The following is a 57,671-nucleotide window of genomic DNA, read 5'->3' as shown; positions in this document are numbered from 1 at the left end:
TACCAATCCTTTTCATCTTCAATAGAAAAAATGCATACGCCAACTGAACGTGTATCAGAGCGTCGTACAGAAGAACTAAACTTTCAAAAACAAGAACCGTTTTCCGTATTATTACTTGGCGTCGATGAGCGTGAAGGAGATAGTGGTCGATCTGATACAATGATCGTCCTAACCGTCAATCCGGAGCAGCAATCTACAAAAATGCTCAGCATTCCCCGTGACACTTATACAGAAATTATCGGAAAAGGCTATAAAGATAAAATTAACCATGCTTACGCATTCGGCGGAGTCGAAATGTCCATGGACACAATTGAAAATATGCTAGATATTCCAATTGATTACTTTGTTCAGGTCAATATGGATGGATTTAAAGATATTGTAGATGCTGTTGGCGGAGTAACCGTGTATAATGATCTTTCCTTTAATTATGACGGCTATTCCTTCCCAGAAGGAGAGTTAGAATTAACTGGTGCTGAAGCACTTTCTTTTTCTCGTATGCGCTACGAAGATCCTAGAGGAGATTTCGGCCGTCAAATCCGTCAGCGTGAAGTTATTAATGCTGTACTTCAAGAAGGAGCAAGCGTTCAATCTCTTTGGAAATTCCAAGGAATCTTCGATGCTCTTGGTAATAACGTAAAAACGAACCTAACGTTTGAAGAGATGGTGGATATCCAAGGGAAATACCACGATGCTGCGAAGAAGCTAGAAAACTTTACGATTGAAAATGGTTACGGCGAAACCATTGATGGAAAATGGATGTATATTGTACCAGAAGAAGAAATGACAAAAGTACAAACAACCTTAAAAAGCCATTTGGGCATCACAGAATAATGAGTGAAGGGCACTTCCTTTGTTTTAGTCTAGTACTAGAGCTTGGAAGTGTTTTTTGTGGTTTAGTGGTTGCCCTCATTGCTTGGGGGTCGCTGCCTTTTGCGTGCGGCTCCTAGCCTTTTGCGTGCACTTTTTCCTCCTTTGCGTGCGGAGTTCCCCCACTTGCGTGCACTTCCGACTTTTGCGTGCGGCTCCCGGCCTTTTGCGTGCACTTTTTCCTCCTTTGCGTGCGGCTTCGAGCGCTTTGCGTGCGGATTTCTCCCACTTGCGTGCACCTCCAACTTTTGCGGACGGCTCCCGGCCTTTTGCGTGCACTTTTCCCTTCTTTGCGTGCGGATTCGAGCACTTTGCGTGCGGAGTTCTCCCACTTGCGTGCACTTCCGATTGTTGCGTGTGGCCCCCGGCCTTTTGCGTGCACTTTTTCCTCCTTTGCGTGCGGCCTAGAGCGCTTTGCGTGCACCTCCGACACGACTAGCGCGGGACTCAGACCTATCTTTTACCCGCACCCACTCCCTTCCCCCATATAAAACCCGGTACCACAAGGCACCGGGTTCAATTTATGATTTTTAGACAGTCTTTTTCGCCTCAATCACTGGCTTCAAGACTAAATCTTTTTTCATTACTTTACGTGTCATATAAATGGCGATACCTACTAACGCCCAAACACTTAATAATGGTAAAACAGACAAGATTAAGGAGTAGCTAAAGTACACTAATACACTAAGAGAGAAGATTCCACACACTATAATTAAAGGAATCTTTGGTTGAATTAATGCTGATTCAAATAGCTCTTTACGAACAAATGGTAGAGCGAGCATACTAGCTGAGTGACCGATGTACATAAGGAACATTCCTTGAAGTGCCATAGTAATAAGGTAATCAACTGTTCCAGTCCAAATTAATAAAAGAGATACAATCGTATTGATCGTAATGGCTAATACGGGTGTACCCGTTGTTTTATGGACTCTGCTAAACATTTTAGGGAAAATATCCTCTTCAGCAAAAACAAACATCATTCGAGAAACGACCATAACAAGTGAGTTCAACGTTGTAGCAAATGCCATAATAATTCCGATGGTTACAATCCATTTACCCCATGCTGGTAAGTAGACAGCGGCTACGTCTGTCATTGCGCTTTGCGATGCAGCTAGTTGATCGTACGGTATAACTCCGAATGCCACAAAAGATACTAGGAAATATATAATAACTGTCGCAATACTACCGATAATCATTGTTCTCGGCATAGATTTTTGCGGGTCTTCCATTTCTCCACCAGCTTGAGCAAGCTGTTCAAAACCAAAGTAAGCAAAGAATAAAGACGGTAAGATGGCTAAAAACCCTTTAATTCCATTTGGTAACATCGGAGTGAAGTTAGATGTTTCAATAGCAAATAATCCTGGTACGACTAGGAGGATGATGGCTACGAATAATACAATGGACATCCACATCTGAATTTTACCAAACCATTTTACACCTATTACATTGAGTACGTAGAATACGAGAATCATCACGGTAGCTAGGACGGTTACGTTGCCAAATCCAAACACTCCCACTATATACTCTCCGAATGATAGAGCCATAATGGCCATAACGCCTAGTAAGGCAATGAATTGGAACCACATGAAGAAGAATCCTGCGAATTTACTTTTGAAGGTTTGGCTAATATGAACATATGCCCCTCCTGGTCCTTGTCCAAGTGGTGTGCTTAAGAATATGAGGTAAGCGAGTGCCGATGATAATAAAATGGGTAATAAAACAACATATCCGAACGGGACAGATGGACCTGCTGTCGCACCAGCTTCTCCTGTGACAACGAAAATCCCAGCTCCAATCATTCCACCAATCATTAATGCAAAGCCGTGCCATTTATTTAAATCTCTTTTTAATCCTGATGACATGTTCTCATCCTTCTTTCTTTATAAAATAACGAGAATCTCGTTTATTGGTTTTTTATGAATATTTGGTACCACACAATCTTCTTTAGGATATCCAATAGGCAGTAACACAATAGGCATTTCTTGTTTTGGTCGTTCCAAGCAATCTCTTATAAACGTCATAGGGCTTGGTGTATGAGTGAGGGAACATAATCCCCCGTGATGTATAGCTGAAAGAAACACCCCTACTTCTATTCCTGTCAGAATAAATGAACTAATATCATCGTTTTCGCTCCCCCGCTTTTTAAAGGGAACGATAATATGAGGAGCATCTGTTATATGTTCTTTCTGCCAGTTTGTACCGAGGGGCTTCAATACATCTTTCCACTCTTCTGTAATGCGCTCTTCATAAAATTTCTTTTCTTCTGCTTCTGCTCTGTTTCGAATCTCTTGCTTTCTATGGTCATCTGATACCCATTCAAAATGATAGTGAGAGGATGTAGGAATAGCAGAAATCGCCTTTTCAATTAATTCAGCTGGAACTGGTTCAGATGAAAAGTCTCGGATATTTCTTCTTTTTTTCATTCTTTCGTAATACGAAGATGACAGGCGAGTTAACTCTTGGACTGGGATACGTTCCGTTTCTCTATCTTGGCCGATCCCAAATAACAGAAAATGCTCTTCTTTAGGGGGGCAACCGAGGATCTCTTCTAGTCCTTTTATACGCCCCATCATCTTGTATCGTAATCCAACTTGTTCAATCGCACTAAGGAAAAAACCAGCACTTATAGCGCATGACTCATTTGGATAATAATGCTTGATTTTTTTGTTCCTTTATCTTCTCCATGCTTTTGCTTCATTAAGGCTACAACGTAAGGTGCTGCTAAGATATCTTGAACACGTTCGTTCTCTCTCGCTAGTTCTCCAATGCATTCTCTCAGTCGTTCATCTTCTACCAATACATATGTCCAAGGCTGTTGATTCGCCCCAGACGGAGCAGTGCCTGCTGTGTGAATTAAGGTCTTGATTACATCTAAAGGAAATGGCTTCTCATGGAACATACCATAATAGTTCCCTTTCCTCTTTTCAACAAATTGATTGATCTCTTCAAGCTGATGCTCAAAAGTTCGTCGTTTAAAATGTAATGGAATCATATCAAGTGACATAGCCACAACCACCATCTCCTTTCTTTTTTTGAATACAAAAAAGCCTCTCCATCCCTATATATGAAGGGACGAAGAGGCTCCGCGGTACCACCCAACTTGATTAGACTACAACATCTAATCCACTTATCAAAAAGTAGCTTCTTGCGTACAGTGTACTTCATATCCCAAGCTGCCTGAATTTTCACCAACCATTCAGTCTCTACATACTGCTCACTTGTTCACTACTAGCTATACTGCTACTCTATTATTCTATTCCAGACATTCTTTCACTTTTCCGCTTTTATACCAACACGCTTTTAAGCGTTAAAGCGTTTTGTTTATTAAGTACACTTTATACGATTCTCTTTCTCTTGTCAATCACCTTTTCTGAAAGTTTCATTTAGGATACGTTTCCCTTTATTTATTCTTCTAAGAGAATCCCCATAAAAACAAAAAAACCGACACATTATCACATGTGCAGCAGCTCACCTTTTATGAAACAGGTTCTTTCACCTTGTTTAGACGTTCTGAGTTTTCTTCCATTACGTTCATTAGGTCTTGTGTAAGCCCGCTAATCATAATGCTTCTCTCTTTTTTGAAGTACTCGACAACCTCATCGTCAAACTGAATTTCAATTAAATCTCGGATATCCCAAATTCTAAGTGCTATCATAATGGTAACAATATGAGCAACAGTGAAGGATTTTTTTTTGAAGTGCACCAATTCATTAATCGTAGCAATTCGTAATCCCGTCAACCGATGAAGGTCACCTTGTGTCATTCCTCTTTCTTTTAGAATATCTCCAAGTTTTACGTTGACTTTGTGAGGAAATTTTTCCAGGGTTTCTTTTACTATGTCGTTGGTCTTAAGATGTATCATTCGTTTCCCCCTCTTCTTTACGTTTTCATTTTATCTCGAATAACGTACTTCCGTGAATAGTATCCTAATGGAAATAGAAGGTGATGATATGAAAATAAACCATTATTTGTTAAGGATATACCTTCATTCTTTCATCTAGCAAATTTAAATGTGCTACTTACTAGAAAATATTCCATCAAACGTTTGATTAATTGATGAACTAGAGTTCATAAAAAAGGAGACCTCCTTTACAGAGAGTCTCCCTAATGATTATCTTTTATTTAACTCTTCTAATAAAATCTTATTCAGTAACGGCGGATTTGCTTGTCCCTTTGTCGCTTTCATCGCTTGACCTACTAAGAAACCAACGGCACGATCCTTTCCGTTTTTGAAGTCCTCGATCGATTGCTCATTCTTGTCTAATATTTCTGTTACAATCCCACGAAGTGTACCTTCATCAGAAATTTGAACAAGACCTTTTGCTTTAACGATTTCCTCAGGGTCTCCCCCTTTTTCAGCAAGCTCCTTGAATACTTTTTTGGCAATCTTAGAAGAAATCGTTCCTTTTTCAATCAAGGTGATCATTTTGGCTAGGGATTCTGGAGTTAAAGGAGTCTCATGTAATTCCTTTTGTTCAGAATTTAGGAACGCAGATACTTCACCCATCAACCAGTTTGATGCGAGCTTAGCGTCTGAACCAGCTGCAACGGTCGCTTCGAAGAAATCAGACATTTCTTTCGTTAATGTTAGAACCATTGCGTCGTACGCTGGTAATCCAAGCTCTTCTACATAGCGCTTTTTACGCGCATCTGGAAGCTCTGGAATGTCGGCACGAATACGCTCTTTCCACTCTTCATCAATGTATAGATGAACAAGGTCCGGCTCCGGGAAGTAACGGTAATCATCAGAGCCTTCTTTAACACGCATAAGAATCGTTTTACCTGTTGATTCATCGAAACGACGTGTTTCTTGATCGATGACTCCTCCAGATAATAACACCTTTTCTTGACGAACCTGCTCATGCTCTAGTCCTTTTTTAACGAAGTTAAAAGAGTTAAGATTCTTTAATTCTGTTTTGGTTCCGAACTTCTCCTGTCCGTATGGACGTAAGGAAATGTTCGCATCACAGCGTAAGGAACCCTCTTCCATTTTACAATCAGAAACGCCTGTGTACTGGATAATACTCTTTAACTTTTCTAAGTACGCATATGCTTCTTCTGGTGTTCTGATGTCTGGCTCTGAAACAATCTCAATTAATGGTGTTCCTTGACGATTAAAATCAACTAGAGAGCCGTCGCTCGTATGTGTTAGTTTTCCTGCATCTTCTTCAAGGTGAAGACGAGTGATCCCAATTCGCTTCTTTTTGCCTTCTACTTCAATTTCAATCCATCCGTTCTCTCCAATTGGTTGGTCAAATTGAGAGATTTGATACGCCTTGGGGTTGTCAGGGTAAAAATAGTTTTTACGGTCAAATTTTGTATCCGTCGCAATATCCATATTTAAGGCCATTGCAGCCTTCATTCCGAAGTCTACTGCACGTTTATTCACGACTGGTAAAACACCTGGATATCCTAAGTCGATGACGTTAGTGTTTGTATTTGGTTCTGAACCGAAGTGGTTCGGAGACGGAGAAAACATCTTGCTATCCGTTTTTAATTCTACGTGGACCTCGAGTCCAATAATCGTTTCAAAATTCATTTGTCTTCACCCCTTACATTTGTGGTTTTTTTATTTTGAAATCCGTCGCTTGCTCAAATGCGTGAGCCACTCGGTAGATCGTTGATTCGTCAAAGTGCTTACCGATAATTTGTAATCCTAGTGGTAGACCTTCAGCAGAGAACCCACAAGGAATACTAATTCCTGGAACCCCAGCAAGGTTAACTGGAATGGTTAAAATATCGTTGGCATACATGGTTAATGGATCGTCTATTTTCTCACCAATTTTAAAAGCTGGTGTAGGAGTCGTCGGTCCAATAATCACATCATACTTTTCAAACACATCTTCAAAGTCTTTTTTAATTAATGTACGGGCTTGCTGTGCTTTTTTATAATACGCATCATAAAATCCAGAGCTAAGAGCGAATGTACCAAGCATGATACGACGCTTAACCTCATCACCGAAGCCTTCTGCTCTAGTATTTTTGTATAGATCTAGTAAGTTTTCTGCCTTCGCTGAACGATATCCATAACGCACACCGTCAAATCGAGCTAGGTTGGCCGACGCTTCTGAAGATGATAGTAAGTAATACGTTGCCACTCCATACTTTGAGTGTGGTAGCGAAACTTCTTCCCACGTAGCCCCCAAGCTTTCTAATACTTTCAGAGACGCCATGACAGATGCACGGGCTTCTTCGCCCACACCTTCTCCTAGGTATTCTTTTGGTACACCAATCTTTAGTCCTTTAATATTCCCTGTTAACGCTGCCGCATAATTTGGTACCTCAACGTTTGCAGATGTAGAATCGTTCAGGTCAACCCCTGCAATTGCTTGTAAAAGATAGGCATTATCTTCCACTGTGCGAGTGATGGGGCCGATTTGATCTAGTGAAGATCCAAAAGCCACTAATCCAAAACGAGATACGCGACCATAAGTTGGCTTCAATCCAACTGTACCTGTGAAGGCAGCTGGTTGGCGGATTGATCCACCTGTATCAGAACCTAAAGAAAATGGCACTTCTCCTGCTGCTACAGACGCTGCTGAACCACCAGAAGATCCACCTGGTACGGTTTCTAAATTCCAAGGATTTTTCGTCTTTTGAAAAGCAGAGTTTTCAGTAGAGGAACCCATTGCAAACTCGTCCATATTTAATTTACCAATCGTAATACTATCTGCTTGCTGTAATTTATGTATAACGGTTGCATCATAGATCGGATCAAAGTTTTCTAAGATTTTACTTGAACATGTCGTACGAAGTCCTTTTGTCACGATGTTATCCTTGATTCCAATTGGCATTCCAAATAGAAGGCCTTTTTCTTCATCCGTCGTTAATTTATCGTCTAACTTCTTTGCTTTTGCTCGAGCATTTTCTTCGTCTAATGTTAAGAACGCTTGAACCTTTCCGTCTACTTCCTCGATACGCTTATATGATTCGTTGACTAGGTCAGTAACGCTCACTTCTTTTTTATGTAAAAGGTCATGAAGCTCTGTTAATGAATGATCAAATAAAGACATAGTATCCCTCCTATTCCATTACTTTCGGTACAACGACTAATCCGTCACGGTGAGTCGGTGCATTTTTCAATACTTCTTCACGAGGCAATCCCTGACCAGGCTTATCTTCACGCATAATATTCTTCATATCTAACACATGAGATGTAGGTTCTACATTGGTTGTGTCTAATTCATTTAATTGCTCAGCAAATGAGATAATTTTAGCCAATTGCTCTGTAAATTTTTCTGCTTCTTCTTCTGTAATCGCTAGACGTGCTAAATGAGCAACGTGCTTTACTTCGTCCTTAGAAATTCTGGACATTCCATTCACCTCCAGGGTTGTTCGAACACTAACAATACTATTGATAATATCAAATGAAAGCCCCATATGGCAACTAATCGAGGACACAGCTTGGAATTTATCCATGGAAATATTCTTAATGGCTAACACACCGTAAACCACTCATACTACTTAAAGGGGAGTATGGGAGGAGTAGACTTGGAATATGACGTTTATGAAAAATTACTCGAAATCCTACAATCGAATAATCGATATGACTTTGAGAAGCTACACTATATGTTAAAATTATTCTCTAACATGGATTCTATATTTGACGAACACCCCAAACTTGAAGCGATCTATCATGAAATTCACACTTATTACAAAGATGATGAATATCCTCTACCGGTTATCATGGCAACAGTTGAACATATATTAAAGGGTGAGTTACACTGAACTCACCCTTTTGATATTCTTATAATAAATAATACAACCTCTTTAATTCTTGATATTGTTGATACTCTGGCTTTGATTGTAGCTTTGTTTCATACTCCTGTATTACCGACTGAATCCGGTCCTCTAATAATTCTTCCTCTTCATGTGAAAGTTTCGATAGAAACAAATGGACGTTCTCTTCCTTACCCACTGCTTTTCCAAGAAGGCTTTGTAAAATGGGCTGATCATAGTACTCTGGACAACTTTGTAACAATTCCTGTACAGTCTCCATATTCATTTCATACATCTCCCCTTACAACTCTTACTGGTAGTTTTTCATCAAGTGGAGGAGATATGTGAAATAGTAGCTATTACTTTTTACCAAATAGCTTTTTTAAAAATGGTGTATGTTCTTTCGGAGGAGTAGGCTCCATTTCTTTGTGCTCAATATAGATAGATTCTTTATTAATCGCATAGTCATACGCAAGAACAAGTCCGAGTTCAGAGTTATACTCCTTGTTCGTTACCATTGTATATGGAATAGACAACTGAGTCGCTTTTTTCACATAGTCAGACAAAAAGGTATAATTCATATTTCCGTTCAAGTACAAATGAGTCCTTGGGTGTTTTTTCATGCTCTCTTCTACTTCTTTATAAATTCCTTTTTCTCTAACTTGATGCTGCTTTAATGCAATCACTACACGTTCTCTAAGGGTACTTAAGAAATACCGGCGTTCGTCAGGTTTGGTTTCTTTCGCTCCATATATCCCTTCCTGCAAATAGTCATCCACCGTTTTTTTCATGGCGCTTCCCCCTTCAATAGGTTTCTTTTATACCATATGATAGCATCTCTAAACTGCCCCTGACCCAAGAAGGGATTGAACATATGATGAATTTTTTAAAAAATATCCTTTTTATGTTTAAAATATTTCGAAAACACCCATACTGTTTCTATACTTTCTAAAGTATTCCCCCTTTTATGTGGACGAAGAGATTCGTCCTCTTTTTTGTTGTTTACGAACATATCGGTGAAATAAAGTATAAAATAATATGTTTAGAACCATAACCCCAAAGTAAAACAGACTAGACAGACCTAAGTTCCATTGTTTATACGTGAAAAGATTAAAATAATGGACAGAAACCCATTCCAACATCGTTAATATTAAAGTACCTCCAATGATAAATCCTACTTTGTTTATGGTATAGCGAACATAATAATGAATGAGTATAAATAAAGTAGTTGGATATACGAGGTTTTGAAGGAGAATATCCGAAAATTCTCCACTATTTCTGTCCACCGTATCATAATAATCATATGGTGGCATCGCAAGAAAGTAGTCTCCCACCGTGGTATATAATAAGTTAAATAATAACACCCCTACAACTTCTACTCGATTTAAAGTGCGCCGAACCTTCATTAGTATGTAACCCCATCCGCAAATTAGTATAGTAATGAAAATAGTGAATCCTTCATTCCTATCAAATTTTTTCGGAAGAAGAGGTTCAATTAAGTGAACAAACCAGTCAAAAAATTCACTCATACTAGCCCATCCTTTCTCAACCACTTTGGTAAACTTTCCATGAAAAGAATGGTGCCTAAGATGACGGTCATTTACAAAAAAATAGTCTACTGATGGGTACCATGAAGGACCTTTAGAAGTGAGTATCCCAACTAACAAAAACCCTTTCTCGATAAGAATTCCACCTGTCATCCACAAAAAAATCGCAGAGATTTTTATAAAACGTGACGCACTTGATCGTTGAATCCCTACGACCCACATTAAGGCGACAGCAAAAACAATGCCAAACTGCATTCTTACCGTCCAAAATGGAAGATGCTCTGTGGTTACAGATAATCGATCATAGGAAGATGACGTTGTGTAGAACATATTTTGGCAAATATACGAAGTAAACAGAAATAATAGCAAGATTTCGACAGGGTGAAGCCATCGAGTTAGTTTAAAGATAGTACCGAACATAAGTAGCGAAAGAAGTAATATAGTAATAAATACGGTAGTATGCAAGAACTTACTCCCCTTTTAGTCTGATGTTGTCTATACTATTTGTTACTATTGACTCATTCATTCTGCAAGAGAAATAAAAAAAGAACGTCGGCTATATTCCGACGCTCTAGATTTGGTTTATTTAGTTGTCGTAAACTGCTCTTCTTCTGTAGAACCTGCGAGAGCAGTGGTAGAAGAAGTTCCACCAGATACGGTAATGGATACTTGATCAAAATATCCTGTACCTACTTCACGTTGATGGCGAGTTGCTGTATAACCATATTGCTCAGAACCGAATTCATCCTCTTGTAGCTCTGAGTATGCTGCCATACCGCGCTCTTTGTAACCGCGAGCTAATTCAAACATGCTGTAATTAAGAGCATGAAATCCTGCAAGTGTAACAAACTGGAATTTATACCCCATCTTACCTAACTCCACTTGGAACTTTGCAATCGTCTCTTCATCTAATTTCTTCTTCCAGTTGAATGATGGAGAACAATTGTAAGCAAGTAGCTTTCCAGGAAACTTCTCATGAATCGCCTCAGCAAAACGACGTGCTTCCTCTAAGTTTGGTTCACTTGTTTCACACCAAATTAGGTCTGCATAAGGTGCATATGCTAATCCACGAGCAATCGCTTGATCTAACCCTGCATTCGTGCGGAAGAATCCTTCTGGAGTACGGTCTCCTGTATTGAACGGTGAATCGTAAGGATCCACGTCACTTGTAATCAAGTCCGCTGCGTTTGCATCAGTACGTGCAATGATAACCGTTGGGACACCCATTACGTCAGCAGCAAGACGAGCTGAAATCAAATTTTTCACAGCGGTTTGTGTAGGAAGAAGTACTTTTCCACCTAAATGACCGCATTTTTTCTCAGAGGATAATTGATCTTCAAAGTGAACCCCAGCAGCACCTGACTCAATCATACCTTTCATTAATTCGAATACATTTAGTTGACCACCAAATCCAGCCTCAGCATCTGCTACGATAGGTAAGAAATAATCAATTTCATCTCCACCTTCAAGATGTTGAATTTGATCTGCACGTTGAAGTGCTTGATTAATACGCTTCACAACATGAGGAACTGAGTTTGCAGGGTATAAGCTTTGGTCCGGATACATATTACCTGACAGATTCGCATCTGCCGCTACTTGCCAACCACTTAAATACACTGCCTTCAGACCCGCTTTTGCCTGCTGAACCGCTTGATTTCCTGTAAGAGCTCCTAATGCATTTACATAGTCCTCAGAATTGACTAACTTCCACAGCTTTTCTGCACCGTGTCTTGCTAATGTGTGCTCAATATCAATGCTGCCTCTTAATTTAATTACCTCTTCTGCCGTATACGGACGCTCTACCCCATTCCAGCGACCTTGTAATGCCCATTCTTCCTGTAACTTTGCAATACGCTCTTGATTTGTCTTGACCATTTTAAATTCCTCCCATTTCGGTTTTATTGACCTATCCCTTTGTTTTTATGGTGTAAAAAGCGTTTTATCGCTTTAAATTAACTCATACCCTGGTATTGTTAAGAAATTTTCAAACTCATCATTAAGAATTAATGTGTCAAATAACTTCACTGCTTCATCCACACGAGTTTTTGTAAAGAGTTCTTGACCAAGCTCTACTTTAATTTTTCAACTTCTTCTTCTTTTAGTGCTTCATATAATTCGACCGTTACGTCTCTTCCATCATTTAGTACACCCTTTGGATGACGAATCCATTGCCAAAGCTGAGCACGTGAAATCTCTGCAGTTGCTGCATCCTCCATCAAATGATGGATAGGTGCAGCACCACGACCGCTTAACCAAGAAGAAATATACTGAATGCCTACATTAATATTTTGACGTACTCCTGCTTCCGTAATGTCTCCAGCCGGAACTTCTACAAGCTGTTCTGCTGTTGTGACAAAGTCTAATTGCTTACCTGAATCAATTTGATTTTCCCCTGGCATTTCTTGATTAAATACTTCCATTGCAACAGGAACCAGCGCCGGATGAGCTACCCACGTTCCGTCATGACCATTTTTCGCTTCCCGTTCTTTATCCGCTCGAACTTTAGCGAACGCTTCTTCATTTCGGGTGGTGTCTCCTTTTACAGGAATTTGTGCGGCCATTCCCCCCATAGCAGGAGCTTTGCGGCGATGACACGTTTTAATGGTCAGCTTTGTGTAAGCATCCATGAAGGGTACGGTCATAGATACGAGAGATCGGTCCGGCAGTACCACATCTTCTTTTTCTCTTAGCTTTTTTATATAGCTAAAGATGTAATCCCATCTTCCACAATTTAAGCCTGCGGAATGCTCTCGTAATTCAAAAAGAATTTCATCCATTTCAAACACAGCTGGCAAGGTTTCAATTAGAACAGTGGCTTTAATGGTTCCTCTTGGAATTCCTACATATTTCTGAGCGTACACAAACATATCATTCCACAGCCTTGCTTCCAAATAGCTTTCAAGCTTGGCGATATAAAAGTACGGTCCTGTTCCTTTCTGTACTAATTTTTGTGCGTTGTGGAAGAAATACAGACCAAAGTCTACAATGCTTGCGGAAAGTGGTTCACCGTCAAGTAAGATATGCTTTTCCTCTAAATGAAGTCCCCTTGGTCTAACAACTAGTACAGCTGTTTTGTCGTTCAATCTATACTGTTTCCCATTTTGATTTTCATAGCTGATAGTTCCATTTACTGCATCACGCATATTCATTTGCCCTTCTATTACATTGGCCCAAGTGGGAGAAGTCGCGTCCTCAAAACAAGCCATAAAGCTTTTTGCGCCTGAATTTAACGCATTAATGACCATTTTACGGTCAACTGGACCGGTAATTTCTACGCGTCGATCGGCTAAATCCTTTGGTAAAGGAGCAATCTCCCAATCACATCTTCTGATATGTTCCGTTTCAGAAAGAAAGGAAAACTCTCCTCCGTTGTTGATAAATTCCTGTTTCTCTTCTCTTTCTTGTAAAAGATCCTTCCGTCGTGTACCAAAACGTCGTTCAAGCTGTTCTAAAAAGTGGAGGGCTTCAGGAGTTAAAATTTGAGAAAACCCTTCGTTTATCCTACCCTTCACAAGGATACCAGCTGTTTGAGTGGTCACTGTTTCTTCACATCCTTTTCCAATTTCCAAACTATGTTGTTATAATACAGTTTGTTTTTCTTGTTTGTATTATATAACAACAATCACCTAAATGTGAACTGTTATGGTACAAATTCCCGCAAAAAAATTTCGACAATTTCTTCAATTCCCTTTCAACCCTTGATATATCAGAGTTCCCACGGATTAAATCCTCCACCTATTGAGATGGAAATGGGAAATGTACCCTCCATTCCCTATTTGCGCATCCTTCAATAGCTACAGATTAATTTTTCACATAAAAAAGATCCTGCTCACTTCGAGCAGGATCTCTATCATCATCTTATTTAGATTCTGAATCATTCTCAATGGCTTCGTCAAACTCTTCCACGATCCCTTTTTTAGGTTCATTGCCGATTAAACTAAACACGACAATCATAATCGAGGAAAGAATAAACCCAGGAACGATTTCGTAAAGATCAAAACCAATTATTCCATTTACGGTTAACTGCTTCCATACAACGACAGTTACAGCACCTGTTATGATACCAGCAAGAGCACCTAAGCCCGTCATTCGCTTCCAGTATAATGAAAACACGATAACGGATCCAAATGCCGCCCCGAAACCAGCCCAAGCATAAGAAACTAGCTCAAGAACAGATGCCCCGCCCTCTTGGTTCCCTTGATAGGCAAGACCAATGGCGATTAAGGCGATCACTATAACTCCGATTCTTCCAACCCAAACTAACTCTTTGTCAGAAGCATTTTTACGGATCAATGCTTTGTAAAAGTCTTCTGCAAGGGCAGAAGATGATACAAGTAATTGAGAGTCGATAGTACTCATAATAGCGGATAGAATTGCAGCTAATAAAACACCTGATACCCAAGGGTTAAATAGTAGATCAGCAAAATAGATAAACACTTTCTCAGAATTATCTACATCACCTACGATAAGTGGATCAGCAGCAAAATATGCAATACCCGCTAGACCAACCACTGTTGCACCGATCATAGAGATAACCATCCAAGACATTCCGTAAAAACGAGCTTTTGGAACCTCTTCAGTCGAACGAATCGCCATAAAACGAGTAATAATATGTGGCTGACCAAAGTAACCAAGTCCCCAAGCAAGTAAAGAAACCGCTCCTAGGAAGGTTACACTATCGGTTGCACTTAGATAACTTGGATCGATGGATCGAACAGCATCTAATGTTTCATTTATACCACCAATCTTTGAAATGGCAACGATAGGAATAACGACTAGCGCTAAGAACATTAACAGTCCTTGGAAAAAGTCTGTCCAACTTACCGCTAAAAATCCTCCTAAGAAAGTATAGGAGATAATAACGATTGCACCAACCCAAAGCGCTGTTGTATAAGAAAGATTAAACGTTTCTTCAAATAATAAAGCTCCTCCTACTAATCCAGAAGATACATAGAAAGTAAAGAAGATAAGAATAACAAGAGCAGAAACAATACGTAACACTCGAGAACGATCTTTAAATCGATTTTCAAAGAAATCAGGAACCGTAATCGAATCATTCGCTACCTCAGTATACGAACGAAGACGTGAAGCGACGAACTTCCAGTTTAAGTAAGCACCAACAATTAACCCAACACTCAACCAAATTGAGTCCATACCTGCAGCATACGCATATCCAGGTAATCCTAATAATAACCAAGAACTCATATCAGATGCTCCAGCACTTAAGGCAGCTACACCTGGCCCTAAGCTTCTTCCTCCAAGAACATAGTCTGATAGATTACTTGTTAAACGATACGAAATAACTCCAATGACTAACATCCCTACTAAATACACAATAAAAGTAATTAACGTTGCATTATCCATTATTAACGGGCATTCTCCTTTCAACATTTACATTTCAATTTACGTATTAGGTTAGTTGTTGGGTCGCTTCTCCACTCCCCTATTCACTCTATTCTTTCTATACATGAAGTATGCATAAGCATTTCTTCCGTATAGATGAGAACACTTCTATAATACTAACATAATATACATTTTTGAACAGTTAGAAAATTATTTTAGATAAACTATAATGCATAATTATTCATTCGCATCCTTAAAAAAAGTCAGAGTCCCCCCAAAGGCTCTACTCTCAATAAGTATTCAAGAAAATAAATAAAATTAAGTTGTCACATTTGTAATACCCTGTAATAAAAGAATGAAACTTCATTTATTTATTTTCCTACTTAATAGCGTAACATAGATTGTCACCCCCCTCAAATGAGGGAATTAAAATACCCTATAAGCTTAACGCTTACAGGGCGATATTTGTTACTCACCTACTAACTTCAAACCTACAATACCAATAACAATCATCGATATAAATAGAAGCTTTCGCCAATCTTTTTTCTCACCGAACACAAACATACCTAGAAGAACTCCTCCGGCTGCCCCTATACCTGTCCATATTCCGTATCCAAGTCCTAATGAAATAGATTCTAATGCTTTTGACAGAAAGAAAAAACTGCTAAAACCAGCCACGGCAGTTAGCAAGAGGTAATTCTTCTTTCGGAACCCATCAGATAGCTTCATAAACGAAACAAGACCAACCTCACATAATCCAGCCAAAATTAAGTAAATCCATTCCATTATGACGTCCCCTTCCCTTCTTCAGCGTCTACTAATTTTAGACCAAGAATACCGCTAATTAATACTAGTAGAAAGATGAGTTTTCCTATTGAAAAGGGTTCATGAAAGAAGATCATCCCAATAATAGCTGCTCCTGCTGCACCTATTCCTGTATAAACAGCATACGCTGTACCAATCGGTAGTAGCTTCATAGACATCCCAAAGAAATAAAAGCTAACGACAATTGTTAGTAAGGTTAGTAAGCTATATACCGGCTGAGTAAATCCTTCAGACAACTTAAGACCAGTTGCCCACACAATTTCTAATAGCCCTCCCACAATTAAATAAAACCATGCCATCTTTAATGTTCCTCCTTTACAAAATGAAGAAGTGTACGCAAAGCTGATTCTCTTCGAATCAACAATTCCTCTTCTTCATACAAACGCTGCTCTAAAAAAACGCCATCCATTAAAGAGAAGAACGTATGAATCCACTGCTCCTTTGGAATTAAAAGCTTTTTCTCTCTAATAGCTGAGAGTAGCGTTTCATTCGTGTATCTTTCATATTCCATCAGTATCTCAACGACTTCCTCTTTTAAATGAAGAGGTGGGAAATACAGACATCTTGCAAAGAATGCTCGATCCTCTTGCCTTGCTGTAGGGTCTGTGTAAAATAAAAACAAGGCACTCACCTGATCCATCCCCTTCTTCTTCCCAATTGCCTCCTCGGCAAAATATTTCTCACGAGCCATAACATCTTTCACTACTTGAATAAACAAATCATCTTTAGATTCAACATGCGCATACAGAGAAGGAGTTTTCATCCCTGCTTCTTTCGCAATCATAGAGAGCGATGCTCCGTTATACCCTGCATTTGAGAATACCTTTAATGCTGCATCAATCACTTTTTGTTTAGACATATACTTCACTCCAACCTACCTAACGAACGTTAGTTAGTATTCAATAAGTATATTAGGGAAGGATGATTTCGTCAAGTAGAAGGGATTTGGGCTTCTGGTTCTTGCGTGCGGCTTCAGCTTGTTTGCGTTCACTTTTCCTCCTCTTGCGTGCACCTTTCGGCCCTTTGAGTGCATTTTTTACCCTTCTGCGTGCACTTCCCCAGCTTGCGTGCGGCTTCAGTCCATTTGCGTTCACTTTTTCTCCTCTTGCGTGCACCTTTCGGCCCTTTGCGTGCACCTCCCCAGCTTGTTTGCGTGCACTTCCCCAGCTTACGTGCAACTTCAGCCAACTGGCGACCACTCCCCCTAATCCATGCCACTAATCCACCTACTCTCCTTTCAACCCATAAAAAAAATAGCCCCCAAAGGGACATCTTTCTACTCATAAATATGAACAAACGGTTCTTTATCTCCAGGTTCACGGATAAATAATATCTCTTGCCCGTTAACAGAGGTAACATTTACTTCAATATTAAAGAAATCTGGGAACTGATCCATAATGGTCCCCGTCACATATTGGGCAAACCCTACTAATTCTGCTTTGCCGTAAAACTGAATGGGAATATCAATCTTTAATTTGGATAACTGACCGTCTCGGTAGAATCCTGTTCCTACTACACCATTATAGTTAGGAAAATAGTTTTCGATCTCATCCTTAAAGTTATTAAAATACTGAACATCTTCTCGGTACAATTCATTAGCTTCAGAGCTAATATTGAATGCGTAATGCTTTTCCTCTACGTCATTCCATTTTGAAATGCCTTTACCGCTATCCGCAAAAGAGGAAGCAAAGTAATTTCCTGGCACCGTTGAGCTTTTTTCTCCTTGAACATATAGGGCTACAAAGATAGGGACATCTGCAGCATCTGCATATTGAGTGCGAAGAGTAGACACCACTTTTTCCGCCATTTTTTTGTCCTTGTTCGATAATTTCACTTTCTGGAATAGCATATTCAAAATACGTATACGTGCTATCCCTGTAGTAGTACACAGAATTTAATGCTAATCCAATGGAGATACCACCTAGCTTCACCGTATCGTCTCTAGATTTAATTAAGTAATTCTGTTCGATTATGTGTGAAAGATATAGAGGAGAGTCTTCATGGCGTTTAATAAAATCTGGACGCTCTTCTTGATCAGGTCCTGGAGCAATTTCAGGATTCAATTTCAATGTACCTTCTTCATCCTCACTAGACTGTCTACCTAACCAACTAGAAATCGTATCCGAATCCAAAAGCTGACCTTCACGGAAATAGTAATCTTCTGTTGAGTAAAACTCTTGAGATAATCTCATAAGCCCTGTCTCAAATTCTTCAATATTTAACGTATTATTTATATTTTGGACTACTGCTCCGCGACTTGCACTAGGTTCATACGGTAACAGCACCCGGTAATACTCTTCTGAAACTTGAAAGGAAGGAATAATCCCAGTTTGTGTTTGTTCTTCAGCACCTTCATCGACAACTTGGTCTTGCTTTTGAATCGTTGGAGCACACCCACCTAGGAAAATCCCTACACCCAATAAGGTTACAAACCACTTTTCAATTTTACACCTCTTATCGATTCAGTTCTTCCACAAGCTTCTCTTCATCCCATATGTCAATCCCAAGCTCTTCTGCTTTTGAAAGTTTAGAGCCAGCATCTTCTCCTGCGATTAAAAGGTCGGTTTTTTACTAACACTGCCCGTTACCTTCCCACCTAGAAGTTCTATTTTCTCTTTTGCTTCATTTCTAGTTAAGATGGACAATTTACCTGTTAACACAACGACTTTACCTGCAAATGAAGTTTCTCCTGCTTCAACCGCGATCTTTTTTGGACCTTTATATTGCATATTCACTTCGGCTTTTTGAAGCTCTGCTATTAGCTCATGAACTTCAGGCATGGAAAAGTATTGGACAATACTGTCTGCCATCTTGTCACCAATCTCATCAATGCGAATGAGCTCTTCTTTAGAGGCATTTTGCAAATTAGTTAATGTATCAAATTCTTGGGCTAACGTCTTAGCTGCTTTTGCTCCAACATGACGAATGCCTAATCCAAATAAGAGCTTTTCTAATGAATTCTCTCTAGAAGCATCAATCGCTTGAATTAAATTCAGAGCAGATTTTTCCCCAATTCTCTCAAGTGCTATCAACTGCTCTTGTGTTAAGAAGTAAATATCCGCTACGTCTTGAATCAGTTCTTCTTTAAATAGCTGGCTAATCACCTTTTCACCTAGACCGTCGATGTTCATCGCCGTTCTTGATACAAAATGAATTAAGCTTTCACGAATGAGAGCAGGACACTTTGGATTCATACAACGCAGTGCAACCTCATCTTCAATTCTGATAAGCTCACTATCACACTCCGGGCAATGGGAAGGCATAAAGAATTCTTTTTCTTCACCTGTACGTCTTTCTTTCAAAGAACTGACGACTTCTGGAATGATATCTCCAGCTTTTTTAACAATCACATGGTCACCAATTCGAATATCCTTTTCACGAATAAGGTCTTCATTGTGAAGGGAAGCTCGTTGAACGGTGGTACCTGCTACACGTACAGGTTCTAAGATGGCTGTTGGAGTAACTGCGCCGGTTCTTCCAACACTAAGCTCAATATCTTTTAGAACGGTTATCACTTCTTCTGCAGGAAATTTATACGCAATGGCCCATCGTGGACTTTTGGCTGTAAACCCAAGCTCGTCCTGCTGACTAAAGCTGTTTACTTTTATTACGATCCCATCAATTTCGTAAGCAAGGTCTTGACGTTTCTCAGTCCATTCTTCCACATACATCATTACTTCTTCAATCGTCTCACATTGCCTACGCAGAGGGTTGGTTTTAAAGCCTAGAGAATCTAAATAAGCTAATGCTTTAGCATGCTCTGTCATTCCTACCTCTTCCCCATTCGCAATACTATATAAGAAGATATCTAAATTTCTAGACGCTGCAATTTTCGGATCAAGCTGCCGCAGAGAGCCTGCGGCTGCATTACGTGGATTAGCAAACGGTTCTTCACCCGCTTCGTCCTTCGCTTCATTCAGGCTTACGAATGAACGTTTCGGCATAAATGCTTCTCCGCGTACTTCAATCGTAACAGCATCTTTTAGACGAAGGGGGATGGAACGAATGGTGCGAAGATTTGCTGTAATATCTTCACCAATCGTGCCGTCTCCTCTTGTAGCTCCTTGTACAAATAACCCATCCTCGTATTTCAACGAAATCGCAAGCCCATCAATCTTCAGTTCACACACATAGGCGAAATTGTCACCAACACGCTCACGAATTTTTCGGTCAAAATCTTTTAAATCTTCCTCATTAAAAGCATTTCCAAGGCTAAGCATCGGAATATCGTGCTGAACCTTCGTAAATCCTTCTAACACTTGAGCACCAATGCGTTCAGACGGTGAATCTGGTGTTTTTAATTCAGGAAATTCTTGCTCAATCGCGATGAGTTCTTGAAGCTTCGAGTCGTACTCTTGGTCAGAGACTTGTGGCTTGTCGAGAACATAGTAAGCATAGTTCCACTCGTTTAACGTTTGATGAAGTTCTTTTACACGCTCTTCGGCAAATTGTCGTTCCATCACTACATTCCTTTCTTATCCTTTTTCTATTGGCGCGAATTTTGCTAATAATCGCTTGACCCCGGTTGGACTTGGGAAGGCTATATCAAGCTCTGTACTATCTCCAGTTCCTTTTACGCTGACAACAGTACCTGTTCCCCACTTCTTATGAACGGCTTTATCTCCAACCTTCCATCCAACTTTTTCACCACCGGTGGTCGTTTGAGAAATTGGACGTGACACGGGACGTCTAGTTGGCTGCTGTTGCCGTTGAAAAGGTGACCCAGGTCTACTAACTGCGGGGGATTCTATCGCCATATTATCCAGAAGTTCATCAGGGATTTCACCAATAAACCTTGAAACAGGATTCATATTCGTACGTCCATATAAGGTACGCATCTGGGCATTGGTTAAGAAAAGCTCCTCTTCTGCACGTGTAATCCCTACATAAGCTAAGCGACGCTCTTCCTCCATTTCATCTTCTTCCATAAGAGAACGACTATGAGGAAATACCCCTTCTTCCATACCCATTAGGAACACGACAGGGAATTCTAGCCCTTTGGCGGAGTGTAACGTCATTAGGGTGACAGCATCCTGCGGCAAGTCATCCTCATCTAGAGAATCAATATCGGCAACGAGTGCTAAATCTGTTAAGAAGGATACTAACGATTTGTCTTCACTTGTATCTTCAAACGATTTGGTTACAGATAAAAACTCGTCAATATTTTCTAATCGACTTTGTGACTCAATACTTTTTTCTGCTTTTAACATGTCACGGTATCCAGACTTTTCAAGGATTTCTTCTACTAGCTCAGTGACGGATAAATATTCTTGCTGTTGTTCATACCCTAACACGAGATGTCTAAATTCAAGAAGAGCCTTTGCTACTTTAGGTGACACTCCAATAAAGTCCGCTTCTCCCAGTGCTCTAAACATGGAAATATTATGATCATCAGCATAGCGAGCGATTTTATCAAGAGATGTCGAACCGACTCCACGTTTTGGGACATTTATAATACGCTGTAAGCTAATATCGTCATCTGGATTTGCCACCAGTCGTAAGTACGCCAGGATATCTTTAATTTCTTTACGATCGTAGAACTTCGTCCCGCCTACGATGCTATATTGAATATTGGATTTTAGTAAAACTTCCTCTATTACACGGGACATAGCATTTGTTCGATATAATATAGCGATTTCTGATAGCTTCCGTTTACCAGAATCGACCATGCTTTTGATTTGCCCAGCAACATACTGCGCTTCCCCTTGTTGATTGTCTCCCCGATAATAGGTGATCTTCTCACCTTCCATATTGTCCGTCCATAGCTTTTTCGGCTTCCGGTTGGCATTGTTTTCAATCACATGGTTCGCCGCTTGTAGGATTCGTTTCGTTGAACGATAGTTTTGCTCTAAGAAAATAACAGATGCACGTGGGTAATCCTTTTCAAACGAAAGGATATTGGCAATATCCGCTCCTCTCCAGCCGTAAATAGACTGGTCCGAGTCCCCCACTACACATAAGTTTTGGAATCTAGATGCCATCAATTTTACAAGCATATACTGCGCTCGATTTGTATCTTGATACTCATCCACATGTATGTACTGGAACTTACGCTGGTAGTATTCAAGTACTTCTGGGACCTTTTGAAACAACTGAATCGTTGTCATGATTAAATCGTCAAAATCGAGGGCTTGGTTTTTGCGAAGGCGCTTTTGATACTCAATATACACATCACTTGCAACTTGATCAAAATAGCTGCCAGATGTTTTACTGAAATCTTCAGGAGTTTTCAGTTCATTTTTGGCATTCGAGATGATACCAAGGATTGCCCGTGGATCAAATTTCTTAGGATCAATATTTTTATCCTTTAAAATAGACTTTACAACCGACTGCTGATCACCAGAATCCAGAATCGTGAAATTTCGATTGTATCCCATGCGGTCAATGTCCCGACGAAGAATTCTCACGCACATAGAATGGAAGGTCGATACCCAAATATCTTCGGCAGCTCCGCCTAGAATCTTACTGATACGCTCCTTCATTTCTCTTGCTGCTTTATTTGTAAATGTAATCGCCAATATGTTGTAAGGAGCAATTTGCTTTTCTACCATTAAATAAGCAATTCGATGAGTGAGGACTCTAGTTTTCCCTGAACCTGCTCCCGCCATTAGTAGTAGTGGACCATCTGTTGTTTGTACCGCTTTTTTCTGTTCAGGATTCATTCCATTTAAAAGCCGGTCTTTTAAAAATTGCATATTTTACACCACCATTATTAGAACATCTGTTCTTATTATATCGTATTATTCCTTCTCTCGCATCATAGTCCTTTAACCGCTGAAACAGTTTGCAAAGCGGTTTTAATATCGGTATAGATGACATTTCCAATGACTACTACACCTGCGTGAGCCGCCATTTCTTTGGCCTGCTCGACCGAAGAGATGCCTCCCCCGTAAAACAACACTGTGTCAGTTAATACGTCCGAAACTTTTTTCACAAGCTGCGGATCACCGTAGGTTCCACTGTATTCTAAATAAAAGATGGGCAGATGATATAAGTGCTCCGCCATTCTCGCATAGGCTAACACATCATCATGGGATAAGTCAGTATAGGCCTCTGTTAGAGTCGCTGCTTTGCATTCTTTATTTAAAATGCAATACCCCTCCACTAAGATTTCATCCCAGTTCATAATCTCCCCATATTCTTTCACTGCTTCGTGATGAAGATTCTTTGTCCATTTAGGATTATCACTATTTAACACCATCGGAATATAGTAAAAATCAAAGCCGGGTGTAATCGATTCAATCGTGGAAACCTCTAATACACAAGGAACCGTGTATCGTCTAATTCTTGCCATTAAACTTAGGACGTTTTCTAACGTCACACCATCAGAGCCTCCAACTAAGACGGCATCTGTACCAGACTCACAAACTTGTTCTAATTCTTCATCAGAAATCTCTTTATTTGGGTCTAGTTTGAATACATGTCTCCATTCTTTTACATCGTACATCTTCCGTCCTCCTAGTCCATCATCCATTTCCCCATTATAGCATGATGTGGTTAGGAGGAGAAAGAATAGTAGAAGGAGATTAGAGGAAGAAAGAGTGCATGAAAGAGAGAGAGGGGATAGAGAATTATGACTAGCTCAGAAGTGTTACTTTTTAATTAAATTTGCCCGTATTACTAATTATTTGCCCGTAACCTTCTGTAATTTGCCCATATTTTAAAAAATTTGCCCATAACACAACCAATATTGCCCGTAATCTACTAAAAATTGCCCGTAAACACGAATACATTGTTTTATATCAAAATTTCACTCCAAAAATGCTAAAAAAAAGCCTGCAGATTACTCTGCAGACTTTTCTTCTTCCTTGATCCGATCCAATACTAACTTATAGGCATCATTTCCATAGTTCAAACAACGTTTCACGCGAGAAATGGTAGCGGTGCTTGCTCCTGTTTGCGTTTCAATCTTATGGTATGTATTTCCTTCTCCAAGCATTTTCGCTACTTCTAAACGCTGTGCTAGAGATTGAATTTCATTTACCGTACAAAGATCGTCAAAAAATCGATAGCATTCTTCTAAATCCTGAAGGGAAAGAATCGATGTAAACAGCTGGTCTAGCTCCTTACCTCTTAATTTATCTATTTGCATGTGATTACTCCTTTTATATACAGTCTAGTCCATTTGTACACTACTTAGGGACGGAACGATGTGAACCCAAGTTTGACCTGGAATGAATGGAAGGGGTCCTTTTTCTCCGTATGGGATCAGAATGCCATTCTCATTTTTCCACTTAACATCTAGCTTAAATCCGTTTTGGAACAGATAACCGGAACCGCCTGATGTGAGGTCAATATCTCTTCTGCCTACACTGTCTACTACTTCATGATCTGTTTCTATCACAAAGATGTTACTCAATGTAATAGGTTCTTGAGATTCCTTGTCTATCAATTGGGTTCCTTTATTATACCGTGAATAGGAAGACGTTGTCGAATCGAATTGATACTGTGAAGTAAAGTCAGAATTGTTATAATATGATACGCTAAACGATTGCTGGTTTTGGCCTTCTGTACCTTCTTCGCTGAATGTGAGAGGAGTCGGAACCGCTACGGTCTCAAAACCTAATTTGTCAGCCCCTTTTAGAATATTCTCAAAGGTAATATAAGAATTGTGAGGTGCTTGACGATCGGAAGCCCGGTGGAATAGTGTGCCATCATATTGCATCCCGTTTAAATGATCAATTTCACCGGAAGAAAGAATTGCTTTTGCATCGGGTGAATACCCATGGGCAATATAAATACTATCGAATCCTTTGGCAATATCTATAAAATACGTACGTGAGCTCCTTACTGGTCCTACCAGTTGTGGGTAAGTGCTTTGATAGACGGCTACTAATCTTGTTACGTCCCCTTCTGCTAGCATTTCATACACAATGTCCGCTTTATGTAGTCCTGACTGGGGTCTCGCCTTTGGATGATTATTTACTGTCACAGCGATTGGTCGATTTGTAGCTGCTTCGTCTACTTTGAGACCGGTTAACGGATAGGTAAACGCTGACTCTTCTTTTATTTCTTCCACTTCTTCAACAGTTGGTTCTTTTGTTTCGCTAATAGGTTCTACTACTTCTTCTTTCGATCCGTTACAACCTGCTAATAATAAAAGGGTTGCAACCGAGAATACCGTTTGTTTCAACATAAGCTACACCTCGTCAATACCTTGATTCTCTTTTATATTTTAACGCATTATAGCAGGAAAGAGTACGTTTTTTTCATCACATCATAAATTCCTTTTGGCGTTATCCTAATATATGGAAGATGAGTTGACGTTAGGAACAATAATGTATAAACTGGATCACTATGATCATATCCTCTTTCCCTCAAGATGAATTGAAGCTCCTCTTGCTTCTCTATTAATTCTTCCATTGGGAGGTCAGACATGACTCCCATAAACGGTAGAGGTAGTTCAAAGATGATTTCCTCATCCTCCACCACCACAATCCCTCCATTTAGCCTCTTCATTTCATTAAATGCTCTAATCATATCCTTTCGATTCTTTCCAATGATTACAATATCCCCCGTACCGGTAAAAGAAGAAGCTAATCCTTTCACACCACTGCTGAATCCCTGAATCATTGTACTAATTCTCCATTTCCCATGACGATCAAGGAGCAATAAATAACTATGGTCGTGCTCTAAAGAAAGCTCCTCTAAACTGGCATCAATTTGTACAGAATAAGGCTTCGTAATCACATCATTTACAAGCTTCATTCCAAAAGGCATAGAAAACTGCATATCATCCGCTTTCAATTCCCAATCAATCTTCATATCTGGAAGAGACTGTTGAATTTCATCATCCCATACACTCACGCTTTTTTGTGGATGAACTACCCACTGACCTTTGCTTAAAACCCCAATCGGCGTTGGATTAGTTGGGTTTTCTAGTATGTTAATATTCGCAATTTGCCCAGTAGCGATGGAGCCATGGGTAGCAGAAAGTCCATAATATGAGGCAACATTGTACGACGCCATTTCGTATGCATCGATGGCCGGAATCCCTTTTTCTAAGCAAATACGAAGCAGAAAATCAATGACCCCATTTTTATAAAAAGACGGAGTAGAGCCATCCGTTGTTAACATCAGAGAGCGATAATGATCTACTTCAAGTTCCTTTAGTTCATCTAATAGCTTTTCTAGATCTTTGCGAATGGAGGAATGTCTTAGTGCCACCGTAAATCCATGTAATATACGCTGATACGCTTCTTTTCCAGTCATGCTTTCATGATCACTATCTACACCAAATAAGCTCATCATAGCGAGCGTCCTCTCAGATGCACCTGGAAAATGCCCTTCTACTTTTTTCCCTTAATTTTTTCGTTTCTTGTATCCATTGAAGTATCATATCGTCACCTTGAACAAGACGTGGCCAGCTCGTAAGCTCTCCTCCTTGGATGACATCATCTCTCTTTAGCCATGTCTTCACTGCTTCAAGTGAAAAGATTTTCTCTTCATTCTCCATCTCTGATTGCGAATCAAACCGGCACCACCAAAACATGGACACAGGAAGATGTTTGTAAGAATCTAACAAAGAAAACGCTTTCTTTTTATTATTTAATAAAAAGAACATAAGATTGTCATTAATGAGTGTAGTCGTCCCCGTTTTCGATGCATACTGTGCAAAGCTGTGGGGATTATATAATTGAAAAGGGTGAACATGAGGCTCGATATAGCCAGGTACAATGGTCAGCTTTTCACAATCGATCATTTCACATTCCTCTGTATTCTCAGGAAGTGTTGGACCAGCATAAATGATACGGTCTTCGTATATCCAAATATGACCCTTTATCCACTTCTTGAATCCAGAATGCAAATATGTAGCATCCTTTAAAAGCACTGTTGGTGAAATTTTGCCTTCAATTACATCTATATGTTCACGAATTTGCTTGTTTTTCCATTGAGAAGGGTGACCCATGTTCCTTTCACTCCTTAGGTTTCCAATTTTTATTATCGTAACATATTTTAATGTAAAGAACGTTAGAAGATGATTAAATGTTATAAAAATTCTGTAAAGAGGTGGACAAAATTGAAAGTATCACAAAATATTGGGATCGTGAATGCGCTTATTCGTATTACAGCTGGTTTTACCATATTAACTTTCGCTACGTCGAAGCTAACGCGTAAGCACTGGAAAGAATCCTATCTCCTTTTAGCGGCACTTGGAGCGATGAAGGTAGGGGAAGGAATTTTACGATACTGCCCAATCGTTGATTTGTTTGAATCTAGAAATGATCATGATCACAATCATGACTACAATAAAGGAGCGAGTCCAAACAAATCCATCCAAAACTTAATGAATAAATTTATGAGTCAGGAAGGCACAGACTCTATTTTAGAAGAAGTAAAGGAACAAACGACTACCGATCATTCCACTCAAGATAAGATGGAATTTTAGGTAAAAATTTTAATGGGGTAGGATAATCACTTCAAGATTTGTTGTGAGTGAGACCATACCCCGGGTCCCAAGGGCTGGCCAATGCACTAACTATTCAAAAAGGTGTCCAGGTCTATCATCTGGACACCTAAATAAAGGAGGACTCTCTATGTTCTGGGAATACGTAACCGATATGAGCTATGTGCTTATTTCCTTAATTGGCGGAATTGTTGCTATTTTGTTTGTGTATATTCGAAAAGGGAAGAATCGTCGAACATAATAGCTCGATAACCGATATCCTTTCGGTAATGGAAGTTAGTTAAATTTTGAATGGTTGAAAGTGAACGAAGGGCTTTTTCTCTCGCCTCTTTTACACCTTCACCTTTTGCACCAATGACTACGACTCGACCGCCGCTTGAAACATACTCCTCGTTCTGCTTCTTTGTTCCACTATGGAAAACGTAAGAATCACCCTTCACTTCTGAAAGCCCCTCAATCGCCGTGCCTGTCTCATATTGCTCTGGATATCCAAGACTTGCTAAGACAATCCCAACTACCGTCTTTTTTGTCCAGCTAAGCTCGACATGCCCACCTCCCAATATGTTTTTCAGCACGACACCTAGATCTGACTCAAGACGTGGCAATACTACCTGCGTTTCAGGATCACCAAATCTCGCATTAAATTCGATGACTTTCGGTCCTTCTTTTGTCAGCATTAATCCACCGTACAGTATCCCTGTGAAGCTTCTGCCTTCTTTCACCATTGCTTCAGCCACTGGCTTCATAATCGTCTCTACTGCTTGAGTGACGACTGATTTCGGAATCTGTGGAACAGGGGAATACGCTCCCATGCCTCCTGTATTTAATCCCGTATCACCTTCACCCACACGCTTATGATCTTGAGCAATTTCTAGTGGAATTACGGTTGTGCCATTAACAAATGCCATAAGAGAAAACTCTTCTCCTTCTAGGAACGCTTCAATGACAATCTCCCTACCTGCCTCGCCAAACTTTGAGCCTGAGAGCATACTTTCTACTGCTTGGCATGCCTCTTGTTCACCATCTGCGATGACAACTCCTTTTCCTGCAGCCAAACCATTTGCTTTAATCACATAGGGACCTTTTGTTGAAGCAATATATTCTTTTGCGTCTTGAATCGAAGTGAAGGTCTCATAAGCCGCTGTTGGAATATTGTATTGCTTCATTAGATCCTTCGCAAAGCGTTTACTTCCTTCAATTTGGGCCGCCTTTTGTGTTGGTCCAAAAATCAACAAATCGTTTTCTTGGAAAAAATCTACAATCCCAGCCACAAGAGGAGCCTCAGGTCCCACAATCGTAAGCTCAATGCCCTCTCTTTTAACCAAGGATACGAGAGAAACAAAATCTAACGGGTCTATTCCCTCACACGTCGCCACTTCAGAAATCGCATCGCTTCCTGGTTCACAATAGACCGCAGATACACTTTCACTCTCCATCAATTTATGACAAATGGCATGCTCTCTTCCGCCACTTCCGATCACTAAAACCTTCATCAAATCCCCCCAGACAGACTCTCGTATTAATTAATGTTTAAAATGACGGATTCCCGTTACCACCATTGTTATTCCATATTCGTCAGCTTTTTTAATGCTATCCTCATCACGAATACTGCCTCCAGGCTGAATGATCGCTGTGATGCCTGCTTTTGCTGCAGCTTCAACAGTATCTTCCATAGGGAAAAATGCATCCGAAGCTAACGCTGCTCCTTGAGCTTTTTCACCCGCTTGCTCTAAAGCGATTTTCGCCGCACCCACACGATTCATTTGACCGGCTCCTACACCAAGAGTCATTTCAGCATTGCTCACAACAATCGCATTAGATTTCACATGTTTGACAATGCTCCATCCTAGCTTTAATGCTTTCCATTCTTCTTCTGAAGGCTCACGCTTTGTGACTACGCGAAGCTCTGCATCTTCAAGACCAAGAGTGTCTTGATCTTGTAGTAACAATCCACCTCCAACAGAAGTGAGCATACGTTCCGGAGAACCTGTTTGGTCAAAGGATACCGTTAATAAGCGCAGGTTCTTTTTACCTTTTAAAAGCTCTAACGCTTCCTCTGTGAAAGCTGGAGCCATAACAATCTCTAAAAAGATTTCATGCAGCTTTTCTGCCGTTTCAAGATCTACCGGTCGATTTATTGCCACAATTCCTCCAAAAATCGAAATTGGATCTGCTTGATACGCTCGTTCAAATGCTTCTAGAACCGTATCCCCTACACCCACACCACATGGATTCATATGCTTTACTGCCACAGCAGCGGGCTCTGAGAATTCTTTAACCATTTGAAGCGCAGCGTCTGCATCTCGAATGTTATTGAACGATAATTCCTTTCCGTTCCACTGTCTTGCTGCTGCGATAGAGGAGTCAGACCCCATTGGTGTACGGTAAAATGACGCCTGTTGATGTGGGTTTTCACCGTAACGTAATGAATTCATTTTTTCATAGGTTAAGGTTAACTGTTCTGGATTTTCTTCCTGGGCACATTTTGTTAAATACTCAGCTATGTACGCATCATAGGCAGCCGTATGTCTAAAGACCTTTGCCGCTAGCTTACAGCGTGTCTCGCGGTCAACCTCTCCCTTTTCACGAAGCTGTGAAAGGATCATTTGATAGTCAACATAATCCACCACGACTGTCACATCTTCAAAATTTTTAGCGGCAGAGCGTAGCATAGAAGGCCCACCAATATCAATATTTTCAATGGCTTCTTCTTCCGTCACATTCGGCATGGCGATGGTTTGTTGGAACGGATACAAATTCACACATACTAAATCAATAAAGTCTATCCCTTGCTCCTCTACTGCTTTCACATGTTCTTCATTATTTCGCCTAGCTAACAATCCTCCGTGAATACGAGGGTGAAGAGTTTTTACTCGTCCATCTAAGATTTCTGGGAATCCTGTAACTTCATCTACACCCGTTACTTCAATACCACTCTCTAAAAGAATTTTTTTCGTCCCACCAGTAGATAGAATCATGTACCCTAATTCTTTTAACTCTCTGGCAAATTCAACCACTCCGCTTTTTTCCGAAACTGAAATCAATGCTCTTTTCAACTTACCTGCTCCTCTCATCTGTTTGTTCAAGAAGTGCCTTCACTACGGAAGGGTATAATTCATGTTCTACTTGCTGAATTTTTTTCTGTAAGCTCGTCACGGTTTCTCCTGGAAGGATATCGACACTTCTTTGAGAAATAATTGGGCCTGTATCCATTCCTTCATCAACATAATGAACTGTAACTCCCGTTTCGTTCGCACTAGCTTCAAGCGCTTGTGCTATTGCGTCCTTACCTGGAAAATGTGGCAGTAAAGAAGGGTGAATGTTCACGATTCGTTTAGGATAGGAACAGAGTAACGTCTCTCCAATTAACCTCATATAACCAGCTAACAGAATCCACTTGATGTCTCTATTTCCTAATTCCCTTAAAATCTCTTCTTCAAAAGCCTTTTTACTGGAATAGTTTTTTGCACGAAAAACAAAAGTTGGAATTCCGTACTCCCTTGCTCTCTCTACTGCAAAAGCCTCTGGTTGATCACACACAAGTAGCTCAACACTCCCCGGGATGCTATGATTGCGGCATCCATCTATAATGGCTTGAAAATTACTACCATTTCCAGAGGCAAACACGGCCATCTTCGTCATCCTGACACTTCCTTTATTATAATAGCGCTTTACCTCGCTAATTGTGTAGAGTAACACCTTCACCTGCTACAACTTTTCCAATAACCGATGCGGTTTCCCCTAAGCTCTCTAGTAGCTCAACGACTTCTGCCGCCTGCCATTCAGGCACGCACATGATAAAGCCAACTCCCATATTAAATACAGAGTACATTTCATCTGTCGGTACACTTCCCCACTCTTGTAAAAGAGCAAAAACCGCTGGTCGTTTAAATGAATCTAGATGAATGCTTGCGCCCAAGCCGTTAGGCAGCATACGTGGGATGTTTTCGTAAAAGCCCCCACCTGTAATATGGGCCATACCGTTTACATCAAAATGAGAGAGCACCTCAAGAACAGGCTTCACATAGATCTTTGTTGGAGTTAATAGGGCTTCTCCTAGCGTTTTGCCTCCAAGCTCGCTATACTCTTCTTGTAAATCAAGACTGTTTTGATCAATAATTTTACGGACAAGAGAAAAACCATTACTATGCACTCCAGATGAGCTAATACCAATTAGCCTATCTCCTTCACAGATATTCTCCCCGGTAATCAGCTGTGGCTTCTCACATGCACCTACAACAAACCCGGCAAGATCATATTCTTGCTCATCATACAAGCCAGGCATCTCAGCGGTCTCTCCCCCGATTAAGGCCGCTCCACTCTCTACGCACCCATCAGCAATTCCTTTCACTATGCCTTCAAGCTTCTCAGGAAACGCTTTACCGCAAGCTATATAATCTAAAAAGAAAAGAGGCGTTGCCCCTTGAACCACTATGTCATTGACGCACATGGCAACACAATCGATTCCAATGGTATCGTGGCGGTCAAGTTGAAAGGCAAGCTTCAGCTTCGTTCCAACTCCATCTGTCCCAGAAACAAGAACTGGTTCTTTCATTTTGAGTGAAGACAAGTCGAATAGACCTCCAAAGCCTCCAATCGTTCCCATGACACCAAATCGTTCCGTACGTTTTACGTGAGACTTCATTCTTTCTACCGCTTCATATCCTGCTTCAATATTGACTCCCGCATCTTTATATTGATTCATCGTGATCCCCCTACACCATTTCTTTTTCGTATGGTAAAACGGTATCTGGATAGATTTCCGTCGGATATTTCCCTGTAAAACACGCTAAGCATTGTCCGCAGTTCGGAGAAGGATCCTTTCGTCCAATTGCCTGCATGGTTCCCTCTACACTTAAGAATGTGAGAGAGTCTGCACCAATGATTTGACGTATGTCTTCCACTGAATGCTTCGATGCAATTAATTCTTCATGAGTGCTTGTGTCAATGCCGTAGAAGCACGGATGCTTTATAGGCGGTGAACTAATGGCCACATGTACCTCTTTCGCACCTGCCTCTCGAAGCATCGTCACAATCCTTCTACTCGTCGTTCCTCTAACAATAGAATCATCGACCATTACTACACGCTTTCCTTCTACGACGCCCCGCACAGGGGAAAGCTTCATTTTAACCCCTTGCTCACGAAGAGACTGAGACGGCTGGATGAACGTTCTACCAACATAACGGTTTTTAATTAATCCCAGTTCATAGGGAATACCGCTTTCCTCCGCATACCCAATAGCGGCTGAGATACTGCTATCCGGCACACCTGTTACGACATCCGCATCAATCGGCACTTCAAGAGCTAATTGTTTTCCTAGACGTTTTCTAGCGCTATGCACATTGATGCCTGAAATATTGCTATCTGGTCTTGAAAAATAGATATATTCCATTGAACACATCGCCCGATTCCCTGAGTAAGTAAAATAATCTGAAGAAATACCTGAATCGTTAATGGTGATAAGCTCTCCTGGCTCTACATCTCGTATATACGTTGCTCCAACAATATCAAACGCGCAGGTTTCAGATGCAACGCAGTATGCGTCTCCAATCTTTCCGAGTGATAATGGACGAAGACCATTAGGATCTAACGCAACCATCAGCTCAGTTTCTGTCATTAATAAGAAGGCGTAGGCACCTTTTAACATCGTTAGAGCATTTTTTACTCTGTCCTTAAACTCTCTATAACCACTACGTTTGATTAAGTGTGCTAATACTTCTGTATCAGAGCTTGTTTGGAATATGCTCCCTTGCCCTTCCATTTGGTGCTTAAGAGCCGTTGCATTCACTAAATTACCGTTATGAGCAAGACCTAAGCTGCCTGTTTGAGAATGGAATAGTAACGGCTGTACATTCTCATAGCCTCCTCCACCAGCTGTTGCATAACGAACGTGCCCAATGCTTCCTTTGCCTTTAAGCTCTTTTAGTTTATCTGCATTAAATACTTCATTCACTAACCCTTCACCCTTTACACCTTTAAGGGTTTCGCCGTCCGTTACCACGATTCCAGCACCTTCTTGCCCTCTGTGCTGCAAGCTATGAAGTCCGTAATACGTGATTTGGGAGGCATTTTCATGCCCCCACCACCCCAAAAATTCCACATTCTTCGTTTAAGCCTCTTACTTCAGCAAGCATGGGATAGCTCCTCTCCAAGCGGCTTCTAATTCCTGAACATCTCCAAGTAGATGGATGGTTCCTTCACATGATAGAACCTTAAGCTGTCTATGTGAGACCACTTCACCAATTGGAACGGCATCTTCTACAAGCTGTTCAAACTGTGCTTGATGTTCTTCTTTTACACTGACAAGAAAACGAGATTGCGTTTCACTGAACAGCTCTGAAACGGGTTCCCCTTGTAGTGTTACAGTAGCTCCTAGCTCTGTACCGAAACAAGACTCACTTAGCGCAACGCCTAATCCACCTTCTGCTAGGTCATGTGCAGACTGTACGAGACCTGATTGAATTGCCTTCAAGATTTGCTGCTGACGTTTTTTCTCTACCTGTAAATCAATGGACGGGGCAGGCCCAAAAATACGCCCTTCTATCAATTTTTGAAGCTCACTTCCTCCAAATTCTTCGCCTGTCTCACCAACTACATAAATTTTATCTCCCGCTTGCTTAAACTCTTGTGTTGTCACATATTGAATGTCTTCTATTAAACCAACCATTCCGACGACAGGTGTAGGATATACGGCTGTTCCATTTGTTTCATTGTATAGAGATACATTCCCGCCAATCACGGGTGCTTCAAGCATTTTACAAGCTTCACTCATTCCGTCCACAGCCTTCTCTAACTGCCAGAAGATTTCTGGTTTTTCTGGATTTCCAAAATTCAAACAGTCTGTAATGGCAAGAGGTACTCCACCTGAGCAGACAATATTTCGGGCTGCTTCAGCTACCGCAATTTGTCCACCAACCTCTGGATCTAGGTAAATGTAACGAGAATTACAATCTGTTGTCATCGCCAGTGCTTTTTTCGTTCCACGAATTCTTACAACCGCAGCATCAGATCCAGGGGATACGACTGTACTCGTACGTACTTGATGATCGTATTGTTTATATACCCACTCTTTACTAGCAATCGTAGGTTGAGAAAGTAGTTGTTTAAGAGTCTCGTTAAGATCTTTTACTACAGGTGCGCCTACATTCATTTGTTGATACTCAACGTAATAAGCAGGCTCAGCGGATGGTTTATGGTACACAGGTGCTTCTTCCGCAAGGGCATCAACTGGAACTTCCGCTATACATTCTCCCCCGTGGAAGAGTCGTAGCTTTTTCGAATCCGTAACTTCTCCAATCGCAACCGCTTCTAGCTCGAAACGAGTAAATAGGTCAATAATTTCTTGCTCACGACCCTTTTTCACGACAATTAACATTCTTTCCTGTGACTCAGATAGCATCATTTCATACGCCGTCATGCCTATTTCACGTTGAGGAACAAGATCCAAATTCATATTAATACCAGAACCTGCCTTACTCGCCATCTCAGCAGAAGACGATGTTAAACCAGCAGCTCCCATATCTTGAATTCCTACTAACGCATCTGATTGAATTAACTCAAGGCAAGCTTCTAATAATAGCTTCTCCATAAATGGGTCTCCGACTTGAACAGCTGGACGCTTAGACTCTGACTCTTCACTCAATTCTTCAGAGGCAAAAGTTGCTCCGTGAATACCATCGCGTCCTGTTTTGCCCCTACGTACATGACTGTATTGCCAACACCGTGTGCTTGACCTTTCTTGATGTCTTCATGATTGATTAGCCCTACGCACATTGCATTGACAAGAGGGTTTCCTTCGTAGCATGGATCAAATTGAACTTCTCCGCCAACGGTTGGAATCCCCATGCAGTTACCATAGCCTGCTATACCCGCTACGACTTCTTCAAAAAGATACTGAACACGAGGAGAATCCAACTCTCCAAAGCGTAAAGAATTGAGGAGCGCGATGGGTCTTGCTCCCATTGAAAATACATCACGGATAATTCCGCCCACACCTGTTGCAGCTCCTTGGTAAGGCTCGATGGCAGATGGGTGATTATGACTCTCGATTTTGAATACCACTGCTTGATTGTCTCCGATATCAACGATCCCCGCTCCTTCACCAGGTCCTTGCAACACCTTCTCACCTGTTGTTGGAAATTTTCTTAAAACAGGCTTTGAGTTTTTATACGAGCAGTGTTCGGACCACATTACAGAGAATAATCCTGTTTCTGTATAATTGGGCGTTCTACCTAAAATATTTTCAATACTAGCAAACTCTTCATCTGTTAAACCCATATCCCGATAAAGCTTTTCTTCTTTTACCTGCTGTTCTGTTGGTTCAAGCATTAACGACATGTTGTTCCCTCCAGTGCTTTACAATCGATTTAAATAGACGGATTCCATCTACTCCACCTAAAAGTGCATCAACCGCACGTTCAGGGTGAGGCATCATCCCGAGTACATTCCCTTGTTCATTTAGGATCCCTGCGATATTTCCTTTTGACCCATTAGGATTCACACCGCTATACGTAAAGGCAATACGATTCGAACGTTTTAACTCCTCATATGTCTCGTCATCGCAATCGTAATTTCCTTCACCGTGCGCAATAGGTATTCTAATCTCTTCAAACGTTTCATATGAGTTGGTGAACATGGAGGAAGATTGCTCTACCCGAAGCGTCACGTTGTCACAAATAAACGTTAATTGTTCATTTCGCTTCATCGCACCTGGAAGCAGCCCTGCCTCTAGCAATATTTGAAACCCATTGCATACCCCAAGGACTGGCTTCCCTTCTTCCGCTACCTTCACGATTTCCTTCATAATAGTAGAAAATCTAGCGATGGCACCGGAACGTAAGTAATCTCCATAAGAAAATCCACCAGGCAGTAACACCCCGTCAAATCCCTCTAAGCTTGCTTCATGATGATGAACGTACTCTACTTCCTCACCAAGCTCATCCTTAATGGCATGATACATATCTACATCACAATTGGATCCTGGAAAGACGATACATGCAAATCTCACTTGCTCACACTCTCCTCTAACACTTCATAGTGAAAATCCTCAATCACTGGATTGGCTAGAATACGTTCGCACATTTCTTTTACGCGCTCATCTAAGTTGCTGGTTTCTTCTAGAGTTAACTCCATGTATTTACCGATTCTTGTTTCTTGAACCTCTTTATACCCCATGCTGTGTAATGCCTTCTGAACCGCTGTACCTTGTGGATCGACAACACTCTCACGTAACGTAACAAACACCTTTACTTTGACCATGCTTCTTTTCCCCCTAATCGGCTTAAAATAATGCTATACACTTCTGTCAAGCTTCCCAAATCTCTTCGAAATACATCTTTATCTAGCTTTTCATTTGTTTCTTTGTCCCAAAGTCTACATGTATCAGGTGAAATCTCATCTGCAAGAAGAATGTTTCCTTTCTCGTCCTTTCCAAACTCTAGCTTAAAATCAACTAGCGTAATGCCAATTTCCAGAAATAGCTCCTGCAAAACATCATTCACTTGTAAGCCCATATCGCGTAGTCTTCCCAGCTCCTCAGGTGTGGCTACACCGACCAGTGAAATATGCTCATCGGTTAAAAGTGGGTCCCCTAGCTCATCATCCTTGTAATAAAATTCAACAATGGTGCATGGAAGCTCTGTCCCTTCCTCCCAGCCAATTCGCTTCGCCAAGCTTCCCGCAGCTATGTTTCTGACAACCACTTCTAATGGAATGATAGAAACACGTTTGACTACTTGTTCTGTTGATGAGATTCTCTTGATAAAATGAGATTGAATGCCTTTTTCTTTGAGTTTTTCGAATAGCAAACTTGTAATCTCGTTGTTAAGCCTAGCTTTCCCTTGGATTTCCGCTTTCTTTTCCCCATTAAAAGCTGTCGCGGAATTTTTATATTCTATCCAAACGGTTTCTTGATTATCTGTAGCAAAGATCCTCTTCGCTTTTCCCTCATACAGCAACTGCCCTTTTTCCAACTCCGCTCCCCCGTTCACCGAACATTCGGAATGTTCTTTATACTATTTTAGATAAAAAAAGGGAAAGGACCCTATATCCTCACCCTATGAAGTTTTTTGATAGCTACTCGATTAATCCTACGCGTTTGAAGATGGTATCCACATGCTGAAGGTGGTAACGGTAATCAAAACAATCATCTATATCGCTTGCAGATAAAAGAGATTGAATCTTCTCATCTTGTTCTACAAGTGTACGGAAATGAACTTGATCTTCCCATGCTTGCATCGCAAGGGGTTGAACAGTGTCATATGCTTCCTCACGTACAAGGCCTTTATCAATAAGAGCTAAGAGAACACGCTGAGAGTAAATTAACCCTAATGTTCTATCCATGTTGCGCTTCATATTTTCTGGGAAAACAGTTAAGTTCTTCACGATATTCCCAAAACGATTCAGCATATAATTCAGAGCAATGGTCGCATCTGGAAGAATGACACGCTCAGCTGATGAATGAGAAATATCACGCTCATGCCATAAAGGAACATTCTCATACGATGTTTGCATATATCCTCTAATTAAACGAGCCATACCGGTCATATTCTCTGATCCAATAGGATTCCGTTTATGCGGCATGGCACTTGAGCCTTTTTGCCCTTTCGCAAAAAACTCTTCCACTTCACGCGTTTCAGACTTTTGCAACCCACGAACTTCTACGGCAAACTTTTCAATACTTGTTGCAATTAAGGCTAGCGTGCTCATATAGTGTGCATGACGATCGCGCTGTAAGGTTTGAGTGGATACAGGAGCTGCTTGTAATCCAAGCTTTTCACACACATACTGCTCAACGAAAGGATCAATATTGGCGTACGTTCCAACTGCTCCTGAAATTTTCCCAAACTCAATACCAGTGGCTGCATCTTTAAAGCGGTCCAGATTACGCTTCATCTCTTCATACCATAGTGCAAGCTTTAACCCAAATGTAGTAGGCTCTGCATGGACCCCGTGTGTACGTCCCATCATCACCGTGTCTTTATGCTCAACCGCCTTTTGTTTAATAATGTCAATAAAGCGCTCAAGATCCCCTAGTAAAATTTCATTGGCTTGTTTTAATACATACGATAACGCTGTATCTACTACATCTGTAGACGTTAATCCGTAGTGAACCCACTTCCGCTCTTCACCTAAGGTCTCTGACACCGCACGTGTAAAAGCAACGACATCATGACGCGTTTCTTCTTCGATTTCCTTAATTCGATCGATGTTGAAGCTTGCGTTCTCTCTTAGTCTAGCTACATCTTCTTTTGGAATATCTCCAAGTTCTGCCCATGCTTCACATGCTAGAATTTCTACTTCTAACCATGCCTGAAATCGATTCTCATCAGTCCAAATCTTGCCCATTTCAGGACGTGTATAACGTTCAATCATTATTATCCCTCCATAACCTTCTGCATTGTCCAAATCCCTGTATCATCTATCCTTTTAAGTTCTGCAGCTAGATCTTCTGTCAATAGCGTCATATGCCCCATCTTTCTTCCCTTTCTCACTTGGTCTTTCCCGTAAAAATGAATAGACCAACTTGGAGAAGTCGGAATATGGTGTAAAACTCCTTCCATATGTTCGCCTAAAATATTCGTCATGATGGCAGGACTTAAAAGCTCTGTCGAACCTAATGGCCACCCACAAATGGCGCGAATATGTTGGTGAAATTGTGAAACCACGCAAGCCTCTATAGTGTAATGACCTGAATTATGTGGCCTTGGAGCTAGTTCATTCACAAACACTTCACCTGATGACGTGACAAACATTTCGACCGCTAACGTCCCAACAAGCTCAAGTTCAGTCGCAATCCTTTTTGCATAGGAAATGGCTTTATCCTTCACTTGTTCACTCGTTCTAGCCGGCACAATTGTTTGATGTAGAATATGATCCTTGTGGATATTTTCTCCAATTGGAAATAGGGTAGTCTCTCCATCTGTCCCTCTTGTAATAATGACGGAAATCTCCTTTTCAAAATCAATCCAATTCTCTAGCACACATGGTCCAAAGTGTAACAAATCTTCACTATTCTTTATATCATCCCATTGTCTAATGACTAGTTGACCTTTCCCATCATAACCACCTGTTGCCGTTTTTAACACGACTGGATAGGACACGCCATTTATATTACCATAAATTTCTTCTACAGAATGAATAACAGAATAGGGTACTAATGGGACCCCTGCTTCCGCTATGCGGCGTTTTTCTTCAATACGATTTTGCGTAACCCGAATCATGTTAGCTCCTTGAGGTAAGTATGCATGTTCTTCTAACCAATCAAGAGCATCCGCATCGATGTTTTCAAATTCGTACGTGATGACGTCGCATAATTCTTTTAGTTGGGATAACCCTTCTTGATGATGGTATCCCCTTTTAATATGATGATCAGCTACTTGAGCCGCGGGACAATCATGAGATGGGTCTAGAACGCAAATTCTGTATCCTGCCTCTTTGGCTGCAAGCGCCATCATTCTCCCTAATTGTCCCCCTCCAATAATCCCAATGGTGCTGCCTGGTGGAATGAATTTAGTAGACAAGCTCATCACTACTTTCCGCGACGGCTGTTCTCATGGTTTCTCTATATGTATCTAATAAGCTAGCAATCTCTTCATGGAAGCTACCTAGCATTTGGACAGCTAATAATCCTGCATTTTTTGCTCCAGCTTTCCCTATGGCTACTGTAGCTACAGGTATTCCCCCTGGCATTTGAACAATGGATAGGAGAGAATCCAGTCCATTTAACGCTTTGGATTGAACCGGTACACCTATGACGGGAAGTGTCGTTTGACTCGCTACCATACCAGGTAAATGAGCAGCCCCACCCGCACCAGCAATAATCACTTTGATTCCTCGCTCACGAGCTGTTTTACTATAGGTGAACATTTCATCTGGTGTGCGGTGAGCAGACACCACTTTTTTCTCGTATGGAATATGAAATTCATCTAGCACCTTACAGGCTTCTTGCATCGTATCCCAATCGGATGTACTTCCCATAATTACTCCCACTAGCGAACTCATGCATTTCCCCCCTTGTTGGTCAATAATAAAAAACCCTTAGATGTCTTCTTTCTAATACGAGAGAAAGTAAGATACCTAAGGGGTATAATACAGCAAAAAATGCCGTGCGCCCTGCGCTACTTTCCCTCATAGTCCAGTCATTTACGGTAACTGGGTAGAAACTTATGGGCCCTATTCCCATGGATATATGAGGGTATTTAATTACGTACTTCATTTGCACCTACATCATAACAGGCAGCAATTTAACTTGTCAACAAAAATCGAACATTAATATGGTTGTATAAACGAATGTTCGTGTTTAATCCGAAATTTTCCGACCTTCAAAGATAATTTTCGAAGAAATAGGCTCATAACCCTTTAAACCGTTATGCAAAACTTCTTTAAAGATGGGTTTCTCCATTCGTCTTACAGGAATGTAGCCTTCCTTTTTCATTCGGTCTAAGCATTGATCAATCGTTTCATTCGGTAGCACTTCAAAGTTCTTTTTACTCATACTTTCAACTTTCCTCTTCGTACATTTTTACCCAGAACCCGCCATGTATCGCTTTTGGCTCATACGTCATGATGAACGCTTTAGGGTCTAGCTCTTTTATTGTATCATAGAGCTTTAGTTCATATTTCCGTGGTGTTAAAATTTGTAGCGCCATTCGGTCTCCTTCAAGTCCATTTGCAGCCCAGTTCGTCACACCGTATCCAAGCTCCCTTAATTCTTTTGGTAAATTACGATCATATTCCTTCGTAATCACATTGACTGTAATATAGCCGAGAGCTAACTTCTCTTCTATCTTCATTCCAACAATGACACCAATACCATATCCAACCGCATAGGCGACAAGATTTTGGATTTCATTCAAATTATCCAACACAAGCCCAAGTCCTACTACATAGATGACAACCTCGATCATACTAACGAACGCCGCTACATATCGATATCCTTTTAACGTTAAAATCATCCTAATGGTAAAAAAGGAGACATAGACAATGTTAATCAAAAGAATAATAACTACCATTAATAAGCCGTTATCTAGCAAACTCATCGCTCCTTTCTAAAACAAAATATAAGTCTTTATTGTACTAGAATTCCCTTTTATTTTTAAGTCAAAAGGGAAATTTAGAATTTTTTATTACTTTTTCTTCCTAAATTTTACTATAATCGATTATGAAAGGAGGAGAATCCTTGAAAGCTAGTTCCATTATTCTATCCAGCATTGTATTTATATTTCTTGCCTTTATCGTATCAGATTCTCCTTTTCTGTGGGATGAGTCTATTGCCTCTTTTCTTTTGTCCCATCAATGGGTAACATTTTTTGTATTTTATGGGTTCTAGTCTATTTATAGGCGGTACAGGCATTGCTCTTATTCTTTATGTATGGTGGAAACAAAAAAACTACAGAAGAGTGACCTATATGGTTTCTTCCCTTGCCGTAGGCTATTATGCATATAAGGGATTAAAAGTGGTAATAGGAAGAGATCGCCCCATCGGAGCACTAGATGATGGGTACAGTTTTCCTAGTGGACATAGTACAATGAGTTTTATTCTATTCTTTTTAATTTGTTATATCGTATCGACAGAGCTTAAAAGAAAAGACATTAGAATTTTATTATATAGTGCCTGTTCGTTACTCGTCCTCTTTGTGGGAATGAGTCGACTTGTACACGGGGATCATTACGCTAGTGATGTGTTAGGAGGCTATCTTGTTGGTTATATTGTAACAGGTACTCTATTCCTCTTTTATCAGAAATGGGAAAGCGTTAGGAGTGAAGAAAGTGGATAACGAAGAAAAAGAAGTGATTGTGTATTATAAAGATGAGCCAGATGAACATAGTGGCCGATGTGAATGCGGTAATAATAAGTTTAAGTCGCGGATGGAAGACGGGAAATTTTATCGCAAATGCCAGAATTGCGGAAAAGTAAAAATTGTCTAAACACCCTCTGGCAGAGAACACAAGGAAGAGCATAACGATCCTGTTAACCAGCGACTTACATGGTCAAATTGCTTATGAAACAGAAGAAACCACCCAAGGTTTCGTTCGTACTGCCAGCTACATCGCTTCAAAACAACAAGAAGGCTCTCTACTCCTTATCGACAATGGTGATTTTCTACAAGGAAATCACCTATCTACCTTTTACTATCAAAATAAAATGCAGCATACCCACCCCATAATTGAAGTGATGAACCTCCTCAAATACGACGGGGCGGTCTTAGGTAACCACGAATTTGATTTTAGCCTAGACTACTTAAAGCAAAACGAACAAGCATCTGACTTCCCTTGGCTTGCGGCTAATGTGGTCCATAGAGACTCAGGTACCCCCTTCTTCGGTGAGCCCTATTTTATTAAAACATTTCACAATGGTGTAAGTGTTGCTGTACTGGGACTTACCCATCATCATACTCCATTTTGGACGAACATAGATGCGCGTATTCAATTTCTTGATCCTGTTACATGTGCCAAAGAGTGGGTAAAGAAACTACAGGATACTGAAGCTCCAGACATCATCGTCCTTGCCTATCACGGGGGACTTAGTGAAGAAGGACTAACTGGCAATGCAGGTATTCGACTCTGCCAAGAGGTCCCAGGATTTCACGTACTCTTAACAGGGCATGAGCACTACACATTAGTCGAGAAACATCACGGAGTAACAATTGTTCAACCTGGAAGTCACGGTGGGTTTGTTGGGGAAATATGTGTAGAACTAAGTGGAACAACGGTACACTCCTCTGCCACGGTAATAGATGGCCAACAAGAAAGCATCCATTCCGAAACCTTCCATTTATATAAAAGTCGGAATCAAAAAGTGTCCTACTGGTTGGACAGTACAGTGGGTACTTTGCATGCACCCCTTCTTATTACGAACCATTTAGAAGCGTGTACTCGCCCACATCCATATGTTCAATTTCTTCACGATGTGCAAAAATCAGCCATGAAAACAAAGCTATCTGTTGCGGCCATTTTTCACGAAGATACGTATGGACTTCCAAAACAAATTAAAGTCAAACATATCCTTCATAATTACAGCTACAGGAACCGATTAGTGGTAAAAGAGATAACGGGACATGCGATTAAACAGGCACTAGAACGATCGGCGACATATTTTATATGGAAGGATTCCAAGCTGACTCTATCCAGGCATTTCCCTCATTATCTATATGATATGTGGGATGGCCTTACCTACGAAATTGATCCAAGAAAAGAAACAGGTCATCGCATCAAGATTCACTCCATTCTCGGCGAACCATTTGCTCCCGATAAACAATACGAGGTGACCATGAGTGAATACCGAGCGCTGGGGAGTAATGGCTATGAAATGCTTGCCAGTGGTCGAACGGTTCGAGAAAGCACCAAGGATATGGCCTCTCTTATAATGGACTTTATTAAAAATCATCCTAATTACAAACCAATGATTCATTATTCCTTTAATATACGAGGTGAAGAGACAAATGAAACGTGTCATTTTAATGGGAGATAGTATTACGGCAGAAAACACGTTTGTTGAAAAACTAGACGAGAAAATACCAAGGGGTGCGGTGAAGTGGATTAACGAAGGGATTCCTGGAGAGAATACAAACGGTGGAGCTGAAAGGATTACCGATGTACTCAAGATAGGCTTTGATGCCATCGTAATCTTGTTTGGTGCCAATGATGCAGCCATTCATAAAACAGTCGAACTGGCAGTTTACGAGAGGAATATCAGAAGAATGATTGAAGAGATGACTAATTCCTCTAACTGCCTAGTCGTTCTACTCCCCCCTCTTCCTGTAGACGAAGAGCAACAGCATGCAAGAAGAAACGCCACATTGGCAAGATACGGTGGTGTGGTTCGCCGACTTTCCGCCGAATATGGTGCTACGTTTGTTCCTTTGTTCGATTTGTGGATGACCGACCCCGTATCGCTGCGAAGACGATTGTATGTAGATGATGGGCTACACTTGTCAGAGCTTGGCTATGAACGATTGGCCAGTGATGTTGGTTCCACTTTAAGGAGATTGTTGAGGCTGTGAGGTTTCTTGCTGAGGTAGCAAGAGGCGTCTCGGCCTTTTTAGTTTTTTGGGTAGAGCTTGTGGTATTTCGTTTGGAGTTTTGGCGCGGACGGATTTTTTTCTTATGGCGCTTAGTTGGGGATACCTTGCGTCTGGGTGAGGGTGGTTTGCGTTTGGAAGCACTGAACTCGCGTCTAGAAGCACTCGACACGCGCCAAAATCTAACTTACCTGTGCTTTCCTTTTCCAACTTGGTGGCGCGGACGGCACGACAGTCAATTTCCAGCAATACATCTCTCCTCCGCGCTCAGTTCCCCGCCAGCACCCCAAAAGGTCTCTCTAACTTCTTTCTCCCTGAATCTAACCCCAACAAATCGAAAAAAACAGAAGCAGATCCTTCTACTTCTGTTCCCTCCTTCACTATTCTTTTACATTAAAATAAAATATCCCACAAATACAATCGCAAGAGTGTACATGATTGGATGAACCGTGCGAAAATCTTTTTTTGCTATCATACAGATTGGGTACAAGATAAATCCTACAGCGATCCCAGTTGCAATGCTGAACGTTAATGGCATCATCAGGATTGTCATGAATGCTGGGATAAAGCTTTCAAGCTTGTCCCATGAGATATGACGAACCTCAGTTGCCATTAGGGCACCGACAATAATAAGAGCAGGTGCGGTTACCTCGCTTGTGACAACGCTTAGTAACGGGGAGAAGAACATCGCAATAAAGAAACAGATAGAAATAACGATGGACGTAAATCCTGTCCGTCCTCCTGCTGCAATACCTGCAGAAGACTCCACCATGGAAGCCGTTGTGGATGTTCCTAAGACTGAACCTACTACCGCAGAAGTGGAATCAGCAAGTAGAGCTTTCCCTGCATTTGGAATTTCATTATCTTTCATTAAACCTGCTTGGCTCGCTACTGCAATAAGAGCCCCTGCTGTGTCAAAGAAGGCTACAAATAAAAAGGTAAAGATCACCGTCATAACATCTAGGGTAAATATGTTCGGCAAGTAGTCAAACACCACTCCAAAGGTTGGTGCTAAGCTTGGTACTTCCCCAACAACAGCCTTCGGCGGGTTAATCATACCTGTTAACATACCAATAATAGTCGTAATGACGATACCGTAGAAGATTCCTCCACGAACACCTTTTACCATAAGAAATACGGTAATGAGCAGTCCTACGACAGCAAGGATTGTGGGTTGCGCTGTAATATTTCCTATGCTAACAAAAGTGGCTTCGTTTCCGACGATGATGCCGGCATTTTTTAGTCCGATAAACGAGATAAAAAATCCAATTCCTGCAGCAATGGCAAATTTTAAATCCTTCGGTATCACATTTATAATTTTTTCTCGTATTTTTAACACGCTTAAAATCATAAATAAAACACCAGCGATAAAGACAGCTGTTAGGGCTGTTTGCCACGGGATCCCCATTCCGATACAAACTCCGTACGTGAAAAGGAGTTAAGACCCATACTGGGCGCTATCCCAATTGGATAATTTGCTAGGAATCCTATTAATAAAGAACCAACAATCGCTGATAATGCAGTCGCTGTAAAGACCGCTCCCTGATCCATACCGGATTCACTTAATATAATGGGGTTAACAATTAGAATATACGCAAGTGATAAAAACGTCGTAATTCCTGCTAGTGTTTCTTGTTTGTAAGACGTCTGACGTTCTTGAAATTGAAAAAAGTTCCTCATCTTTTATTTCCCTCCTGATGTCGTACTTGAAGAACTACCATCATTTGAATAAAAGGAAAATAAAAAAGGAAGAACCTTATTTTATAATCCTTGTAGACAAACTATTTAAGGTAGTTTGGTAGAGACGCTCGAGCCATATTCTCGTGCATATACAAGGTGTAGATTATGAAGTTAATAGAGAGTATCTTACCACCCACAACTAAGAGGGTCAATAGTACAGAAAAAATAATAGTATTCCGAGAAGTCAGACTTATTTTATCAGAAATTGATTACATTCTTTTATCATATACTCCATAAAACGAAGTGTATCATGTCTTCTTTTTAAAGCAGAAGAATACAACGAATGAGGGATTCCATTTCTAATTCTCAATGCCTCTAAAAATTTAATCAAACGTTTGTTTAAATGGTTTTATGGATTTCCTGCTCAATGTAAGTTGAAAGAGAACGGACATTTGCATAGTTTCTACCATAATCTACAATAGTGGTGGGAAGGAACGGAGTACTTTGAATAGTTATGCTTAACTCTTCTTCCTTGGCTTCAAGTATATGAATGGTAACATTTTCTCCCCATGTCATAAGGCTCATTCGTGTTTTTGCTACTAGCAGTCCATTCTCTTTTTCTTGCTGAACTATATTTACCCTATGTAATTGATTGAAAGAGGACAGGCAAATTTGATACACATCTTCGTAATTCAATTGTACTTGAATTTCACATTTTTGTTTTACAGAATGTGTAAATGATCCCCCCTCTTTCCTAGTAGTGACTAAATGCATTATCCCTAGTAGTAACGTCATTAAAGACCCGAAGAAAATTCCTGTATAAACACCCAGTTTAAAATACAAAAAAGATAATCCACATAGCCAAACCAAATGGGATTGATGTCAATAAAAATACTAGAACAATCTTCTTCAACACAACAACCCCTTTCATATAAGTTGACACCCTCAAGAAATTCCCTATAACTACCATATCATATAGATTCCTAATGTGGGTGTCCTTTGGATGTACTTCGTTAAATATCATCTCTTAGTATAGATGTCTAGTACTATCTTTAATGAACAAATTCTAAATAGGAACTTATGTATATTTTTAAATCCTGCTTTACGATAGTGAAGTAGCTTTCCTTGCAAAAAACAAAGCGCTCAGGGCATCCCGAGCGCTAATAATGAGTTATTGACTTTTAACAACTGCCTTCACACCATGATGCAAAACATCATTTCTCACCAAGTCTCTATATGATTCACGTCTAATGACTAAGCGAGACTCTCCTTCTTTCACAAACACAACGGCCGGTCTTGGGGTGCGGTTGTAGTTATTCGCCATACTATACCCGTAAGCTCCCGTACTGAATACAGCAAGTGTGTCTCCCATCCGAACCGGTGGAAGGGCGATGTCCCAAATGAGCATATCCCCTGATTCACATGCCTTCCCTGCAATGCTGACGACTTCCGTTCGTTCTTCATTTGCACGGTTAGCTAAAAGGGCATCATAGCGAGCTTTATATAAAGCAGGACGTAAGTTGTCGGTCATGCCTCCATCAATCGCTACATATTTACGAATTCCTGGTAGGTTCTTTTGTGTTCCTATTTTATAAAGAGTGGTTCCGGCCTCTGCTACAATACTCCGACCTGGCTCAACCCAGATTTCTGGCGTAGGATAGCACAGTTGGCCGAATGAAAATTTGACCGCTTCTGTAATGCTTTTTACATACTCACGGATTGGTAACGGTTCATCTTCTTCCGTGTAACGAACTCCGAAGCCGCCCCCTACGTTTAAGACACTCATAACAACATCTGATTCTTCATGCACTTCTTGTAAGAAGCGTGCCAGCACTTCAATTGCATACTGGAAGCCCTCTGTCTCAAAGATTTGCGATCCAATGTGTGAGTGGACACCAAGGAGATGAAAATATGGTTTTTGAAGGGCTAGCTGTACGCCTAGCTTCCCTTGACCGTTTCCAACATCAAAACCAAACTTAGAGTCTTCCTGACCTGTCATAATATAATCATGGGTATGGGCTTCTACACCAGGCGTGACACGTAAAAGGATATTCACCTTCTGCTCGCGTTCTGCCGCAAGCTCATGCAATAATTCTAATTCAATAAAATTATCCACTACAAAGCAGCCTATCCCTGCATCAATGCCCATCTCTAACTCTTCTACTGACTTATTGTTTCCGTGAAAGTGAATGCGCTCTACTGGAAATCCTGCTTGTAAGGCTGTATATAACTCTCCTCCAGAGACAACGTCTAGACTCATTCCTTCTTCTTTTACTAGACGAACCATGTCCATGCAAAGAAATGCTTTCCCCGCGTAGGCCACTTGATAGGTTAATCCACTTTGATCAAACGTTTGTTTAAATTCACGGCAATTTTGACGAATTACTGTTTCGTTATAGACCATAAGAGGTGTTCCGTATTGTTTCACAAGCTCTGTTGACGTCACACCATCGATTTCTAGTACACCCTGCTGATTCATTCTATGATTCGATTGTACATTCACCATTATCACCCTCCAATTTATTCTATTTCTCCTCTGGCTATTGAAAAGTATGGGGTCTATGAAAATAACAAAAAACCCGTATGAAGTGATGTTCATACGGGCTTAATCACAAGAACAACCGTTAAGGTGTTCATATCAGATTAAAGTATTAACATCTCCTCAATAGTTCTCCACAAATGATCGATTTGTGACAGTACAGCATCTCTTAAATGCTGTCCCAACAAAAAGTAGTAGGGCTACTTTTCATTTCGGCAAGTATGCCTTTTGCTCATAATCACAGGGCCCATAACCCTCCTATGAGTGACTCATCATACTCGCACCTCTATTCTAAGAGAGAGAATATTTACTTGTAAGTGTTGTTACAAAACTAACATACTCCTACTTACATGTCAAGGAACTGGAAGTAACTTGACGTGTTCCCTTCTAGCCTTCTTTTATATCTCAACACAGGAACCTCATTATGCTCATTCTCCACTTCTTCTGAATCAAAAACAAAGCCTTTCTTCTCGTAAAATGGAATCCCCAACGCGTTCCCTTTCGCAACTGACACCCATTGCTCTTTAGCACCAAAAGCTCGTTGTTGGTCAGTGAGTACCTCTAAAATTTGAGATCCAATCCCTTCACTACGGCGGTCTGGATCCATATACAGAACGTATATTTCAGCAGAGGATTCACTCACTAACCCGCCACCACCCGCACCAATAACGGTCTCCATCCATTGCTACAAAATAGCCACCCCACTCTTTTGATGGAGCCCCTACCTCCTGTAGCACTCGTTTTTCATGATAATAGGTGTCGATCACTTTCTGGATATACTCTTCTGAATAAATGCTCTTGTATGTGTTCCAGTTCGCTCTCGTACACACATCCACAATGCCAGGCACTTCTCGTTCCGTAGCTTGTTTGATCGTCACCTGTTTCATACTGTATCACCTTCCCCTCGTCACCTTATGGAACTTACGCTTTCCTACCCCAATTATTACATCCAGCTCAAATGTGATGTGATGTTGAAAGTCTTGGACTTGATTCTTCCTAGAAAGATTTTGGCATCTCTTGGGTGAAGCACCCCATTTTCTAAATCCCGATCCATTGCCTGTTCTTCTAAGGAAAGGTCGGTGACCAGGTGAACGTACTTGGATAGTAATGTATCTGGAATTGACATCGTTTTTCCGAACATTTCATTAGGAGAATCTACGTCCCCAATGTAGGTAGAATTTTTATAGTTTTAAAGGAAAACCTTTTCCAAATCAATCCTTTTTTTATTCACCTGGAATAAATCCGATTCCTTCTTTTGTTTCTGGATCCACTAATACAACCGGTGATGCTGTAATAGAGGGATCATCTAGTGACACATGATACACTTCTTCTCCGAGGTACTTAGTATCTTTTACTATGGCAGTGTCTTCTACTATATCGATTGTAATCGTTGCAGAATTCCAATCTCCGCTCGTATTCCATCCTGCTTTCAAAAGGTATTGCTCCGCAACATCTCTTATCACATCGTACTCAACTGATTGTTCTGACGAGTTTTTATCTGCTTCAATTTCTTGAGTATTTTCGCACGCTACCATTAAACCGAATGTAATCATGGCTAATAGGATAAGTTTCAAAGATGACTTCTTCATGTTCATTACTCCTCTACCTGTATTCCCCTTATATTTTACCAAAGATTCCGTCTATTTTACATAATGTTTGTCATTTCAACAGTTATATAACGGGAGATACACTTTTTTTATTTCTGAAGATAAAGGCTCCTTGAATGATAAAGATGAGAAGAACAAGTATCCAAATCGTTGTTCGATACGTTTCAAAGTGAAGAACCTGTATGTACTTGTGATAGGACTCAAGCAGCAGCCATCCAATCGGGAATATTGGAGCAGACCATACATAGGAACGATGGAGTAACGCCTTTCCTTCTTCACTTTTCCCAGCCTTCCCCCACGTGAATTTTAACGAGATGTAGAGGGAAAATAGAAATAGCGGAACTAGCAGCAGACCAATGACTAACATCTTCCTTCCTCCTTTTTTATTTTTCTTTTCATTACATGTAACATTTTAACAATCTATTCGTCTATGTATAGGAGAAGAAGGTATAATGAAGGAATAATAATATTTGGAAGACATGGTATGTTGTTAGCTTAATAGGACTAAGCGGATGCTCTTGGGATGTTATCTCTGGTGACTGGGATCCTCCAAGAGAAAGACCTAATGTTTTAGAGTGGAAATGCAATATGGATTGCATGGCACCCAAAGCTTGGATACCAAAACGGGTCTGGTTGTACATGGAAGACATTTTGAAGAAAAGATGGATTTAAAAATAGACTTGTTGAATCAAATCTATGAAAAAGCGTTGGAGGAAGAGATGCTTGAAAATAAGACAATTCCCTCTAATGAAGATTGTAAAGTGGACCACTTCAGCTATTACCACGTAACTATAGTTGCAGATAACTGCTTTTGAAGTAAAGCTAGTATTCTATTTAAATAGTTGATTTTCAATTATTATAACAGGTTCCCTTAAGATTATTCGGCCAAACCAAAGCTTAAATTAGACAATTTCTTCTTATTATTTTATGTTAAAGGAAACCTGGATTGATCCTCCCATCAATATCGTACTGTAATACTGTCCATCCAATAAAAGCTACTGTTGATGTATACTTATATTCACAATTCCACCTCTATTGAAAATCTCTTTTATACTGTATCTAAAAAGCCTTGAACCTCTTTTTTGTCTTTTTAATACATAAATGTTTTTATCCTTCTCATATTCCAAAAGCTTCTTTATTAAATGAGGCTTCTTATCACGGGGAAATCTCCACACCCATTTCACGAACTCTAAATCCAGCCGCTCGTTGCAGCCTTCTCTCATATCAGGTCGTGTTTGATTGTGATAGTGAAATCTTCTTTTTATGACTCGGTACACACAGAGATACGCAGGTAAATCGATGAAAATGATGGTATCCGCTGCTTGTAAGCGAATATCCATTGTGGCCGAATAATTCCCGTCGATTACCCAAGATTCCTTCTCTACTAGCTCCGATTGGATGGCACGTTGTTCTTCCCTTGTCGATAATACCCAATTTGGCTTCCATAACAAGCTATCCAAATGATAAACGGGGATGTTCAATGTCTGACCGAGCTGTCTAGCAAACGTCGACTTTCCCGCCTCCCCCTGAACCAATCAACATGATTTTGTTCATTTTACACCTACTTCACAATGTAATATGGCCTTGACCAGCTTATCTTTAGTTTCTAATAACCTAGTAGAATTTGCTGCTGCCTCTTCCGTATCCTCCATATAAAATTCGGCAAAATCCTGTCCCTTACATCGTGGTACCACATGCATATGAAAATGAGTTAGCTCATCAAACGAACCCCCATTTTGGCAAATGGTGATTCCGTCTGGCTCAAATGCCTGGTGAACACCCGCCGAAATCAACTGTACTGCCCCCATTACTTCCATTAATGCTGTCTCATCCATCTCATGAAGGTACCTCACATGCTTCTTCGGTAAAATCAAAACATGGCCATCATTAAACGGTAGATGATCTAAAAAGCAAGACACATAGTCATTTTCCCAGATCATATGGACAGGCTCTTCTTTATTCACTAGTCTACAGCCAAAACAAGTTTCTTTCATCGTAATTTCCCTCCAATTGTAGTAGTAGTTTAAAAGTGTAGTTCCAATTATTTCAAATACTGAAGGTACAAGCAATCTTTTTTTCTAATTAAAATAAGCGCTCACTCAAGGAGAATGGAGCAAATTGGTCATACTATAATTTACTCATAAAAAAGCATGAGGCTAGAAGCTTCGTGCGGACCGAACACTATTCTTTCCCAAGTTTTTTTCTCTCTAAAAAAACATGATACACTTGAACCCGCTTATCTAATTGATAGATAAACGGCAAAGAAATCAACAGAATAACCATCCCATATAAGTAGAATCCAATCTCTTTCACTATCACCCAACCTCCAAAATAAAGGTTTCCTACTAAATAAACGAAGAAAATAAACAAGGCCGTACCCCCATATTTTACCCAGAAGGAATACTCCCTGCTAGACAACACATTTACATGTAAAAGAAACGATCCTACGCAAGAAATCACTGCAATGAGAATACTAACTACATAACTCTCCATGCTTGAAAACAACGGCTCTCCTAAAATGAGCAATGCACTCACTCGTATGAAAACCCCTAGAATCACCGATAACACTAACGCTTCTAGAAAATATTTCTTCATAACAGACCTACCTCATTCCTAAAAACTCTTTAAAATGTCCCACGTAATTTTTAGACACTTCGACTTCTTTTTTGGACTGGTCAAACTTAAGTAGTAATCTGCGGTTGAACCATGGGATAATTTTCACAACCCTATCAATATTTACGATAAACGATCGGTTCACCTTAATATATCGGTCACTCGGTAATCGATCTTCTAGTTGATACAGCTTTTCTTTTACACGGTATTCCTCCGATGCCGTGTGGCAGACCACTGTCAAATCAGTGGCTTTAAAGTAGAGGACTTGCTCGTGATCAACCACATAAAATTCCTCGTTGTACATCCCAACGACCTTGGATGATGATGCACTCCCTGTAAACGATTGAAGTAAATCCACGAGCTCCTCCAACTGATCCATACGGAACACAATACATGGAAGGAACTCTTCATGAAGTCCCTCTTCCACCCCATATAGATCCGCCTTCTTATATACTTCTATCCCGATGGAATGAATTTTCTCTAACACCGTTTCCCGGTTCTCATTCGTACACACAAGACCTAGTTTCATAGGAACTCCTTTTAGTCTTCGCCATTTTCTCTCTTACTAAAAAGAGAGAGAAAAACGTAATCAATACTATTATTATAGTACAAGCCCATAAATATTTCCCCCACAGAGAATAAAGTGTGGCACTACCTTCTGTTGGTACATACCCTCTCATGACCCAGTGACCTGTTGTGAAGTAATCCATTTTGGCAAGCACACGTCCTCGATCATCGGTTATTAAGGACAACCCGTTCATGGTTTGTGTAACGACACTTGCACCGTTTTCCACCCCTCGAAGTGTTCCGACTATTGTATGATACGGTGAAATCTCCCTCCAATCAGCTGAAGGAATAAATAAAATATCAATATCCTTCTCTCCTACTTGATCTACAACAGCAGGAAAATCCTTATCCCAGCATATAATCCCAGAAATCCGTCCATACTCGGTATCAACATAGTGAATCGTTCCATCTCCTAATACCGTATTCTCTACCATGTTCCCACCATACTTATAATGCTCTAATGCCACTTCCCCAGAAGTGTCTATTATATATAAAACATTTTCATTCTGAGCGTCTTCTCCTGTAAATATATACGGGACCGTAAGAATGTACACACCCCACTCTTTGGCTACTTCACCAAGACGCTCCAGGTACAATGTCTTTTGAGACACATCCATCACAATGGCCCCTTCAGAATGATGAATAATCTTCGCCCCTGCCCCGTGCCTCCTCTGTGGTCAGTTCAATGAGCTCATCCATCCGTTCTTCACTCTTCTGTAAAAAGTCATTCAAATCCTTTTCATGGAGATTATAGATCTCCAGCACCTCTGCATCATTTCGATCAACGGTATGAATTCCTGAAGTAAGCACTGTAGGAGCATCTGACGCTACACTCCCTCGCAAGCCACCTCCTATAACAATGGCTAACATCGCAGTCAGCAACACTCCGATAACGATCCGTTTCGATTGTCGCTTCCCAGCTAAACTTAGCCAATAGACAATCGATGCTGTCCACATAATGATAAATGGGATACCCGTCACTCCCACTACGGACGCTACTTGCAATATAGGTAAATTCCCATGCTGAGAATAGCCCAAAAGACCAAACGTTCCATATGGATTAATATATTTATTCGCATAATCTACTAATGCATACGTACTCGGCAGTATCAGTGTGGCTATAAACCTATGAGATTTTTGAAATGCAATCTTTTGAAGGATAAACGGAATCGCGTAAAGAAACCCTGCCATGGCTGGGATATATTCAAAGAATGGAATCGGCAAGCTTGGAAGCATACCATGAAAGCTAAGTTGATTACTTACAGCTGTCACCACACCGAGAGCGACCACCGCAACTTTCCAATTCCATTCTTTTATCGCAAACAAAAACAACACCGGAAATACCCATGCTGCCGACGCCAATAAAAACTTCCCATTACTTAACACCATTAATATACCGCCAAGAACCAATAACCCTAAAGAACCATATTTCTTCATATATCTCTCTTCTTTCCATCTTTAGAATCAGGTAGATAAAAAGGGATGCTGCCGCATTATTATACCGTCAGAAGGGTCGACACAAGAGGTAAGAAGGACATAAAGGGATATAAAAAAAGCTGCTATATAAGCAACTCTACTCTAGATCTCTGCTATGTTGGATAGGGTAAAAGACAATAGGAACCGTAGCGATAAACTTTTCCGTGAGAACTCTAATACAACTAACCTATTGTTGAGTAATCTCTCTCATTCTTTCGGTTTTCTCTTTATCTAAAACATAATAGGAGCCGTACGGATGATGAATAACCGATGACCCATCCTCCTGGAACCAAACAAACGTAACATCCACGCCCGTATGTTCTTCTGGTCTATCTACTTTAAAGGTCATATCAGCTGTAAAATCCTCTCCAGGTGAAGTTGCTTCTACGTTTACACCATCTAATAAGACCCGTAGCTCTTCAATCAGTTCAGCGTCTTTTACTTCTACCTCATATTCGACACCTTCCTGGCCGTCATCTTTAAACGGAGTACCTATTTTAAGAACTTCTCTAGGCCCACAAGCAGCCAACATAAAAAATAGTACAAATACACCAAACAGTCGTTTAGCTTTCATACGTCCTCCCAACTTTCCACATGATATTACATACAATTATTTCAAATAAAATATATAGTTACAATATATATTTTCAAAATATTAAAAATAAATAAGTAGCATGCTTCGAATCAGTCTGCTGTATAAAAAAAAACAGCCTATCTCTAAAGATAGACTGTTTTATCAGTTGCACGGCGACGTCCTACTCTCACAGGGGGAAGCCCCCAACTACCATCGGCGCTGAAGAGCTTAACTTCCGTGTTCGGTATGGGAACGGGTGTGACCTCTTCGCTATTGCCACCATACATATTCAGTTTGACAGTACGTTGTACTCTCAAAACTAGATAAAGTTCATGAAGATACGTTGAATATCGTGTGTTAGATTATTTTGGTTAAGTCCTCGACCGATTAGTATTCGTCAGCTCCATATGTCACCATACTTCCACCTCGAACCTATCAACCTGATCATCTTTCAGGGGTCTTACTTCAAAGAAAGAGAAATCTCATCTTGAGGGGGGCTTCATGCTTAGATGCTTTCAGCACTTATCCCTTCCGCACATAGCTACCCAGCGATGCCTTTGGCAAGACAACTGGTACACCAGCGGTGCGTCCATCCCGGTCCTCTCGTACTAAGGACAGCTCCTCTCAAATTTCTTACGCCCACGACGGATAGGGACCGAACTGTCTCACGACGTTCTGAACCCAGCTCGCGTACCGCTTTAATGGGCGAACAGCCCAACCCTTGGGACCGACTACAGCCCCAGGATGCGATGAGCCGACATCGAGGTGCCAAACCTCCCCGTCGATGTGGACTCTTGGGGGAGATAAGCCTGTTATCCCCGGGGTAGCTTTTATCCGTTGAGCGATGGCCCTTCCATGCGGAACCACCGGATCACTAAGCCCGACTTTCGTCCCTGCTCGACTTGTAGGTCTCGCAGTCAAGCTCCCTTGTGCCTTTACACTCTACGAATGATTTCCAACCATTCTGAGGGAACCTTTGGGCGCCTCCGTTACCTTTTAGGAGGCGACCGCCCCAGTCAAACTGCCCACCTGACACTGTCTCCCACCCGGATCACGGGTGTGGGTTAGAATGTCAACACAGCCAGGGTAGTATCCCACCAGCGCCTCCACCGAAGCTGGCGCTCCGGTTTCTATGGCTCCTACCTATCCTGTACAAGCTGTGCCAAAATTCAATATCAGGCTACAGTAAAGCTCCACGGGGTCTTTCCGTCCTGTCGCGGGTAACCTGCATCTTCACAGGTACTATAATTTCACCGAGTCTCTCGTTGAGACAGTGCCCAGATCGTTACGCCTTTCGTGCGGGTCGGAACTTACCCGACAAGGAATTTCGCTACCTTAGGACCGTTATAGTTACGGCCGCCGTTTACTGGGGCTTCGGTTCGCACCTTCGCTTGCGCTAAGCACTCCCCTTAACCTTCCAGCACCGGGCAGGCGTCAGCCCCTATACGTCACCTTACGGTTTTGCAGAGACCTGTGTTTTTGCTAAACAGTCGCCTGGGCCTATTCACTGCGGCTTCTCGGGGCTATTCACCCTAAGAAGCACCCCTTCTCCCGAAGTTACGGGGTCATTTTGCCGAGTTCCTTAACGAGAGTTCTCTCGATCACCTTAGGATTCTCTCCTCGCCTACCTGTGTCGGTTTGCGGTACGGGCACCTTCTTCCTCGCTAGAAGCTTTTCTTGGCAGTGTGGAATCAAGAACTTCGGGACATTTCCCTCGCCATCACAGCTCCGCCTTCACGATGATGGGATTTGCCTCATCATCAGCCTAACTGCTTGGACGCGCATAACCAGCAGCGCGCTTACTCTATCCTCCTGCGTCCCTCCATTGCTCAAACGGAAGAGAGGTGGTACAGGAATATCAACCTGTTGTCCATCGCCTACGCCT

The 57,671-nt window shown here is 40.9% G+C and carries 55 protein-coding genes, 2 rRNA genes, 8 pseudogenes and 3 riboswitches (2 of these 68 running past the window's edge); of the genes and pseudogenes, 10 read left to right on the top strand and 55 right to left on the bottom strand.

All coding sequences use genetic code 11. The annotated features are described in order from the left end of the window. Positions 1-831 carry the 3' portion of an LCP family glycopolymer transferase gene (locus M44_RS02925; RefSeq protein ID WP_010170709.1) on the top strand. It extends 114 nt beyond the left edge of the window, so only the last 831 of its 945 coding nucleotides appear in the window; its start codon lies beyond the left edge, outside the window; its stop codon occupies positions 829-831. 566 nt (positions 832-1,397) lie between these two features. On the opposite strand, the gene M44_RS02915 is transcribed toward M44_RS02925, so the two are convergent. The 7 genes from M44_RS02915 to gatC form a co-directional block, all read right to left on the bottom strand. Then, positions 1,398-2,729 (bottom strand): APC family permease, encoded by a 1,332-nt coding sequence (locus tag M44_RS02915; protein WP_010170706.1) that lies wholly within the window; start codon positions 2,727-2,729, stop codon positions 1,398-1,400. An 18-nt stretch (positions 2,730-2,747) separates the two neighbouring features. After that, positions 2,748-3,440: a nitroreductase family protein gene (locus tag M44_RS02910; protein WP_010170705.1), complete on the bottom strand. Its 693-nt coding sequence runs from the start codon at positions 3,438-3,440 to the stop codon at positions 2,748-2,750. Between the two features lie 50 nt (positions 3,441-3,490). Next, positions 3,491-3,871, bottom strand: coding sequence for a nitroreductase family protein (locus M44_RS02905; RefSeq protein ID WP_237705192.1), 381 nt, complete (start codon positions 3,869-3,871; stop codon positions 3,491-3,493). 471 nt (positions 3,872-4,342) lie between these two features. Further along, a complete protein-coding gene (locus M44_RS02895) occupies positions 4,343-4,729 on the bottom strand; it encodes a helix-turn-helix domain-containing protein (protein WP_010170703.1) in 387 nt (128 codons plus the stop codon). Positions 4,730-4,978: 249 nt separating this feature from the next. After that, the gene (gatB, locus tag M44_RS02890) at positions 4,979-6,406 is read right to left on the bottom strand and encodes an Asp-tRNA(Asn)/Glu-tRNA(Gln) amidotransferase subunit GatB (RefSeq protein ID WP_010170702.1); all 1,428 of its coding nucleotides are present in this window, start codon (positions 6,404-6,406) and stop codon (positions 4,979-4,981) included. Between the two features lie 13 nt (positions 6,407-6,419). Next, entirely contained in the window at positions 6,420-7,880 is a 1,461-nt protein-coding gene (gene gatA, locus M44_RS02885; RefSeq protein WP_010170701.1) for an Asp-tRNA(Asn)/Glu-tRNA(Gln) amidotransferase subunit GatA, read from the bottom strand. 10 nt (positions 7,881-7,890) lie between these two features. Then, entirely contained in the window at positions 7,891-8,181 is a 291-nt protein-coding gene (gene gatC, locus M44_RS02880; protein ID WP_010170700.1) for an Asp-tRNA(Asn)/Glu-tRNA(Gln) amidotransferase subunit GatC, read from the bottom strand. A 177-nt stretch (positions 8,182-8,358) separates the two neighbouring features. Between gatC and M44_RS02875 the strand changes: the two genes are divergently transcribed. After that, positions 8,359-8,595 carry a hypothetical protein gene (locus tag M44_RS02875; RefSeq protein WP_029326698.1) on the top strand — a complete coding sequence of 79 codons (237 nt, stop codon included), beginning with the start codon at positions 8,359-8,361 and terminating at the stop codon, positions 8,593-8,595. Positions 8,596-8,614: 19 nt separating this feature from the next. On the opposite strand, the gene M44_RS02870 is transcribed toward M44_RS02875, so the two are convergent. The 18 genes and pseudogenes from M44_RS02870 to M44_RS19845 all read right to left on the bottom strand — a co-directional run bounded on the left by M44_RS02870 (position 8,615) and on the right by M44_RS19845 (position 27,210). Beyond that, the gene (locus tag M44_RS02870; RefSeq protein WP_155814883.1) at positions 8,615-8,881 is read right to left on the bottom strand and encodes a hypothetical protein; all 267 of its coding nucleotides are present in this window, start codon (positions 8,879-8,881) and stop codon (positions 8,615-8,617) included. 64 nt (positions 8,882-8,945) lie between these two features. Further along, the gene (locus M44_RS02865; protein WP_010170697.1) at positions 8,946-9,377 is read right to left on the bottom strand and encodes a YueI family protein; all 432 of its coding nucleotides are present in this window, start codon (positions 9,375-9,377) and stop codon (positions 8,946-8,948) included. A gap of 174 nt (positions 9,378-9,551) precedes the next feature. Next, positions 9,552-10,598, bottom strand: coding sequence for a hypothetical protein (locus M44_RS02860; RefSeq protein ID WP_010170696.1), 1,047 nt, complete (start codon positions 10,596-10,598; stop codon positions 9,552-9,554). A gap of 117 nt (positions 10,599-10,715) precedes the next feature. Further along, on the bottom strand, positions 10,716-12,008 hold the full coding sequence (gene aceA / locus M44_RS02855) for an isocitrate lyase (protein WP_010170695.1): 1,293 nt from the start codon (positions 12,006-12,008) through the stop codon (positions 10,716-10,718). Between the two features lie 72 nt (positions 12,009-12,080). Next, a pseudogene (gene aceB, locus M44_RS19865) lies at positions 12,081-13,672 on the bottom strand (malate synthase A). 319 nt (positions 13,673-13,991) lie between these two features. After that, positions 13,992-15,497 (bottom strand): sodium/proline symporter PutP, encoded by a 1,506-nt coding sequence (gene putP, locus M44_RS02845; protein WP_010170693.1) that lies wholly within the window; start codon positions 15,495-15,497, stop codon positions 13,992-13,994. A gap of 447 nt (positions 15,498-15,944) precedes the next feature. Then, the gene (locus tag M44_RS02840) at positions 15,945-16,262 is read right to left on the bottom strand and encodes a DMT family transporter (protein WP_010170692.1); all 318 of its coding nucleotides are present in this window, start codon (positions 16,260-16,262) and stop codon (positions 15,945-15,947) included. Further along, positions 16,262-16,600, bottom strand: coding sequence for a DMT family transporter (locus M44_RS02835; protein ID WP_010170691.1), 339 nt, complete (start codon positions 16,598-16,600; stop codon positions 16,262-16,264). Before M44_RS02835 ends, M44_RS02840 begins: the two co-directional genes overlap by 1 nt. A gap of 2 nt (positions 16,601-16,602) precedes the next feature. Next, positions 16,603-17,160, bottom strand: coding sequence for a TetR/AcrR family transcriptional regulator (locus tag M44_RS19860; protein WP_010170690.1), 558 nt, complete (start codon positions 17,158-17,160; stop codon positions 16,603-16,605). A gap of 52 nt (positions 17,161-17,212) precedes the next feature. Further along, the gene (locus tag M44_RS27285) at positions 17,213-17,500 is read right to left on the bottom strand and encodes a hypothetical protein (protein ID WP_162013635.1); all 288 of its coding nucleotides are present in this window, start codon (positions 17,498-17,500) and stop codon (positions 17,213-17,215) included. A 77-nt stretch (positions 17,501-17,577) separates the two neighbouring features. Further along, positions 17,578-18,108: a CamS family sex pheromone protein gene (locus M44_RS28670; RefSeq protein WP_272941169.1), complete on the bottom strand. Its 531-nt coding sequence runs from the start codon at positions 18,106-18,108 to the stop codon at positions 17,578-17,580. A 91-nt stretch (positions 18,109-18,199) separates the two neighbouring features. After that, positions 18,200-18,586: pseudogene (locus M44_RS28665) on the bottom strand (CamS family sex pheromone protein); the annotation flags it as partial. Between the two features lie 169 nt (positions 18,587-18,755). Continuing rightward, positions 18,756-20,761, bottom strand: a pseudogene (gene ligA, locus M44_RS19850) (NAD-dependent DNA ligase LigA). Between the two features lie 15 nt (positions 20,762-20,776). After that, positions 20,777-22,996, bottom strand: coding sequence for a DNA helicase PcrA (gene pcrA, locus M44_RS02810; protein WP_010170685.1), 2,220 nt, complete (start codon positions 22,994-22,996; stop codon positions 20,777-20,779). Between the two features lie 62 nt (positions 22,997-23,058). Further along, positions 23,059-23,748 (bottom strand): heptaprenylglyceryl phosphate synthase, encoded by a 690-nt coding sequence (pcrB, locus tag M44_RS02805; RefSeq protein ID WP_010170684.1) that lies wholly within the window; start codon positions 23,746-23,748, stop codon positions 23,059-23,061. A gap of 336 nt (positions 23,749-24,084) precedes the next feature. Continuing rightward, positions 24,085-24,393 carry a YerC/YecD family TrpR-related protein gene (locus M44_RS02800; protein ID WP_010170683.1) on the bottom strand — a complete coding sequence of 103 codons (309 nt, stop codon included), beginning with the start codon at positions 24,391-24,393 and terminating at the stop codon, positions 24,085-24,087. A gap of 24 nt (positions 24,394-24,417) precedes the next feature. Continuing rightward, on the bottom strand, positions 24,418-25,437 hold the full coding sequence (locus M44_RS02795) for a DUF3048 domain-containing protein (RefSeq protein WP_010170682.1): 1,020 nt from the start codon (positions 25,435-25,437) through the stop codon (positions 24,418-24,420). A gap of 39 nt (positions 25,438-25,476) precedes the next feature. Next, a pseudogene (locus M44_RS19845) lies at positions 25,477-27,210 on the bottom strand (adenine deaminase C-terminal domain-containing protein). 111 nt (positions 27,211-27,321) lie between these two features. Here M44_RS19845 and M44_RS25795 point away from each other — a divergent pair. Together M44_RS25795 and M44_RS29250 are read left to right on the top strand one after the other, a co-directional pair. Further along, entirely contained in the window at positions 27,322-27,690 is a 369-nt protein-coding gene (locus tag M44_RS25795) for a YgaP family membrane protein (RefSeq protein WP_010170679.1), read from the top strand. Between the two features lie 148 nt (positions 27,691-27,838). Beyond that, the gene (locus M44_RS29250) at positions 27,839-27,949 is read left to right on the top strand and encodes an EYxxD motif small membrane protein (protein WP_337444023.1); all 111 of its coding nucleotides are present in this window, start codon (positions 27,839-27,841) and stop codon (positions 27,947-27,949) included. On the opposite strand, the gene purD is transcribed toward M44_RS29250, so the two are convergent. The 14 genes and pseudogenes from purD to M44_RS02715 all read right to left on the bottom strand — a co-directional run bounded on the left by purD (position 27,903) and on the right by M44_RS02715 (position 41,748). Next, positions 27,903-29,201 carry a phosphoribosylamine--glycine ligase gene (purD, locus tag M44_RS02780; RefSeq protein ID WP_010170678.1) on the bottom strand — a complete coding sequence of 433 codons (1,299 nt, stop codon included), beginning with the start codon at positions 29,199-29,201 and terminating at the stop codon, positions 27,903-27,905. The genes M44_RS29250 and purD overlap by 47 nt on opposite strands. Before the next feature lie 30 nt (positions 29,202-29,231). Beyond that, positions 29,232-30,782 carry a bifunctional phosphoribosylaminoimidazolecarboxamide formyltransferase/IMP cyclohydrolase gene (purH, locus tag M44_RS02775; RefSeq protein WP_010170677.1) on the bottom strand — a complete coding sequence of 517 codons (1,551 nt, stop codon included), beginning with the start codon at positions 30,780-30,782 and terminating at the stop codon, positions 29,232-29,234. Further along, positions 30,766-31,350, bottom strand: a complete 585-nt coding sequence (gene purN, locus M44_RS02770; RefSeq protein ID WP_010170676.1) for a phosphoribosylglycinamide formyltransferase — start codon at positions 31,348-31,350, stop codon at positions 30,766-30,768. The genes purH and purN overlap by 17 nt, the downstream gene beginning before the upstream one ends. 37 nt (positions 31,351-31,387) lie before the next feature. Next, the gene (gene purM / locus M44_RS02765) at positions 31,388-32,413 is read right to left on the bottom strand and encodes a phosphoribosylformylglycinamidine cyclo-ligase (RefSeq protein WP_010170675.1); all 1,026 of its coding nucleotides are present in this window, start codon (positions 32,411-32,413) and stop codon (positions 31,388-31,390) included. A gap of 10 nt (positions 32,414-32,423) precedes the next feature. Beyond that, positions 32,424-33,843 (bottom strand): annotated as a pseudogene (purF, locus tag M44_RS19835) (amidophosphoribosyltransferase). Continuing rightward, positions 33,828-36,046: pseudogene (gene purL, locus M44_RS19830) on the bottom strand (phosphoribosylformylglycinamidine synthase subunit PurL). Before purL ends, purF begins: the two co-directional pseudogenes overlap by 16 nt. Continuing rightward, positions 36,030-36,716 (bottom strand): phosphoribosylformylglycinamidine synthase subunit PurQ, encoded by a 687-nt coding sequence (gene purQ / locus M44_RS02750; protein WP_010170673.1) that lies wholly within the window; start codon positions 36,714-36,716, stop codon positions 36,030-36,032. The pseudogene purL and the gene purQ overlap by 17 nt, the downstream one beginning before the upstream one ends. Then, a complete protein-coding gene (purS, locus tag M44_RS02745) occupies positions 36,713-36,967 on the bottom strand; it encodes a phosphoribosylformylglycinamidine synthase subunit PurS (protein ID WP_010170672.1) in 255 nt (84 codons plus the stop codon). The genes purQ and purS overlap by 4 nt, the downstream gene beginning before the upstream one ends. Beyond that, positions 36,955-37,680, bottom strand: coding sequence for a phosphoribosylaminoimidazolesuccinocarboxamide synthase (purC, locus tag M44_RS02740; RefSeq protein ID WP_010170671.1), 726 nt, complete (start codon positions 37,678-37,680; stop codon positions 36,955-36,957). The genes purS and purC overlap by 13 nt, the downstream gene beginning before the upstream one ends. Before the next feature lie 103 nt (positions 37,681-37,783). Next, a complete protein-coding gene (gene purB / locus M44_RS02735) occupies positions 37,784-39,082 on the bottom strand; it encodes an adenylosuccinate lyase (protein WP_010170670.1) in 1,299 nt (432 codons plus the stop codon). Between the two features lie 2 nt (positions 39,083-39,084). Then, complete coding sequence (gene purK / locus M44_RS02730; protein WP_040365307.1) at positions 39,085-40,236, bottom strand: 5-(carboxyamino)imidazole ribonucleotide synthase; 1,152 nt, start codon at positions 40,234-40,236, stop codon at positions 39,085-39,087. Next, positions 40,220-40,711, bottom strand: coding sequence for a 5-(carboxyamino)imidazole ribonucleotide mutase (gene purE / locus M44_RS02725; protein WP_010170668.1), 492 nt, complete (start codon positions 40,709-40,711; stop codon positions 40,220-40,222). Before purE ends, purK begins: the two co-directional genes overlap by 17 nt. 109 nt (positions 40,712-40,820) lie before the next feature. Then, a riboswitch (purine riboswitch) is annotated at positions 40,821-40,922 on the bottom strand. 87 nt (positions 40,923-41,009) lie between these two features. After that, a complete protein-coding gene (locus M44_RS02720) occupies positions 41,010-41,204 on the bottom strand; it encodes an NETI motif-containing protein (RefSeq protein WP_010170667.1) in 195 nt (64 codons plus the stop codon). A gap of 4 nt (positions 41,205-41,208) precedes the next feature. Beyond that, positions 41,209-41,748: a DUF2179 domain-containing protein gene (locus M44_RS02715; RefSeq protein ID WP_162013634.1), complete on the bottom strand. Its 540-nt coding sequence runs from the start codon at positions 41,746-41,748 to the stop codon at positions 41,209-41,211. A gap of 140 nt (positions 41,749-41,888) precedes the next feature. Here M44_RS02715 and M44_RS27280 point away from each other — a divergent pair, with 140 nt between their 5' ends. Genes M44_RS27280 through M44_RS02690 form a run of 5 tightly spaced genes read left to right on the top strand, consistent with a single transcriptional unit; the run spans position 41,889 to position 44,712 of the window. Beyond that, positions 41,889-42,038 (top strand): hypothetical protein, encoded by a 150-nt coding sequence (locus tag M44_RS27280; protein WP_010170665.1) that lies wholly within the window; start codon positions 41,889-41,891, stop codon positions 42,036-42,038. Next, positions 42,028-42,486, top strand: a complete 459-nt coding sequence (locus M44_RS02705) for a phosphatase PAP2 family protein (protein ID WP_237705191.1) — start codon at positions 42,028-42,030, stop codon at positions 42,484-42,486. The genes M44_RS27280 and M44_RS02705 overlap by 11 nt, the downstream gene beginning before the upstream one ends. Beyond that, complete coding sequence (locus M44_RS27275; RefSeq protein ID WP_010170663.1) at positions 42,479-42,637, top strand: DUF8096 family protein; 159 nt, start codon at positions 42,479-42,481, stop codon at positions 42,635-42,637. Before M44_RS02705 ends, M44_RS27275 begins: the two co-directional genes overlap by 8 nt. Further along, positions 42,630-44,180 carry a bifunctional metallophosphatase/5'-nucleotidase gene (locus M44_RS02695; protein ID WP_010170662.1) on the top strand — a complete coding sequence of 517 codons (1,551 nt, stop codon included), beginning with the start codon at positions 42,630-42,632 and terminating at the stop codon, positions 44,178-44,180. The genes M44_RS27275 and M44_RS02695 overlap by 8 nt, the downstream gene beginning before the upstream one ends. Next, positions 44,152-44,712: an SGNH/GDSL hydrolase family protein gene (locus M44_RS02690; protein ID WP_010170661.1), complete on the top strand. Its 561-nt coding sequence runs from the start codon at positions 44,152-44,154 to the stop codon at positions 44,710-44,712. Before M44_RS02695 ends, M44_RS02690 begins: the two co-directional genes overlap by 29 nt. Positions 44,713-45,118: 406 nt before the next feature. Here the strand turns inward: M44_RS02690 and M44_RS19825 are convergent. From M44_RS19825 to M44_RS02645, 7 genes and pseudogenes are all read right to left on the bottom strand, one after another. After that, positions 45,119-46,410, bottom strand: a pseudogene (locus tag M44_RS19825) (NCS2 family permease). Positions 46,411-46,483: 73 nt separating this feature from the next. Then, positions 46,484-46,585, bottom strand: a riboswitch (purine riboswitch). Between the two features lie 224 nt (positions 46,586-46,809). Further along, a complete protein-coding gene (locus tag M44_RS02675; protein ID WP_010170657.1) occupies positions 46,810-47,253 on the bottom strand; it encodes a hypothetical protein in 444 nt (147 codons plus the stop codon). 328 nt (positions 47,254-47,581) lie between these two features. Further along, on the bottom strand, positions 47,582-48,913 hold the full coding sequence (lysA, locus tag M44_RS02665) for a diaminopimelate decarboxylase (RefSeq protein WP_420167087.1): 1,332 nt from the start codon (positions 48,911-48,913) through the stop codon (positions 47,582-47,584). A gap of 155 nt (positions 48,914-49,068) precedes the next feature. Beyond that, positions 49,069-49,246: riboswitch (Lysine riboswitch) on the bottom strand. A gap of 49 nt (positions 49,247-49,295) precedes the next feature. Then, a complete protein-coding gene (locus M44_RS26720) occupies positions 49,296-49,592 on the bottom strand; it encodes a GNAT family N-acetyltransferase (protein WP_010170654.1) in 297 nt (98 codons plus the stop codon). Beyond that, on the bottom strand, positions 49,585-49,836 hold the full coding sequence (locus M44_RS26715; protein ID WP_010170653.1) for a hypothetical protein: 252 nt from the start codon (positions 49,834-49,836) through the stop codon (positions 49,585-49,587). The genes M44_RS26720 and M44_RS26715 overlap by 8 nt, the downstream gene beginning before the upstream one ends. A 336-nt stretch (positions 49,837-50,172) precedes the next feature. Continuing rightward, a complete protein-coding gene (locus tag M44_RS02650; RefSeq protein WP_010170651.1) occupies positions 50,173-50,538 on the bottom strand; it encodes a hypothetical protein in 366 nt (121 codons plus the stop codon). A gap of 82 nt (positions 50,539-50,620) precedes the next feature. Next, entirely contained in the window at positions 50,621-50,923 is a 303-nt protein-coding gene (locus tag M44_RS02645) for a hypothetical protein (RefSeq protein WP_010170650.1), read from the bottom strand. Positions 50,924-51,137: 214 nt separating this feature from the next. Here M44_RS02645 and M44_RS02640 point away from each other — a divergent pair, with 214 nt between their 5' ends. After that, positions 51,138-51,371: a hypothetical protein gene (locus M44_RS02640; RefSeq protein WP_029326695.1), complete on the top strand. Its 234-nt coding sequence runs from the start codon at positions 51,138-51,140 to the stop codon at positions 51,369-51,371. A gap of 180 nt (positions 51,372-51,551) precedes the next feature. Here M44_RS02640 and M44_RS19815 read toward each other — a convergent pair. The 9 genes and pseudogenes from M44_RS19815 to M44_RS02595 all read right to left on the bottom strand — a co-directional run. Continuing rightward, a pseudogene (locus tag M44_RS19815) lies at positions 51,552-52,110 on the bottom strand (DNA topology modulation protein). Beyond that, the gene (locus M44_RS02630) at positions 52,107-52,550 is read right to left on the bottom strand and encodes an HIT family protein (protein ID WP_010170647.1); all 444 of its coding nucleotides are present in this window, start codon (positions 52,548-52,550) and stop codon (positions 52,107-52,109) included. The pseudogene M44_RS19815 and the gene M44_RS02630 overlap by 4 nt, the downstream one beginning before the upstream one ends. 187 nt (positions 52,551-52,737) lie before the next feature. Continuing rightward, complete coding sequence (locus M44_RS02625; RefSeq protein ID WP_010170646.1) at positions 52,738-53,151, bottom strand: hypothetical protein; 414 nt, start codon at positions 53,149-53,151, stop codon at positions 52,738-52,740. A 7-nt stretch (positions 53,152-53,158) separates the two neighbouring features. Continuing rightward, positions 53,159-53,698: a LytTR family DNA-binding domain-containing protein gene (locus tag M44_RS02620; RefSeq protein ID WP_010170645.1), complete on the bottom strand. Its 540-nt coding sequence runs from the start codon at positions 53,696-53,698 to the stop codon at positions 53,159-53,161. Continuing rightward, positions 53,670-54,353 (bottom strand): carbon-nitrogen hydrolase family protein, encoded by a 684-nt coding sequence (locus M44_RS02615; protein WP_010170644.1) that lies wholly within the window; start codon positions 54,351-54,353, stop codon positions 53,670-53,672. The genes M44_RS02620 and M44_RS02615 overlap by 29 nt, the downstream gene beginning before the upstream one ends. 13 nt (positions 54,354-54,366) lie before the next feature. After that, entirely contained in the window at positions 54,367-55,173 is an 807-nt protein-coding gene (locus M44_RS02610) for a hypothetical protein (protein ID WP_010170643.1), read from the bottom strand. 226 nt (positions 55,174-55,399) lie between these two features. Further along, complete coding sequence (locus M44_RS02605) at positions 55,400-55,786, bottom strand: hypothetical protein (protein WP_010170642.1); 387 nt, start codon at positions 55,784-55,786, stop codon at positions 55,400-55,402. A gap of 168 nt (positions 55,787-55,954) precedes the next feature. Next, positions 55,955-56,070: ribosomal RNA gene (rrf, locus tag M44_RS02600) — 5S ribosomal RNA — on the bottom strand. An 83-nt stretch (positions 56,071-56,153) separates the two neighbouring features. After that, positions 56,154-57,671: ribosomal RNA gene (locus tag M44_RS02595) — 23S ribosomal RNA — on the bottom strand; it runs 1,410 nt beyond the window's last position.

The organism is Bacillus coahuilensis m4-4, assembly GCF_000171615.1.
Lineage (GTDB): Bacteria > Bacillota > Bacilli > Bacillales > Bacillaceae_K > Bacillus_T > Bacillus_T coahuilensis.
Note: the sequence above shows the minus strand (reverse complement) of the source record. Positions and strands in the feature narration are given on the sequence as shown.

Excerpts from the sequence above, each read along its gene's own strand:
- purS (WP_010170672.1), bottom strand. The coding sequence starts at position 36,967 with ATGGTCAAAGTAAAGGTGTTTGTTACGTTACGTGAGAGTGTTGTCGAT.
- M44_RS02910 (WP_010170705.1), bottom strand. The coding sequence starts at position 3,440 with ATGATGGGGCGTATAAAAGGACTAGAAGAGATCCTCGGTTGCCCCCCT.
- pcrB (WP_010170684.1), bottom strand. The coding sequence starts at position 23,748 with ATGTACGATGTAAAAGAATGGAGACATGTATTCAAACTAGACCCAAAT.
- M44_RS02620 (WP_010170645.1), bottom strand. The coding sequence starts at position 53,698 with ATGAAACTAGGTCTTGTGTGTACGAATGAGAACCGGGAAACGGTGTTA.
- M44_RS02705 (WP_237705191.1), top strand. The coding sequence starts at position 42,028 with ATGGGTTCTAGTCTATTTATAGGCGGTACAGGCATTGCTCTTATTCTT.
- pcrA (WP_010170685.1), bottom strand. The coding sequence starts at position 22,996 with ATGCAATTTTTAAAAGACCGGCTTTTAAATGGAATGAATCCTGAACAG.
- purN (WP_010170676.1), bottom strand. The coding sequence starts at position 31,350 with ATGACGAAGATGGCCGTGTTTGCCTCTGGAAATGGTAGTAATTTTCAA.
- gatA (WP_010170701.1), bottom strand. The coding sequence starts at position 7,880 with ATGTCTTTATTTGATCATTCATTAACAGAGCTTCATGACCTTTTACAT.
- M44_RS19860 (WP_010170690.1), bottom strand. The coding sequence starts at position 17,160 with ATGTCTAAACAAAAAGTGATTGATGCAGCATTAAAGGTATTCTCAAAT.
- M44_RS02615 (WP_010170644.1), bottom strand. The coding sequence starts at position 54,353 with ATGGATGTGTCTCAAAAGACATTGTACCTGGAGCGTCTTGGTGAAGTA.
- gatB (WP_010170702.1), bottom strand. The coding sequence starts at position 6,406 with ATGAATTTTGAAACGATTATTGGACTCGAGGTCCACGTAGAATTAAAA.
- purK (WP_040365307.1), bottom strand. The coding sequence starts at position 40,236 with ATGAGCTTGTCTACTAAATTCATTCCACCAGGCAGCACCATTGGGATT.
- M44_RS02800 (WP_010170683.1), bottom strand. The coding sequence starts at position 24,393 with ATGCAAATAGATAAATTAAGAGGTAAGGAGCTAGACCAGCTGTTTACA.
- M44_RS02630 (WP_010170647.1), bottom strand. The coding sequence starts at position 52,550 with ATGAAAGAAACTTGTTTTGGCTGTAGACTAGTGAATAAAGAAGAGCCT.
- M44_RS02715 (WP_162013634.1), bottom strand. The coding sequence starts at position 41,748 with ATGAGTTTGCTAGATAACGGCTTATTAATGGTAGTTATTATTCTTTTG.
- M44_RS02795 (WP_010170682.1), bottom strand. The coding sequence starts at position 25,437 with ATGTTGAAACAAACGGTATTCTCGGTTGCAACCCTTTTATTATTAGCA.
- M44_RS02840 (WP_010170692.1), bottom strand. The coding sequence starts at position 16,262 with ATGGAATGGATTTACTTAATTTTGGCTGGATTATGTGAGGTTGGTCTT.
- putP (WP_010170693.1), bottom strand. The coding sequence starts at position 15,497 with ATGGATAATGCAACGTTAATTACTTTTATTGTGTATTTAGTAGGGATG.
- M44_RS26715 (WP_010170653.1), bottom strand. The coding sequence starts at position 49,836 with ATGAAACAGGTGACGATCAAACAAGCTACGGAACGAGAAGTGCCTGGC.
- M44_RS02650 (WP_010170651.1), bottom strand. The coding sequence starts at position 50,538 with ATGAAGAAGTCATCTTTGAAACTTATCCTATTAGCCATGATTACATTC.
- M44_RS02915 (WP_010170706.1), bottom strand. The coding sequence starts at position 2,729 with ATGTCATCAGGATTAAAAAGAGATTTAAATAAATGGCACGGCTTTGCA.
- M44_RS02835 (WP_010170691.1), bottom strand. The coding sequence starts at position 16,600 with ATGGCATGGTTTTATTTAATTGTGGGAGGGCTATTAGAAATTGTGTGG.
- M44_RS02895 (WP_010170703.1), bottom strand. The coding sequence starts at position 4,729 with ATGATACATCTTAAGACCAACGACATAGTAAAAGAAACCCTGGAAAAA.
- aceA (WP_010170695.1), bottom strand. The coding sequence starts at position 12,008 with ATGGTCAAGACAAATCAAGAGCGTATTGCAAAGTTACAGGAAGAATGG.
- M44_RS02865 (WP_010170697.1), bottom strand. The coding sequence starts at position 9,377 with ATGAAAAAAACGGTGGATGACTATTTGCAGGAAGGGATATATGGAGCG.
- M44_RS02610 (WP_010170643.1), bottom strand. The coding sequence starts at position 55,173 with ATGAAGAAATATGGTTCTTTAGGGTTATTGGTTCTTGGCGGTATATTA.
- M44_RS02905 (WP_237705192.1), bottom strand. The coding sequence starts at position 3,871 with ATGTCACTTGATATGATTCCATTACATTTTAAACGACGAACTTTTGAG.
- purB (WP_010170670.1), bottom strand. The coding sequence starts at position 39,082 with ATGATTGAACGTTATACACGTCCTGAAATGGGCAAGATTTGGACTGAT.
- gatC (WP_010170700.1), bottom strand. The coding sequence starts at position 8,181 with ATGTCCAGAATTTCTAAGGACGAAGTAAAGCACGTTGCTCATTTAGCA.
- purM (WP_010170675.1), bottom strand. The coding sequence starts at position 32,413 with ATGAATCAATATAAAGATGCGGGAGTCAATATTGAAGCAGGATATGAA.
- M44_RS02690 (WP_010170661.1), top strand. The coding sequence starts at position 44,152 with ATGAAACGTGTCATTTTAATGGGAGATAGTATTACGGCAGAAAACACG.
- M44_RS28670 (WP_272941169.1), bottom strand. The coding sequence starts at position 18,108 with ATGGCGGAAAAAGTGGTGTCTACTCTTCGCACTCAATATGCAGATGCT.
- purH (WP_010170677.1), bottom strand. The coding sequence starts at position 30,782 with ATGAGAGGAGCAGGTAAGTTGAAAAGAGCATTGATTTCAGTTTCGGAA.
- M44_RS02605 (WP_010170642.1), bottom strand. The coding sequence starts at position 55,786 with ATGAAAGCTAAACGACTGTTTGGTGTATTTGTACTATTTTTTATGTTG.
- M44_RS02645 (WP_010170650.1), bottom strand. The coding sequence starts at position 50,923 with ATGTTAGTCATTGGTCTGCTGCTAGTTCCGCTATTTCTATTTTCCCTC.
- M44_RS02640 (WP_029326695.1), top strand. The coding sequence starts at position 51,138 with ATGCAATATGGATTGCATGGCACCCAAAGCTTGGATACCAAAACGGGT.
- M44_RS02720 (WP_010170667.1), bottom strand. The coding sequence starts at position 41,204 with ATGAGTAAAAAGAACTTTGAAGTGCTACCGAATGAAACGATTGATCAA.
- M44_RS29250 (WP_337444023.1), top strand. The coding sequence starts at position 27,839 with ATGTTCTGGGAATACGTAACCGATATGAGCTATGTGCTTATTTCCTTA.
- M44_RS02870 (WP_155814883.1), bottom strand. The coding sequence starts at position 8,881 with ATGTATGAAATGAATATGGAGACTGTACAGGAATTGTTACAAAGTTGT.
- purE (WP_010170668.1), bottom strand. The coding sequence starts at position 40,711 with ATGAGTTCGCTAGTGGGAGTAATTATGGGAAGTACATCCGATTGGGAT.
- purD (WP_010170678.1), bottom strand. The coding sequence starts at position 29,201 with ATGAAGGTTTTAGTGATCGGAAGTGGCGGAAGAGAGCATGCCATTTGT.
- M44_RS02625 (WP_010170646.1), bottom strand. The coding sequence starts at position 53,151 with ATGAAGAAATATTTTCTAGAAGCGTTAGTGTTATCGGTGATTCTAGGG.